The following is a 57671-nucleotide window of genomic DNA, read 5'->3' as shown; positions in this document are numbered from 1 at the left end:
CTAACGAAATCCGGTTATTGTTAGTCCCATACCCATTCTTCATTCCAGATGACAGTTTCGAATTAACGTCCAGCCGTACACAGTTGGGGAACGGCACCACTCACGCAGCCTTTTTCCGGCTGCGCCAACGTTGGCTGGAAGACGCTGCGGGCCCAACTCTCAGTGGCACTGATCTGGCAGAGCTTTTGGTCCTGCCGTTAATTGAACAGGCGACTGCGGCATCGGGCGGCTTAGCACCTAACGGTATCGTGTTTCCCGAATGCGCCTTGTCGGAGCAGGTGGCTAATGAGTTGGTCAAGGCATTGGCAGGTACTGAGATTGAATTCCTGATCACGGGTGTACTGGCAGAAAATGCACGTACTGGGCGTAGCCTGAACCAAGCGAAAATGTATGCCCTGATTGAAGGAGAAGGTGCGTTGCCAAGGGAGCAGAACAAGCATCATCGATGGCGGATCGACCAAACACAAGCCGACACATATGGATTGAATTTCGACACAGATCCAGACAACCACCAGTGGTGGGAAGATATCCATTTGACGGGCCGACAATTGCCGTTTTATGCATTTCGCAAAGACATGTCCATGGTGACCTTGATCTGTGAAGATTTGGCGCGGATGGATCCTGCCATGAATGCTATCCGTGCAGTAGGGCCAAACTTGGTGGTCGCTTTGCTCATGGACAGTCCACAATTGTATTTTCGCTGGCCTGGTCGGTATGCAGGTGTGTTAACCGACGAGCCAGGTTGCTCGGTGCTATCACTTACTTGCCTTGCAACTGTTGACCGTTCCAATCGCTATTTCAAATCGACGCGACGGGTTGTCGGCCTGTGGTCTCAACCAAGTATCCAAGGAAAGGCTGCCGCACAGGAAGAGATTGAGGTGCAACCCGACCATCACGGCGTTTTGCTGACTTTGAAGTCATCACCATTTCACCAAACGACCCTGGACAATCGATCAGATGCTTATGCGGCGCGGCAACTGTCTTTGATCGGGCAACAATCGCTTCAAGTACAAATTTAGTAGGATGAATCAGCATATTAGGCTTGTCATGCCCCAGATCCCCCCCTAGACTGCAGTCAAAGGAATACCCAATCATGCCGAAAAAGTCGTTTAGTTTTGATGTTACCGGAAGGAAACTTTTTGATGCCGAGCGCGTTGCAGTGGGCGCTTTCGTACGCCGGTATGCATCAGCCAGTGAGTCGGCTCGTGTTCAATCCGCTTCCAGTAAAGAGAGCCGAACGTCGGGGAATGCTCCCCAAGCAAACGTTGCGTCAGATGTTTTAAGATTGTCGGATCAGCCCAAGACCGTAAGGGCGAAGAAGCAGGTTGTAAAAAAAGTGGTTACCTCGTCATTATCTGCCACGGCACTCAGGGGCGTGATTTTTGGTGTAACGGCGTCTGAGCAAAAAGCGGCAACCAGCACAAAACGCCAGGTTGTGAAGGCAGCAGAGCCCAAGCCAGTGGCCGTGAAGCGCAGCGCTAGCCGGGCAGTGCGGCCTTAAAGGTGAACTGCAAAACACCTGTCAATCTATTTGGACCATTGAAACCCCGTCTGTTCCTCAAAACGACGGGGTTTTAATTTTTCATCTTGAGACCCTTATAACCCTGTGTGCCGTTGTACTTCAGGTTTTGCCAGTGCCATTTTTAATGCGCACTTCTTGGCGAACGCTGACAGGTTGTAGAGTTTGGTATCGCTGCCGAATATTGTTGTAAACGCCTGGAGTGTCTTCTGCTGACACTGTAATGACCATGGCATAAGGTAAGGGCGGTAACGCATCATTGTCCACGCTCTGGCCTTCAAGCCTGGCGCCATAGGTGATGTCGAAGATCGGATCATCTAAGGTGTCAACATTGAAGCGGTGTTCATGCTTGAGCGTTGTTTCCCACTTCTGATCATCCATCCTGGCTTCCAGCTCTGGCGTGTACATTTTCGCTGCGGAAAAGAAAGGCATTGTTTTTTTGGACGAGCGCTTAGGGCGCAATGTCACGCTCAAGCCTGCACGCGTATAGTTGACGGCATGCTCCGGATCGGTTTGGCTGGAAAAGCACAATGTGGCCCGTAGCGTAACGCGGCCATTTAAGGGCATGTCAGGGAAGGGAATCAATGCACGCAAATTCTGTCCAGCCTGCAGCTGTCCCTGGTAGATCACACGCACCTCGTTGTCGTCGCACGTCAGCACTTCATCAATGGTTTGGGGGAAACGTCCGTGGCCGACGTGGCTCATGCTCATTGTTTTGGGGCGATGTGCATGGTGAGCCAGCAAAGCCCTCACCGCAAGCATGTTCAGTGGGAAGTTCAGGCTGGCTTTGAGACCAATGCCAACACGCAGTAGTGCAGGTGAGCTGAAGCTGGTTCCAGAGGTATGTGCATATTGTCCGCTCAACGCGTTGTAGATCACGAAGGGCTGTTCAGCTGATCCACCGAATGTCACGCCATCAGGCTTGACCATGCCAGGACTCCTGCCTGGGCCATAAGAACTGTAAGGCGCCCGTTCCCAGCAAGAACCTGTGGTATTGCAGGCGCCCACCGCAATCGCGTTGACCATGTCTGACGGCGGCTGCACACGTGCATCCGGCCATTCCTTGTCACCATCATTGCCCACAGCGATAGCTGCGAGTGTATTTCCGTTTGCGAAATGGCTGTCAAGCAGCGCCGTCCAGGGATGAATTTCCTCGTCCACGATCGGCATATAAGGGCCGACGCTGAAGTTGATGAAGTCGAATGTATTGTTTTTCAGGACTTGGTCAATGTTTTTGAGTACGGCGTAGAGGTCAATATCGGGCACGCCATCTTGCACCTGTAATGCCGGACTAATGCAGCGGTAATGCACCGCATTCGCATAGGGGCGCGGAAAAGCCGGAGCCCCTTCGGCAATGGGGCCGAACAGCAGCGTGCTGGTAACGCCGTTGCCATGGTTCAGATAAGCTGCGGAAGTCGATTCTGCTCCTTCCAATACTTCTTCACTGACCCAGCGCCCCAGATCTGTATGCCCCAAGCCACCGTCAAACACTGCTACTTTGATGCGTGGATCGAGGGCCGTCTCGGTCGGAAGCGCGGGTACTTGTACGCTGGAAGAGCGCATTTCCCGTCCGCCGATACGCAACGATGGCATGGCGCGAACGACCCGCACGAACTGGAATGCCCCCAGCTGCACAGCTTTATCTACTGGCAGCGTAACCGGCACAAACGTCAAACCGGAAACTGTCAGAGCTTGGGAAAGATCAGATTTCCCGCCAAGCAGCTTGACATAGCTAAGGAATGCCGTATGGATGTCGGTGTCATGCGCTGACGCGTGAAGCACAACCTCCAACCGTGCAAGCGCTTCGCCCTCCTGCTTGACGAAGTTTTTGTCCCCCGGCATGAACGGCAGCATCTGTTCAAACCGGCATAAAGCCTTTTGATGGGTGGCGGCAGTTTTTTGCGACAGCAGCATCTGTTCTAACTTAGCGTACGCGTCGTCACGGCCGGCGACATAAAGCATGGCCGTGAATAATGTCTCTGCCGGCGCGGCACCTGCCGGCATTCCTTTACGCGGCCGCACATAAGCGGCCCTGCTGCCGATACAGCGCAGGCCCGCTGCTGTTAGGAGTGCTTGGGGATGATGCGATTTCGCCAGGAATGTGGGGTGGAGGGTAAATTTAGCGACCGCTTCGCCACGCGGCTTGGCTTCTGGACGCACAGTCTCGTTCACATCACGTAGCCACTGAAGCTGAGGCTCAAGCCATTGCCGCTGCTCCGCTATTTGGTAGGGATAAGATTTCTCTCCCCCCGATCGCGCAAGATCATGCTTAGTGGTGAGCGTTTCGCCATAGCCCAGAATGATGTTCGTGGCTGCCATTGTTACTCTCCCAGATAACGTTTGATGACGCGGCTGACAGTTGGGTGCGTTTTGTCAAAATGCGTTGCGATTTCTCTGTAGGAGCGGCCATCTAAATACATCATCACCATCTCCCCCTCATACGGCTTTGTCATGCCACCTTTGCTCATGCGCAGCCGCAGAGCACGGCGGACCAAGATAGGAGCTAGGTCGCTCTTTTCGATCAATGCAGCTTTCCTGGCAGTGCGAATCAATTGATCGATGGTGCTGAATGATTCCCCATGCAGCAAAGCAGCTAGAGTGGTGCGGACTTGGTCTGCGACGGGAAGATAATCGAGATAGCGCGCAATTAGGTCTTTACTTGGTAATTCGAAATGCAACACGTGATCAAACCGTCGCCATACCGCAGGATCGAGCAGTTCACCATGGTTGGTTGCTGCGATCAGCATGGAATTGGCGGGCCAATCGTCAAGCGCCTGGAGCAGAACATTCACCAGACGTTTAAGTTCTCCGACATCGCTGTCGTCATCCCGCCGTTTGGCAATCGCATCGAACTCGTCAAGCAGTAACACGCATGGGCGGGAAATAGCATGATCAAACACTGCCCGGACATTGTTGCCCGTCTTGCCGAGGTAGCTGCTCATGACAGTGGCCAGATTTAGTGTCAGCAATGGCAGCCGAAGTTCATGGGCCATCCAATGTGCCGCTAGCGTTTTACCAACCCCGGGCTGGCCGCAAAACAGCAGCATACGTGCGGGTGCCAAGCCTTCGTGCAGCAGTACTTCCAGATTTTCCCATTCGTTGAGTACTGAGTCGAGCGTGCCTTGGGTGGCTTCATCAAGTACAGGCGCTTTTTGCAGCACAACCGGGTGCACGGTTTCTACCAGCTCCATGCGGGTATCGGCATCCACAGGGGTGGGAGAAAAGTCGCCAACACCCCGCATCGCATGCTCAACGGTTAGAAAACGCGATAGTTCTTGTGCCAAAGGCAGGTCTTGGTGCTTGAGCTTTGCAACAAAACGTCCGACCGCTAGGGCGAATGCGCTTTTTGAGCTCAGCATTCCAGCCTGAACGATGTTTACTAACTCTTTTTTCGGAAAGTTTTCCACAAATTTTAAATAGAATCAGTTGCTTACATTTGTTGGTAAATTTTGTTTTACAGATTTTAGATTATTTTTACCATTTTTTCCAGAAAACTCTTCTATGCCCTATACTGCGGCTCAGGCACCCTTGCGATTTTTGGCGTGGGAGCACGTTCGTCGAGTTGTTGTGCTTGTGCGCATGCATCGCAGGATGCTTCGGGAACGAAGGGGCGTCGCGGTTTAGCTCCATATCCGGCGACTTTGATGCAGGAAAGTAACGAAAACTAAAGGATTCGAATGAAAGATACAGATAGCAAACGCTTGGTGTTTACCCTGCAAGGGCTGCCAACTGGGGTGTTTGGCGAAACGTATGTTGTCGTAACAGGCGTAGAGCTCGCCCCCAAGCATTACTTGACTGAGCAGTTTATCTTCACACAACGGCCAGACGAAGCTTTGGATGCTGATTCTTTGGAGATAGATGGCCGTACCTTGCCCGATGAACTTGAAACAGTTGATCTGGACTATGTGTTGAGGGAAGGAGTGACGCAAGCGAACGCGAATGTCCTTCGAATGTTGGAACGACGGGCGAGTGACTTGGAAAGACCTGAACTCGCTTACGGGCGGTATGAGCTGGTTCCACGGCCTAGCCCATTTGTCGGCTGCAAGATGCGCGGGAGATTTGTTCCTCAGCTTTCGGAGATGAAGGCTAAGACTCAATGTCCTTCTTTTTCACGCTATTTGAGGTTGCTGGAGCAGGTTTCCGTCGTTAGCAGAAATTAAATTAAAGCTCCAGCCGATAGTCGACTGGCGCCAGGAGAGCATTGTTTTCGAATTTAATTCACGAAAAAAATTCCCGACGCCAGGTGCTGTGACTTCGTTTTCGACTTTAGGTGTATCGAATGAAAGCGTGATGAAGCGTGTAGCCCGTCGGCTTGTTCTCGACTTTATTCAGTCGGAATAGCTATGGCCCCATCTCGGGGGCAGTAGTTGCCGCTGCCCCGATCAGGCTGCCGTTTGGTCTGCGAGTATTTGTACATCCGGCTCAATTGAGCTATTCTAAAGGCTCAAAGGAGCCGCCCATGACCTCTCGAAGCCAAATTGCAAAGCCCGCAGGCAAGCGTCCCACCCCGCGTGCAGCGGCAAACCCAGCGGCAATTCCCGCATCAAAAAAGTCTGATACCGACGTGGTTGTCCTGCGTGGCATCCGCAAGCAACCAATGCGTGCCAAGGTCGCGAAGTTCACGGCTTGGTACACCATGGACATCACGGAAAAGATCGGCGCACTTCGGTCCGGCGTGCCAGCGCAGTTGGTGGGCGAACTGTCCTTGGCCATGGACATGCCCAAGGAAGCACTGATGGACTCATTGGGCCTGTCCCGCGCGACCATCAATCGCAAGGTGCAGCGCGAGCAACCGCTGTCGCGCGAAGAATCCGAGCGCGTGATGGGCATGCAGTCGCTGATTGGCCAGGTGCAGGCCATGATCGATGCGGACAGCGCTCCCGAATTCGACGCAGCCAAGTGGCTGGCGCGCTGGCTGGCAGAACCGCTGCCGGCACTGGGCGGCGCCACGCCTGCCAGCTACATGGATACCGTTGAAGGCCAGAAGTACGTCGGCAACCTGCTGGCTATGGCGCAAAGCGGAGCCTACGCATGACGGTGGCGCTATGGCGTATCGCGGCCACCACCCCGACCTACGAGGCGCACGACCTATCCGGTACCGGCGCCAAGAATACGGGCGGGCGCTGGAATCCGGTCGGCATGGCCGTCACCTATACTTCCGAGAATATTGCGCTCGCCGTGCATGAAACGATTGTGCATTTGCGCAGCGGCGGTCTGCCGCTGAACCGGTATCTGGTGCGGATCGACGTGCCGGACAATGTCTGGGACGCGCGTCAGGTGCTTGCGCCTCCGCCAGTCGGCTGGGACGCGCATCCGGCCGGGATGACTAGCGTGCAGGCCGGCGGGGCATGGCTGAAAGGCAGAGCTTCGGCACTGCTGGTGGTGCCCTCCGTGATCGTACCGGAGGAATCGAATATCCTGATCAATCCGCTGCACGCCGATGCAGCGACCATAACTGCCACGGCCTTGCGCAAGTGGCATTATGACACGCGCTATTTCTGACAAACCCTTCGATCTGCCGTCGTGCCAGACTTGGCTGGCTACTTCTAGCTCACGTTAGTAAGCCATTGATCCTACCGGGGAGCGCTGTCAGCTGTTCTGGGAGCCAACACTTGTGTTGCCGTACAGTCTGCTACCGCGCCCGCCGCTTCTCGCTTTCCGGCACCGGCGCATACGCCAGGCACTCGACCTCGACTTCTCCGCCCAGCGCCAGCGCGGTGACGCCGAACGCGCTGCGCGCGGGCAGGCGGCCTGCCTTGAAATACGTGCTGTAGATCTTGTTGAAGTCGCCCCACTTGTTCATGTCCACGATCATCACCGTGCATTTGACGACGTGATCCATCGACAGGCTCATGCCTTTGAGGATGGCGGCGATGTTATCCATGGCCTGGCGCGATTGCGCTTCAAAGCCGCCCGGCACCAGGCCCTGGGCATTGGTGCCCATCTGGCCGGACAGGTGGACGTATTCGCCTGCACGTACCGCCAGCGTGAAAGGGCGGCTGTTGTCGTTGCCGACGTTGTAGTATTCGAGCGGTTGGGTAGCCGAAATGGCGAGGCCTGGGACAGAGAGCGCCATGGCGCCCAGCAGTTTTTTGTAGTGCCTGCGTTTCATACTGGCTCCGACAGGGGGATAGCCAAATTATACTCAGGCAGTACAGTTTCCCGGCATCCGATCACAGTGCAGTATCAAATCCTTCGAGCACATTTACCACATTGACACCCAGTTCCTTGACCGCATAACCACCTTCGAAGATAAACGCGGTCGGCAAGCCCAGGTAGGCAATGCGTTCGCCGACGCGCAGGTAATCCGCGCTTTGCAGGCCGAAGTGCGACAGCGGGTCGCCGGCGAAGGTATCGACGCCCAGCGACACCACCAGCGCTTCGGGCTGGAACATCTGCAAGCGCAGGCACGCGGTTTCCAGCGCGGCGAACCACGCCTGCGTGCTGGCGCCGTGCGGCAACGGCAGGTTGACGTTGAAGCCGAGGCCCGCGCCGTGGCCCGTTTCATCCGCATGCCCCAGGTAAAACGGGTATTCGCTGCGCGGGTCGGCGTGGATCGACACGAACAGCACGTCATTGCGGTCGTAGAAAATGCTCTGGGTGCCGTTGCCGTGGTGGTAATCGATGTCGAGGATGGCGACTTTGCGCGCGCCGTCATCGAGCATGTGCTGCGCGGCCAGCGCCGCGTTGTTGAGGAAGCAGTAGCCGCCATAGAAATCCGCGCCCGCATGGTGGCCGGGCGGGCGTGTCAGCGCGAACGTGCCCCGTTCGCCCAGGCGCAGCGCGTGCGCGGCGTTGACGGCGCAATCGGCGCCGCTCTTGGCGGCGATCCACGTGCCGGACGTGATGGGCGTGCCGCTGTCCATCGAATACAGGCCCAGTTTCGCGCAAAAATTATCCGGTTCGATATCGGAGCGCAGCGTACGCACCGGCCACACGGCGGGGAAGGCATCCTTGCCGGCATTGGCGGGATCGAGCGCCACCCAGTCGGTCCACGCATTGCGCAGGAAGGCGAGATAGCGTGGCGTATGCACGCGCTCCAGGGTCATGGGCGGCACGCTGTGCGGCGTGACGATTTGCCCCAGGCCGCGCCGGCCCAGTTCCGCCAGCACCTGGTCGACCCGCTCCGGCTTTTCAAAGCACGGCACCAGCTCGCCACGGAAGAATTCGTGGCGGCCGCGGTGCTGGCTGTGCAGCTCGTTGTAGAAGGTCAGCATGCGTTAGGGAACGATACCGTTCAGCAGGGGACTTCCTGGAAATCCTTGCACAAATTGCTGGCGCGGTAGGCGGCCACGAAGTCGTCGAAGTTGCCGGTCTGCGTGCGTTCGAGTTCCGCCTGTTCATCCAGCGAGACGGCGGCCAGGTTGCCGAAATAAGCCTGTTCTTCGGCAGTCGGCGGACGGCTGCGGAAGTAAGCGGCGTGGCGTTCGCTCTGGCGCAGGCCGAATGCCGGGTACGAGCCGTTCAATGCGCGCACTTCCCGCAGTACGCGGGCCGATGGCGTTTGTTCCGGATCGGCCAGTTTCGGCAATTGCGCTTCCAGCGCATCGATGTGCGCCGTGCCGCCGCGCTGGCGGTCCAGCAATGCCGCCACCGGGCGGATGCGTTCCAGCAAATCGCGGCCCCAGTCGGCCAGCCCGACGTCGGCGCCTTCGCGCACCAGGGTCAGGCCCGGACGACGGCCTTCCTTCACGGTGCGGGCGAAATTGCCGGTGTGGATGCGGCCTTCTTCTTCCGAAATCTTCGCGCTTTCTTCCAGCGCGCAGAACAGCAGGAACGCGTCGAGGAAGCGGCCCGTTTGCACGCTGATGCCGACCGGTTCGAACGGATCGACGTCCATGCAGCGCACTTCGATGTATTGCACGCCGCGCGAGCACAGCGCCTGCAATGGCCGCTCGCCGCTGCGGATCACGCGTTTTGGGCGGATCGTCGCGTAATACTCGTTTTCAATCTGGATCACATTGGTCGACAGCTGCACCCATTCGCCATCGCGCTTGGTGCCGATTTCCGCATACGGCGCATACGGCTGGTTGACCGCCTTGGTCAGCGTGGCGACGTAACTGTCGAGGCAATTTTCGTGCGGGCTGAGGCCGGACTGGGCGTCGTTCTGGTAACCCAGGTCGCTCATGCGCAGGCTGGTGGCGTACGGCAGGTACAGCGTGTCGTCCGACAATTGCTCCAGCTTGTGGGGACGGCCGCGCAGGAAGTTGGCCGACAGCGCGGGCGACGCGCCAAACAAATACATCAACAGCCAGCTGTAACGGCGGAAGTTGCGGATCGTGGCGAAATAGCTTTCCGACTGGTAAGCCTTGGCCGTGAGTTTTTGCTGCGGGTTTTCATACTGGTCGAGGATGCGCCACAGGCGCTCGTCCAGCGAAAAGTTGTAATGGATACCGGCGATGCATTGCATGGCTTTGCCATAGCGCACCGCCAGGCCGCGGCGGTACACGTGTTTCAACATGCCGATATTCGACGTGCCATACCACGCGATAGCGATATCTTTCTCGGCCGGCAATTCGCACGGCATCGACTGGCTCCACAGCATTTCGTTGCCCAGTTTGCTGTAGGCAAAGCGGTGGATGCCATCCAGCTTGTCCAGCGTGGTGGCGATATCGTGTTCGGCCGGGGTAATGAATTCCAGCAGCGTTTCCGCGTAATCCGTCGTGATTTCCGGGTGCGTCAGCGCCGAGCCCAGCGCCACAGGATGCGGGGTGGCCGCCATGTGGCCCGTGGGGTCGATCCGCAGGGTTTCTCGTTCAATGCCGCGCAAGCCGCCAGCCAGCACAGACCGATGTTGTTCATCAGCCAGCAGGGTGAGACGGCGTGTCAAAAGATTGGACAATTTGATCTTCCTTTCTGGTGCAGCAAAAAAATATTGGTGCGAGATTAACCGAAAACGGACGACCGTGTTGAAAGAGCCCCGAAAAACCTACTGCGCGTTGCACTGCCGGCCTGTGATGCTCGCTGTACATCTCGTACAGCTGCGCTTCTCGGCCGGCATTGCCGCCGCTCGCTACGGTTTTCGAGGCTCTTTACAAGCCATTAAAAATGGCCGGAATTGCCAGTGTAGCAGCGTTGTATTGTCGACTTATGACTGCGGGAGCTGGCCGCCGAATACGCCGCCGCTGACCCGCTCGATGCCGCCCAGGTCGCGCCAGCTCTGCACTTCAGTGTACCCTTGCGCCGATAGCAGGGTGCGCACGGCTTCGGCCTGGTCATAGCCGTGTTCCATCAGCAGCCAGCCGCCCGTTTCCAGGTGCATTGGCGCGCCGGCAATGATGGTGCGCAGGCAGGTCAGGCCGTCGGCGTGGTCGGTCAGCGCGCCTTGCGGTTCGAAGCGCAAGTCGCCTTCGGACAAGTGGCGGTCGCCGGCCACGATATACGGCGGGTTGGATACGATCAGGCCGAAGCGCTCGCCCTGGACGGCGCTATACCAGTCGCTGAGCAGCAAGCGCACGTTGGCCTGGTTCAAGGTGGCATTGCTGCGCGCCACGTCCAGCGCGGACTGGCTGACGTCCAGCGCGGTGACGGCGGCGTCGGGACGGCTGTGCGCGATGGCGACGGCGATCGCGCCGCTGCCGGTGCCCATGTCCAGCACCTTGCTGCGCGGGGGCAGCCGCTCCAGCGCCAGTTCCACCAGCAATTCCGTGTCGGGACGGGGGATCAGCACGGCGGGGCTGACGTTGAAGGGGAGGCCGTAGAATTCGCGCTGGCCGACGATGTAGGCGATGGGTTCGCCCTGCAGGCGGCGCTGCACCAGCGCGTTGAAACGCTGCGCTTCGTCGGTTGTCAGGGCGCGGTCCGATTGCGTGATCAGGCCCACGCGCGTCAGGCCCAGCGCGTGGCACAGCAGGATGCGGTTATCCAGCGGGTCCAGCAGCGACTGGACTTGCAACTGGGCGACGGTGGCGCCGGCCTGGATCATGGTTACGCCTTGCGGCTGCGCAGCAGGATACGGCCCAGCGCCACCGAGAACAGGCCGAACCACAGGAACGACCACTGCGGGATCGACATGCCAAGGAATTCATCGGCGTGTTCGCAGGCGCCGTACGATTCAAACAGGAACGGCATCCAGTGCGCGGTCGGCAACTGGTTGAGGAAGTTTTCCACCGGGTCGATGCCGCAGCCGAAGGCCGGGTGGGCAATGATGTACAAGTGCTGGCCGGCGGCGAACAGGCCGCCCAGCGCGGCCAGCAGCGCAATCGCGCTGGGGATTTTCACGGAATGGGTGAAATAGCCAATCAGGGCGACGACGCCGACGGCGAGGAAGGCATAACGCTGGATCACGCAGCGCGGGCAGGGCGCCAGGTTTACGACATGCTGCAAATACAGGGCAACGCCGATCAGCCCGAAGCAGGCCAGTGCGATGGACAGGAGCAGGGTGCGTGGTTTCATCGTCGTCTTTGATCCAGGTTAAAGGCGGGATTCTCGCATAAACGTCCCCGGCCGGCCTTATTTCATTCTTAAGATGAAGTTAATCGCCGAGGGCGGCCAGCAATTCCGCCTGGTGCTCGGCGGCCAGCGCGTTGGTCAATTCGGTCAGGTCGCCGTCCATGATGAAGTCCAGCTTGTACAAGGTCAGGTTGATGCGGTGGTCCGTCATGCGGCCTTGGGGGAAGTTGTAGGTGCGGATTCGCTCGCTGCGGTCGCCGGAACCGATCAGGCTCTTGCGGGTGGCCGCTTCCTTCGATTGCTGTTCGCGCAGCTGCACGTCCTTGATGCGCGCCGCCAGCACTTTCATGGCTTGCGCCTTGTTCTTGTGCTGCGAGCGGTCATCCTGGCATTCCACCACGATCCCCGTCGGCAAGTGCGTCAGGCGCACGGCGGAATCGGTTTTATTGATGTGCTGCCCGCCCGCGCCCGACGCGCGGAACGTGTCGATGCGCAGGTCGGCCGGGTTGATGTGGACGTCTTCCACTTCATCGGCTTCCGGCATGACCGCCACCGTGCAGGCGGAGGTGTGGATACGGCCCTGGGTTTCCGTGGCCGGCACGCGCTGCACGCGGTGGCCGCCCGATTCGAATTTCAGCTTCGAATACACGCCGTTACCCACCAGCCGCACGATGACTTCGCGGTAGCCGCCCAGGTCCGACGGCGATTCCGACACCATTTCCACCTGCCACCGGTTACGCTCGGCAAAGCGCGTGTACATGCGCAGCAAGTCGCCCGCGAACAGCGCGGATTCGTCGCCGCCCGTGCCGGCGCGGATTTCCAGGAAGATGTTGCGCTCGTCGTTCGCATCTTTCGGCAACAGCATCTTCTGCAATTCCAGCTCCAGCTCCGCCAGCCTGCCTTTGCCCGCCTCGATTTCCTCTTGCGCGAATTCCTTCATGTCCGGATCGGACAGCATGCCTTGCGCTTCCGCGATATCGGCCAGCACGCCCTGGTACGACTGGTACAGCGCCACCAGCGGCCCCAGTTCCGCGTGTTCGCGCGTCATCTTGCGGTAACTGTCCATGTTGGCGGTGGCGCCTTCGGACATCAGCAATTCATCCAGTTCGGTCAGTCGGTTGGCCAGTTGATCCAGCTTGGCCAGCATCGATGGTTTCATAGTCAATCGTCGGTAGTGTTGGGGAAGTGCGCCAGGCCGGCGCGGGCACAGCGAAAGGGCGCAGGCGCGCCCGTACAGCGGAAGGTAAAGCTAACGGCGCTTGCTGAACAATTGCGGCAGCAGGGTCGCCAGTTGGGCGCGTTCGTCGCCCTGGGCGCGGTGCAGCGCTTGCTGCGGACCGTGCATGAATTTCGCGGTGAGACCTTTGCTCAGGGCTTCCAGCACCGTGTCGATATCTTCGCCCTTGGCCAGCATCTTGCGGGCGCGTTCCAGCTCCAGCAAGCGCAGCGCTTCGCCACTTTCCTGCAAGCCCTGGATGACCGGCACCACGGCGCGGTCGTCGATCCAGTGCATGAACGATTGCACGCGCGTTTCAATTATCGCTTCGGCCTGCGCCACGGCGGCCTGGCGGTTTTCCAGGCCGGTTTGCACGACCTTGCCCAGGTCGTCCACCGTGTACAGGAACACGTCGCTCAGGCGGCCCACTTCGGGCTCGATATCGCGCGGCACGGCCAGGTCGACCATGAACATCGGCTTGTGGCGGCGCGCCTTGACGGCCCGCTCCACCATGCCCAGGCCGATCAGCGGCAGCGACGACGCGGTGCACGAAATCACGATGTCGTACTGGTGCAGCTTGTCCTGCAATTCCGCCAGCCGCATGGCTTTCGCGCTGAAGCGGTGCGCCAGCTGCTCACCCCGTTCCATGGTGCGGTTGGCAATGGTGATGGATTTCGGGTTTTGCGCGGCGAAGTGCGTGGCGCACAGCTCGATCATTTCACCTGCGCCGATGAACAGCACGTGTTGCTCGGAAATCTTGTCAAAGATGCGCTGCGACAGGCGCACGGCGGCGGCCGCCATGGACACGCTGTGCGCGCCGATTTCCGTCGTGCTGCGCACTTCCTTGGCAACGGAAAAACTGCGCTGGAACAGCTGGTGCAGGTAGGTGCCGAGGCCGCCCGCTTCTTCCGCCGTGCGGATCGCATCCTTGATCTGGCCCAGGATCTGGGTTTCGCCCAGCACCATGGAATCCAGGCCGGAAGCGACACGGAACGTGTGGCGCACGGCGTCGTGCTGCGGCAGCATGTACAAATGCGGCCGCAGTTCGCTGTAATTCAACTGGTGGAAATCGGCCAGGAAATGCGCACCCGCGTCGAGCGGGTTGTCGGCCTGGCTGGCGCCATACAATTCCGTACGGTTGCAAGTCGATAAGATGGCTGCTTCGTCATTGCCGCGCGCAGCACTGCGGCCAAACCATGCCTGCGCCGCGCGCACCGCCTCACCCAGCTGGTCTGGCGCGAACGCCAGCCGTTCGCGCAGCGAAACAGGCGCGGTGGTGTGGTTGAGGCCGACGGCAAGCAGTTGCATCACGGAACGGTATATTGGAATGACGGAAGTGGACGCCCGTGGCCATTATACCGTGATGTGCCCGGCGGCACCGGCCGTCGGGGGGTAATGACGGCTATAGCGGTGCGGCGGTGTTGTACGGCTCAGGCGCCCAGTTTTTCCAGGCGGTAGCCGTAGCTGTAGACCGGCACCAGGCGGAAGCCGTTCTCCGGTTTCAGCTGCAGTTTGTTGCGGACGCGGGAAACGTGCGTGTCCATGGTGCGCGATGGAATCGTGGTTTCGCGGATCCACACGGCTTCGTGGATATAAGCGCGCGACAGCGGACGGCCCAGGTTACGGAAGAACAGCAGGGCCAGTGAAAATTCCTTGTGCGTCACGTCCAGCACGGCGCCATCCATCAGCAGGCGGCCAGGACGGGTTTCAAATGTATATTGGCCAAACTGCAATTGCTCGGCGCCGTTTTGCGTCGGGTAGGCGCGCCGCAGCAGCGCTTGTACGCGGGCCAGCATTTCGCTGCGGCGCAGCGGTTTGATCATGTAGTCATCGGCGCCGGCCGCCAGGCCTGCGACGATGTCGTCTTCACCGGAACTGGTGGTGAGGAACAGAATGGGGGCTTTTTCCGGCATGCGCTCGCGGGCGCGCTTGACGACTTCCGCACCGCTCATATCGGACACTTGCCACTCCATGATTAACATGTCGTAATTGTCCTTGCGCATATGGGTCAGCAAGTCTTTGCCGTTCTGGAAACCGTGGCACAGGTGGCCCGCCGAGGTCAGCACCTGGCAGATCAAATCGGCTTGGCTACGGTCATTGTCTAGTACAACGATTCTCATGATGTGGCTGGTTCCGTGTCTGCCTGCATGATACCGGATGCGCCAGGCTGATCGGATAAATAGTTAAAAAATGGTTACAAGAGTGCGAGCGTTTTCTGCTAATTCTGTGAATTTTTTCCGAAGAGAATTAGATGATAGCCTATAAAAACACGTGGCATCATCACACGGTACACGGACGAGGTGGCCTTTACAATGGCCTTTGGTACAATTGCAGCTAGATAAAAAAGTAACCATGTTTGCAAAAAAATCCTCCGAATGGACGCTGGTTCCTTCTTCTGAAAAGGAAATTGGCGAGGTGCGCGAGCGTTGCCGGCGTCTTGTGCAACGGCGTGCCGCCGTCTCGGCGGGCATCTCCGCAGTGCCCTTGCCGGGACTCGATGTGGTGACGGATTTGCGCTTGTTTGCCACCCTGATCGACGACATTAATCGTGAATTCGGGTTGACACCCGAGCAGGTGGGAAGGTTACAGCCGCAGTTGAAAATCCGCGCGTACGAGGCGGCCATCAGCGTCGGCGGCACCATGGTGGGCCGCTATATCACGCGGGAAGTCATCGTGAAATTGCTGCAGCGCGGCGCGGGGAAGCTGGTCGCCAAACAGGCGACGCGCTTTGTGCCGCTGGCGGGACAGGCGGCATCCGCCGCCATCGGGTTCTTCGCTTTTCGACAAATTGGCTACCAGCACGTGGACGCCTGCGCAACGGTGGCACGCGCGCTGATGCCGAAAGACGGCAAATAAAGTGTATTCGCCCATAAAAAATGGCCGCTGATCAGCGGCCATTTTTCTTGCAGGAACCGGATCAGGTATCCGGCAGCACCACGTTGACGTCCAGCACTTCCAGGTTGCCCTGGCGGTCGAGGGAAATCTTGATGTCGTCCGCTTCCACTTTCGTGTACTTGGAGATCACTTCGATCAATTCCTTGTGCAGGGCCGGCAGGAAGTCCGGGCCGGCGCGGCCATTGCGTTCACGCGCAATGATGATTTGCAGCCGTTCCTTGGCGGCGCTGGCCGTCTTCGGCTTGGAAGGGAACAGGAAAGACAGCAGTGCCATGTCACTTGCCCCCGAAAATGCGCTGCAGGAAGCCTGGTTTCTCGTAATTGATGAAACGCAGCGGCACTTCCTGGCCGAGGAAACGCGACACCACGTCTTCGTACGCTTCCGCCACGTCGGTGCCTTTGAAGTGGATCGCCGGGTTACCCTGGTTGGATGCGTGCAGCACGGATTCCGATTCCGGAATGATGCCGATCAGCGGAATGCGCAGGATTTCCTGCACGTCGCCGTACGACAGCATTTCATCGGCTTCCACGCGTTTCGGCGAGTAGCGGGTGATCAGCAAATGTTCCTTGACCGGTTCACCGCCCGACTGCGCGCGGCGCGACTTGGCCTGGATAATGCCGAGGATGCGGTCGGAATCGCGCACCGACGACACTTCCGGATTGGTCACCACCAGCGCTTCATCGGCAAAGGTCAGGGCCATCAGCGCGCCGTGTTCGATACCGGCCGGCGAATCGCAAATGATGTACTCGAAGCCCATGTTGATCATTTCGTGCAGCACGGCTTCCACGCCTTCTTCGGTCAGCGCATCTTTGTCGCGTGTTTGCGAAGCCGGCAGGATGAACAGGTTTTCGCAGTGCTTGTCCTTGATCAGGGCCTGATTCAGCGTCGCTTCTTTGTTGATGACGTTAATCAAGTCGTACACGACACGGCGCTCGCAACCCATGATCAAGTCCAGGTTACGCAAGCCGACGTCGAAGTCGATCACGGCGGTTTTATGGCCACGGATGGCCAGGCCGGTCGAAAAGCTGGCGCTGGTAGTGGTCTTGCCGACGCCGCCCTTGCCGGACGTTACAACGATAATTCTTGCCACAAATAATCCTTTTCAGAGAGCAGCTCAGGGAGCAACTTAAGCGCGGGTGGGAGTTGAATTGACGGATAGTATATCGAGCCGGTCGCCCGCCAGGCTGATTTGCGTGGGCTTGCGCGCATGCTCAGCCGGGAATCCATCTTCAAACGTGCGGTAAACCCCTGCGATCGACACCAGCTCCGGCGCCATCGACAGCGCAAAGATACGGGCGCTGGCGTTGCCGGACGCACCCGCCAGGGCGCGGCCATTTAACGTGTTGTACACATGAATACTGCCGTCCGCAATGATTTCGGCGCCGTTGTTGACGACCGCCGTCACGATCAAGTCGCCGCCGCGCGCATAAATGCGCTGGCCGGCGCGGACCGGGGTGTCGATGATCAAGGTGCCTGACGCGCCGACTGCCGGAGCAGCCGCAGGCGCGGCGGTCGGCGCCGCCGTTGGCGCCGGTACGGGTGCGGCAGCGGCCGTGTGTTCCTCGGTCTTACCGGTATCCAGCGACAAGCCCTGGGCCAGGATTTCTTCCACCATGTCCGGCGCCGCATGGCGCACCGCCACCGGATTCAAGCGGTATTTCTGCAACAGGGCAATGGTGCTGGCCCAGTCGATGCGCTCGCAGCCGGGCGCCAGCGAACCGACGTCGATCACGGCCAGGTCACCCTCGAAAAAGTCCGGCACGCCGCCCGTCATTTCATTCAAGGCGGCGTCGAGTGCAATGCCATCGGACGTGTACAGGATGGCGGAAACTGCGACGACGGTGGAAATCTTGATTTCGATGGGCTTGTGGAACGGGCTTTTGGACATAAAACGGTCAGTAAATGGTCTTGCTTGGGCCCATCGGCCGGAGTTGCCTGCCGGCGTACCGGTATAGGCCGTAGCATTTTACTGTGGTTAAGAAAGAAATGGGAGTGCCGTCTTATTAATCAGACACAGGGCCGGCAGGCCAGAAAGCCTGCTGTGGCAAGGGTTTTGCCGTTCAGAAATTCCAAGATAGACATTCGAACCGGCATGTTGTCATTTAGATTAAATATTCGTGTTGTAAAGTTGCGGCAAGATTTTTCAGGGACGCTTGAAACGCATTCATATGCTGGAAATACGCCACTTACGCACGCTCAGCGCGTTGCGCTCCGCCGGCAGCCTGGTGCGCGCCGCGCAACTGCTGAACCTGACGCAGTCCGCGCTGTCGCACCAGATCAAATTGCTGGAAGATCGCTACGGCAGCCCGCTTTTTGAGCGCAAATCCGTACCGATCGGCTTTACCGCCACCGGTGCTCGCCTGTTGCGCCTGGCCGATACCTTATTGCCGGAAATCGAACAGGCCGAGCGCGATGTGGCGCGCCTGTCGCAGGGCGACCAGGGCCAGTTGCGGGTGGCGCTGGAATGCCACACGTGCTTCGACTGGCTGATGCCGGTCATGAATGAATTCCGCAAGCGCTGGCCGGACGTGGAAATTGACCTGGTGTCGGGTTTCCACAGCGACCCCGCCGAACTGTTGCGTTCCGGCCAAGCGGATCTCGTCATCGGTTCCGAATACAGCGCCGGCTATGCGGCATTTCCGCTGTTCCGCTTTGAAATGATGGTGGTGATGGCGCCCAGGCACCGCCTGGCGGCACAGCGCCGCCTGCATGCGGACGATTTCACGGGTGAAACGCTGATCACGTATCCGGTGCCGGAGCAGCGCGTCGAGCTGATCCGCGAAGTGTTGCGGCCGTCCGCGATCGCCTTCGAGCGCCGGACGGCGGAACTCACAGTTGCAATAATGCAACTAGTGGCCAGCAAGCGGGGGATTGCCGTATTACCAAATTGGGCCATTAAAAATTATGTTGATTTCGACTACGTAGTATCACGGCCCGTCAATGAAAACGGATTGTGGTCGGATTTGTACGTTTCGGTGCCAGATGCGCTCCGTTCGAAGGCGTATGTGCTTGATTTCATTAATGTGATACGGGAACAGTGTGCCGGCGCGCTCGACGGTATCAAGCTCCTGTAGCGACAATTCGTGACAATTGGTGATATTTCAACCACAATGAAATTGGTAGCATTGCTCTAGATCAAAGACGTTGACAACAGTGATGCATATCATTGCGTTTTTGGTTGCAGGTCCGCTTTCAGACAAGGAATCCATGTTTAATCCTGAACAGTTTTCGCAAGCGCAGTCCCTGATTGAAGCTCACATCCGCAGTTTTGATACCTGTGCCAAAGCAGTGCTGCAAAGTAGCGCTGGCCTGGTCGACCTCCAGCTGGACTCCGTCAAAAACGCCCTGGCATCTGCCACGGACGCGTCCAATCACATGCTATCGCTGAAAGACCCGCAAGACTGGCTGAGCCTGACGGCGATCCAGTCGCAACAAGCTGTCGACCGCGCGCAAGCCTATGGCAGGCAAGCGGCCGGCATCGCCAAGGAAGCACATGCGCTGTTGGCGCAAGCAGCCGTGCCGCTGCAAGGGTTATTCAACATTCAGGCACACAAATCGATAGAATAGGAAGTTGCAATTTTTTCATCGGCCATACGGCCATGTTCACTGGAGAAACAAATGGAAGATGTAGTCATCGTAGCAGCGGGCCGTACGGCCGTAGGCAAGTTCGGCGGCAGCCTGGCCAAGATCCCTGCGGCAGAACTGGGCGCCCACGTCATCAAGGGCCTGCTGGCGAAAACCAATATCGATCCTAACCTGATCAGCGAAGCCATCCTGGGTCAGGTACTGACGGCAGGTGTGGGCCAGAATCCGGCGCGCCAGGCAGTCATCAAGGCAGGCCTGCCAACCAGTGTGCCCGCATACACCATCAACAAGGTCTGCGGCAGCGGCCTGAAAGCCACCCACCTGGCGACCCAGGCCATCAAGTGCGGCGACGCCAACATCATCATCGCCGGCGGCCAGGAAAACATGAGCGCGTCGCCGCACGTGCTGAACAATTCGCGCGACGGCTTCCGCATGGGCGACGCGAAACTGGTCGACACCATGATCGTCGACGGCCTGTGGGATGTCTACAACCAGTACCACATGGGCATCACCGCGGAAAACGTGGCCAAGAAATATGAAATCTCCCGCGCGGAACAGGATGAATTCGCACTGCAATCGCAGCTGAAAGCCGAAGCTGCGCAAAAAGAAGGCAAATTCAAGGACGAAATCATCCCGCTGGAAATCGCCAGCAAGAAGAGCACCGTGGTGTTCGACTCGGATGAGTACATCAAGCCGGGTTCCACGTTGGAAGCCCTGTCCGGCCTGCGCCCTGCATTCAACAAGGAAGGTTCCGTGACCGCGGGTAACGCGTCCGGCCTGAACGACGGCGCCGCCGCCGTGGTCATGATGACCGCGACCCAGGCGAAAGAACTGGGCTTGCCAGTGCTGGCCAAGGTCAAGGCGTACGCCTCGTCCGGCCTGGACCCGGCATTCATGGGCATGGGTCCGGTCTCGGCCGCCAAGCTGTGCCTGAAAAAAGCCGGCTGGACCCCGCAAGACCTGGACTTGATGGAAATCAACGAAGCGTTCGCGGCCCAGGCTATCGCCGTGAACAAGGAAATGGGCTGGGATACCAGCAAGATCAACGTGAACGGCGGCGCCATCGCCATCGGTCACCCGATCGGTGCATCCGGTGCACGTATTCTGGTCACGCTGCTGCACGAAATGGTGCGTCGTGACGCCAAGAAAGGCCTGGCGTCGCTGTGCATCGGCGGTGGCATGGGTGTTGCTCTGGCTGTAGAGCGCGCTTGATTTTTGCAATAAGTAGTACTGTTCATCGTCTGATTGATTGAAAAAAAAGAGGGGATAAAAATGGCACGAGTTGCATTGGTAACGGGTGGTATGGGCGGTTTGGGCGAAGCGATTTGCATCAAACTGGCAGCCCTCGGCTATAAAGTAGTAACCACGTATTCCCCCAACAACACGAAAGCGGAAAGCTGGCTGGCCACGATGAAAGATCAGGGCTATGACTTCAAGGCTTATCCGTGCGACGTGGCTGACTATGAGTCGGCACAGGCTTGCGTGGCCAAGGTACACAGCGAAGTGGGTCCGGTCGAAGTGCTGGTCAACAACGCCGGCATCACCCGCGACATGACCTTCAAGAAGATGGACAAAGTCAATTGGGACGCGGTGATGCGCACCAACCTGGACTCCGTCTTCAACATGACCAAGCCGATCGCGGATGGCATGGTGGATCGCGGCTGGGGCCGCATCATCAACATTTCTTCCGTCAACGGCCAGAAAGGTGCGTTCGGCCAGACCAACTACTCGGCCGCCAAGGCCGGCGTACACGGTTTCACGAAAGCGCTGGCGCTGGAAGTGGCGCGCAAGGGCGTGACCGTCAACACCATTTCGCCAGGCTACATCGGCACCAAGATGGTGATGGAGATCCCTCAGGAAGTGCTGGATTCGAAGATCATCCCGCAAATCCCGATGGCCCGCCTGGGCAAACCGGAAGAAGTGGCTGGCCTGGTGGCTTACCTGTCGTCGGACGAAGCAGCTTTCGTCACCGGCGCCAATATCGCCATCAACGGCGGCCAGCACATGTCGTAATCCGACATCACTGACTAGTCGTACACTGGACACCGCGGGCAATGCGCTCGCGGTGTTTTTTTTTTCAGGATCTTTCTGGAGGGGACATGGACCGACTTTTGCCCGATGGCGGGCTGGCGCTGGCCTGCCTGGGAGAGCAGGTATTGCAGCCCGGCGTGAAAGGCTTGCCGCTGACGGAACCGATGCGCCAGGGCGCGATCGGCGTGCAGCGCTGGAACGTATTGCGGGGCGACACCAGCTATCCCGTCGCACTGTTGAAGGAATCGGCGCTGCTGCACAACCTGGACTGGATGCACAGCTTTTGCGCGCGCCATGGCGCCGTGCTGGCGCCCCATGGCAAAACCACCATGTGCCCGCAACTGTTCGGCGCGCAGATCGCCAATGGCGCCTGGGGCATGACATTGGCCACGGCGGCGCAGGTGCAGGTGGCGTACCGCTTCGGCGTGCGCCGCGTCCTGCTGGCGAACCAGCTGATTGCCGCCAGCGACATCGGCGCCATGGTGGCGCTGATGAAATCCGATCCCCGTTTTGAATTCATCGCGCTGGCCGATTCGGAAGCCGGTGTGCGCCGCCTGTCGCAGGCGGTGGTGGCTGCCAGACTGGAACGCCCGCTGCCGCTGCTGGTGGAGCTGGGCCTGGCCGGCAAGCGCGCCGGTTGCCGCACGCCGGAACAGGCGCTGGCGCTGGCGCGCGCCATCAAGCTGGCGCCGGGGCTGCAGCTGGCCGGCATCGAAGGCTACGAAGGGCTGTTGCACAGCCATGACCGCAAGCACGCGGTGGAAGCCGTGCAAACGTTCGTGGCGCAACTGGTGGCGCTGGTGCGCGATGCCGACAGGGAAAAGCTGTTCGACGGCGAGCAGATCGTGCTGTCGGCCGGCGGCTCGGCGTACTTCGACCTGGTGGCGCGCGGCTTTGCCGGCATCAAGAGCCTGTCGCGGCCGGTATTGCCGGTGCTGCGCAGCGGTTGCTACCTGACCAACGATCACGGCTTTTATCAGGATTTAACGCAGGATGTCGACCGGCGCGAACATGTTTCGTCGGGCCTGCGTCCCGCGCTGGAAGTGTGGAGCATGGTGTTGTCGCGGCCCGAACCGGACCTGGCGATCCTGTCCATGGGCAAGCGTGACGCGTCGTACGATATGGCCTTGCCGCTGCCCCTGTACGTGCACCGTCCGGGCGAAGCGGGCGCGTTTGGCGCCGAGGAAGCGGTGGACTTGCCGCCCGGCTGCCGCATCGACAAGATGAACGACCAGCACGCGTATTTGCGCCTGCCGGAAGGCGATCCGCTGTGCGACTCGCTGCACGTGGGCGACCTGATCGGCTGCGGCATTTCGCACCCATGCACCACGTTCGACAAATGGCCGTTGTTGCTGGTAGTGGACGATGCCTATACAGTGCGTTACGCAGTCAATACCTTCTTCTGACGGGCATCCGATAGAATCACGGAAAAGACAAGGACCCCCATGGCAGAACTGAATACCACGCTGTTTCCCCCGATCGCCCCGCTGCGCCACGGCATGCTGGCGGTCGATGATTTACACACCATCTACTGGGAAGAGGTGGGCAATCCGAATGGCATCCCGGTGCTGTTCCTGCATGGCGGTCCCGGCGCCGGCCTGTCGCCGGCGCACCGGCGCTTTTTCGATCCGCTGCATTACCGCGTGATCCTGTTCGACCAGCGCGGCGCCGGCAAGTCGGCGCCGCTGGGCGAATGCCGCAACAACACCACACCCTTGCTGATCGGCGATATCGAGCGCCTGCGCACCCTGTTCGGCATCGAGCAGTGGCTGGTGTTCGGCGGATCGTGGGGTTCCACGCTGGCGCTGGCGTATGGCCAGGCGCACCCTGAACGGTGCCTGGGCTTTGTCTTGCGCGGCATTTTCCTGTGCACGCGGCGTGAAATCGACTTCTTCCTCAATGGTGCCGAATGGTTCCACCCGGACGTGTACGATGAATTCATCGCGTCCATCCCGCCGGACGAGCGGGGTGATTTGCTGGCGGCCTACCACCGGCGCATCATGAGCACCGATCCGGAAGTGTACTGGCCGGCGGTGCGCGCATGGAGCCGCTTCGAAGGGCGCCGTGTCTTCCTGTTGCCGCAGCCGGAAGAACCGCCATCGGATTCGCTGGACCTGGGCGTGGGCCGGCTGGAATCGCACTACATGGCCAACCTGGGCTTCTTCGCGGAAAACCAGTTGCTGGACAATGTGCACCGCATCGCCCACCTGCCGGCCGTGATCGTGCAGGGCCGCTATGATGTGATTTGCCCGCCCGTCTCGGCCTGGCGCCTGCACCAGGCGTGGTCCGGCTCCGTGATGAAGATGATCCCGGACGCGGGCCACGGCGCGATGGAAACCGGCATTACGCGGGCGCTGGTGACGGCCACCGAACAGTTCAGGAAGCAGCGCCACTTCGGCTGAGGCGGTTGGGAGGTTGCCGTCTGTTACACTTACGGCTGGACCCGTACCAGATAACGTTTCAGATGAATATACAAGTCGGCGATATCGGCCATATCATCCAGCTGGCGATCGCGCCGGTATTCCTGCTGACCGGCGTGTGCACCAAACTGATGGTGCTGACCAACCGGCTGGCCCGCATTATCGACCGCTCGCGCGTGCTGGAAGACCGGCTCGATGTCGGCTACAACGAAAGTTCGCTGAACGAGCTCGATGTGCTGTACCGGCGGTCGCACCTGATCAACGTGGCGATTGCGTCATCGACCGCGTGCGGATTGTTGATCTGCCTGGTGATTGGCATGCTGTTCATCGGCGATACCACCGACGTTACGCTGGACAAATACATTGCCGGCTTGTTCGTGCTGGCGATGGCGGGGCTGATTACCAGTTTTGTTTACCTGCTGAGGGAAATTTTCATTGCCTCCGCAGCCATGCGCGCGCATCGCCACGTGCGTCACCCATTACAGAAATAAGAGTACCATCGTCTCATGCACGACTATCAACGCCCCCCGACCCTGTACCGCTATGGCATCCGCAGCGACCTGGAACAGGCCCTGACGCAGGGAGAATTCATCCTGCGTCCGACCGCGCAATGCCTGACCCTGAGCTTTTCCCAGGCGTGGGACCGCAATCTGTTCGACCTGTTTTCGTCGGACGCGTGCCTGATCATCCATAACACGGAAGAGTTCGGCGAACGTATCCACCGCGCCGTGCAGCGCACCCTGCCCAGCTGGGCGGGCATCGACGGCGCCATCGAATACGGCACCCGCGCCGCCCTGGGCGCCGCGTTCACCAAGACCCCGGCTGAAGCGCAGGAGCGCGAATGGCAATTCGCGTGGCGCGCCATGCAGGCGAATTTGAGCCTGAATCCCGTCATGATCAAGATCGGCAGCATCGAGCAATTCGCCGAACTGCGCGACCGGGACACGTACCTGGCCTGACGCGGCCGGCGGCTTAATTGCGGGCAGCGGCGCCGTCGGCCTTGTCGATGCGCGCCAGCACGGCGTTCATCATGCGTTCGATATCGCCGCGGATGATATTGGTGCCCAGGATGCCGGGCACGTAGAAATTCGGCACCAGCTTGCCGGAATAGACGACGCGCGTGCCGCCTTCGGCCAGCGGGAACAATTCCCAGCGCGATTCATAGTGCTTCATGTCGCCCGAGATCAGCGCGATCTCGATCGACGCCATCGGCTGCTCGATGGCGCGCACGATCAGGTGGATGGACTTCGACATGAACAGGAAGCGCGCCGTGCCGAACTGTTCGATGATGACTTCATTGCCATTGCGCGACAGCACCCGGCATGACTGCATGTCGGGCACGAATTCATTCATTTTTTCGTAAGTGGTGAGGGTCTTCCAGACCGTGGCCAGTGGCGCCTGCACGGTGCCGTTGGCGTCCACTTCATACAGTTGCAGATTGTCCTGATGGATGCGGTTGACCGCTACTTCCAGTTTTGGTGGGTCGTTTTTTGCAGGCTGGCCCAGCGCGTGCGCGCACAGGCCGAACAGCAACATCACTAGCAATCGCTTCATTTGTCCAGCGTACGGTAAAGAGTGGCAGAATACAAGCGTGGCACGGAAGTGTTACGCAGCGATGGCAAGAATTTTAGAAACACGGGTCTAGGGATTTCCGCTTACATTTCGGGCCTCAATAGAAACTCCGTCTCCATTCTAAGAATTCAATATGACGACCGCACGCTACTCCCATTTGCTGGCTCCCCTCGACCTTGGCTTCACCACGCTGCGCAACCGCGTCATCATGGGGTCGATGCACACGGGGCTGGAAGACCGCTTTTTCAATTATGGCAAGCTGGCGGCGTTTTACCGCGAACGGGCGCGGGGCGGCGTCGGGTTGATTGTGACGGGTGGTATCTCGCCCAACCGCCAGGGCTGGCTGCTGCCGTTCGGCGGTACGCTCAATTTTGCCGGCGACGTGCCCAACCACCGCAAGCTCACGCGCGCCGTGCATGAAGAGGGCGGCAAGATCCTGATGCAAATCCTGCATGCGGGCCGCTATGGCTACCATCCGTTCGTGGTGTCGGCGTCCGGCCACCAGTCGCCGATTTCGCCGTTCAAACCCGGGCCGCTGACCGAGGGCGGCATCGAATCGACGATCCGCGACTACGTGCGCTGCGCGCAACTGGCGCAAAAGGCGGGATATGACGGGATCGAAGTCATGGGCAGCGAAGGCTACCTGCTGAACCAGTTCCTGTGCGCCCGCACCAATACGCGCACGGACCGCTGGGGCGGTGCGATTGAAAACCGCATGCGGCTGCCGGTGGACATCGTGCGCCGCATCCGCGCCGCCGTGGGACGCGAATTCATCATCATGTACCGCCATTCGCTGTTGGACCTGGTGGAAGGGGGCAATACGTGGGATGACGTCGTCACGGTGGCGAAAGCCTTGCAGCAGGCCGGCGCCACGATCCTGAACACGGGGATCGGCTGGCACGAAGCGCGCGTGCCGACCATCGTCACGTCCGTGCCGCGCGCCGCGTTTGCCACCGTGGCGGGCCGCCTGCGCAAGGAAGTGTCGATTCCCGTGGTGGCGTCGAACCGCATCAACATGCCGGATGAAGCGGAAGCCATCATTGCGCGCGGCGATGCCGACATGGTGTCGATGGCCCGGCCATTCCTGGCCGATCCGGATTTCGTGGCGAAAGCGGCTTCCGGCCGCACCGATGAAATCAATACCTGTATCGGCTGCAACCAGGCTTGCCTCGACCACACGTTCCAGAACAAGCGCGCCAGTTGCCTGGTCAATCCCCGCGCTTGCCATGAAACCGAGCTGCAATACGTGCGCAAGGCAAAAGCGCGCAAGGTGGCGGTGGTCGGGGCGGGGCCGGCGGGCCTGTCGGCCGCCACGGTGGCGGCCGAATGCGGCCACCAGGTCACGCTGTTCGACGCCAGCGACAAGGTGGGCGGCCAGTTCAAGATCGCCATGCAAATTCCCGGCAAGGAAGAATTCGCGGAAACCCTGCGCTACTTTACCCGCAAGCTGGAGTTGACCGGCGTCGACGTGCGGCTGAACACGCGCGTGACGCGCGAAGAATTGCTGGCCGGCGGTTATGACGATGTCATCGTGGCCACCGGCATCAAGGTGCGCATGCCGCCGATTCCCGGCATCGAACACGCCAAGGTGCTGTCGTACCTGGACGTGCTGCTGCACAAAAAACCGGTGGGCAAGCGCGTCGCCATTATCGGCGCGGGCGGCATCGGCTTCGACGTGGGCGAATACCTGCTGCACGACCCGCGCCATCCGTTGCCGCTGGCGGTCGAACACTGGACGCGCGAATGGGGCGTGGATTTGAAGGCCACCACGGGCGGCGGGCTGGTCGGCGCGCAAGCGGGCGAAGCCGTGCGCCAGCTGTACCTGTTGCAGCGCAAGACCACCAAGCTGGGCGCGGGACTGGGCAAGACGTCCGGCTGGGTGCACCGCGCGGTGCTGGCCCGCAACGGCGTCGTCATGCTGGGCGGCGTGCAGTACGACAAAATCGACGACCAGGGCTTGCACATCACGGTCGACGGCGAACAGCGCTTGCTGGCGGTGGATAACGTCGTCATTTGCGCGGGGCAGGACAGCCTGGCGGATTTGATGCCGCCGGAAGGCAAGGCGCAGCAGGGCGGGCCGGCCTTTTACAAGATCGGCGGCGCTGCGCTGGCGGCGGAGCTCGATGCCAAGCGGGCCATCAAGGAAGGGGCGGAGCTGGCGGCCAGTTTGTGACGGGCCGTGCTGCCTAACATGGTGTTACGCGTACTCCGTAGGGCGGTTTGCCGGGGGGCGCCGAGCCCGCAGCGGAAGCCGCCATGCGTGCGTCGCCACCAGCACATGCAACACCGGTACGCCGGCATGGCGGCTCGCAAGCGAACCGCCCTACGCATTTTGAGCCGCGGCAGGGATCAAACAGCCGCGGGCAGGCTGCGTCCCATGCGCCGGCTCGACGACCACGTCGGGACATCCAGCTCATCGTAAATCGCCGCGCACACCGACAGGATCTTGTCGATTTCCACCTGCGTCAGTCCGGAATTGAGCGTCAGCCGCACCAGTGAGCGGTTGCGCGCCGTGGCCGGGGCGCAGAACACGGCGCCGAACACGCCGCGCGCCTCCAGCGCCTTGCGCAGCGCCAGCGTGCGGGGTTCCGGGCCCGGTTCCAGCGCAATGATTTGCTCGCTGCCGTCGCTGACGTTATAGCCGATCGCCGCCAGGCCTTCGCGGATTTGCCGTGCATTGGCGCGCAGCGCCTGGCGCCGGTCGTCCGCATTGCGGATAAACGCCAGCGCCGCCTCGAACCACGCCAGTTCATGGCTCAGCAGGCATGAGCTGAAAATCGCGGGGCGCGACGCGGACAGGAAATAACCCTTGAATTTGGTCGAACAGGTAATGATGCCGGCGCGCCCGGCAAATGCCTTGGCCAGCGACGCGGTGCGGAAGTGCACGCGTTCCGACAAGCCCAGTTGCGCCACCAGCCCCGCGCCCTGCGGCCCGTGCGTGCCCAGCGAATGCGATTCATCGGCCACCACGATGCTGCCGCTGCGCTCGGCCAGCGCCACCACGTCGTCCAGCGGACACAGGCTGCCGTTGGTGCTGTACACCGTGTCCACCACGATCACGCCGGGACCATGCTTTTCCAGCTGGCGCTGCAAGTGGCCGACATCGTTGTGCAGGAAGGGGACGGCCTTGGCCTGGCCGGACGTGACGCCTTCCCACAGCGATGCGTGCGCCATCATGTCGAGATACACCGGGACGCCGGGCCCGGCAATGCTTTGCAACAGGCCGACGTTAGCGGCCCAGCCCGACTGCGCCAGCAACGCATCCTGCGACCCCATGAAGCGGGCAAATTGCTGTTCCAGCCGGTGCTGGCGGCTGCCTTCCTGCAGGAACACGGACGACATCAGCAAATCCGCGCCGCCCAGGCGCAGGCAATCGGCCTGCGCCTGCAACAGCGCGTGTTCGCCGGCGATGCACAGGTAATCGTTGCTGGCCACGTAGATCGCGTCCGGGCCGGGCGGCAGCCAGGTGTGCATGTGCTCGCCGCCCAGCAGTTTGCCGACCCGTTCGACGTAATGCTCGTCCATGCGGGCATTGACGAAGGCAGGCAGGCGGTGTTCGGCGGACAGTACGGTTGGGGCTTGCAGGGAAGTTTCTATCATGGAGGCTCCAGTAGCTCGAAGGGGCTGAAAACGGGAAGATGCGGCAGTCGGTGGTATCCTCCGTGCCGCGCTCGTATCCATCGTACGCGTGCGTAGCGCAATGTCAAACAGGCAATGATTGTGTCCATAACAAAATATTTTTCAGCACTACGACGGGGCTTCGCCGATGCCGCCGCCGGCTGGCGCCGGGAGCAGGCGCAGCCGCATGACGCCGTCGTCAAACGCATCGCCCAGCTGTCGTGGATCGCGCTGGTGGGGATGCCGTTGTATTACGTGGTGTGGCATGTCTGGTTCCCGCAACCGTATGAAAACCTGTGGCTGCGCCTGGGCGGCATGGCAGCCTGCCTGCCCGGGATCTGCGCCGCGCGCTTTGCCCGCCAGCGCTGGTTCCCCGCCTACCAGGTCGCCGCGCTGACGTACATCCTGCCATTTTTCTTCACGTACATGTACCTGATGAACGGCGCCAATACCGTATGGAGCGAATCGCTGCTGATCGCCGTGATCCTGCTGTTCCATTTCGATTTCGCGCTGGCGCTGCTGTCGTATGTGGCCGGCACGGTGCTGGCCTACTTGCTGTATTACTGCCTGCATTATGTGCACCACCCGGACGGCACCCTGGTGCAGTTGCTGATGCAGGGCCAGTGGCCGATTTATTTGTTCGCCATCGTTGCCGTGTCGCTGGCCAAGGTGGGGCGGGGCATGCTGGAATCGGAGCGGCTGGCCGGCATGGCTGCCGCCATGGGCACGGTGTCGCACGAATTGCGCACGCCGCTGCTGTCGATCGGCGCCAATTCGCGCGGCATGAAGCGCTTGCTGATGCAGGCGTCCGGAATGCGGGAACAGGACCGGGTGGCGATGGAAAAAGCGCTGGCGCGGGTGGAAATCGAAGTGCGGCACATGAACAATGCGATCGACCTGTTGCTGCTCAGTTCAACGGCTGGCCAGCGCACCTCGCAGGAGCGCCAGGCGCTGTCGATGGAAACAATGGTAAAGTCCATGCTTGATCGCTACCCCTTTGCCAACCAGGGGCAGGCGGACCTGGTTGCCGTCACCGTGCGCGCCGATTTTCAATTCCTGGGGCAGACTGATTTGTGTTCGATGATCTTGCTTAACTTGCTGCGTAATGCGTTGTCGGCGTTGCAGCGGGCCGGCAAGGGCCGCATCCGCATCATTATCGATGGCGCGCGCGCCCGGCCCCGGCTGCTGTTCATCGATACCGGCAGCGGCATCGAAGAGGCCAGCATGCCGCACATTTTCCGGCGCTTTTATTCGTATCCGCACAATAGCGGCTCCGGTATCGGCCTGAGTTTTTGCAAGGAAGTGCTCGATGCGTGGAACGTGACGATCCGTTGCATTTCGCGGGCGCAGCGGTATACCATCTTCGCCCTGGAATTTCCGCGCGCTGCCGTTGACCCGGATTCCGACCCTGAACCTGAAATTGTTTCACTAGCCTGACCGATGGACCTTACCCTCCCGATTTACCAACATCCGACATTGGTGACACTGATCGACGACAGCCAGACTTTCCTGGAAAGCCTGTCGTTCCAGTTGCCACACCAGCTGGCGCGGCGCGCTTTCCATGACGTGGAAGCGGCGCTGGCGTCGGTGCGCGAAGCGCACCGCACCAGCACCCAGTTCAGCATCACGGTCGGCTACGATGAACAAGTGCTGTCGTTCGAGCGGCGCGTGGTGGCGTTCGACGTCGACCAGATTTACCGCCAGGTGATGAACCGCCACCGCTTCCTGTTGCCGGCCGTGCTGGTGATCGATTACGCGATGCCGCAAATGAATGGCGTGGCGTTCTGCGAATCGGTCAGCGCCTTGCCGTGCAAGAAAATCCTGTTTACCGGCGAAGCCGATGAACGGGTAGCCATCGACGCCTTCAACCACGGCCTGATCGACCGCTTTATCAAGAAGAGCGACCATGCCGCGCTGGACCGGCTGGAAACCGAAGTGCGCACGCTGGAAAAAGCGTATTTCAGCGCGCAATCGCGCACCATGCAGGACTTGTTGTCCCGTCATTCGTTCACCTTCCTGTCGGACCCCGCCATGGCGGCGCTGGTGGAACAATTGCGGCGCCAGTATGGTTTTGTCGAGTATTACCTGTTCCCGAATCCGTCCGGCATCCTGTTCTTCGACATCGATGGCAAACCCACGCTGATGGTGGTGGAAACGGAAGCGGGCCTGCTGTCGCAGATGGAAGTGGCAGAGGACAATGGCGCGCCGGAAGAGCTGGTGGCGGGCTTGCGCGACATGCGCCTGCTGCCGTTCTTTGCCGACACCGGCATGTATACGGACGCCATCGAACAAGACTGGCTGTCGTATTGCCTGCCGGCCCAGCACTGCGCGGGCAAGCAGGATTATTACTGGGCCCTGTTCGACCTGCCGGCGCATTTGTTGCCGGGGCCTGTTTATTCGTACGCGGATTTCCTGCGTGACCAGGAGGCCGTATGCTGATCGCCGCGTCCGACATGCTGGGCCAGCAGTCACTGGCCAGGTACTTCACGCCGTTGCTGCAGCCCGCCAGCTGGGAAGCGTTGCGGCTGGGAGCGCAGCGCGCCTACGTGCACCTGGGCGTATCCGGTTTCATGGTGCGCCACCAGGCGATCGAAGGCGGCATCGGGCACGCCGCCGGCAGCCTGCCCGATGCGCTGCTGCGCGCTTTTTGCCGCCAGACCGGCGACCCGGTCGATGTCGGGCTGGCGCGTTCGCCGTTGCCGCAATCATGGCGGGCCGACATGCTGCACGACGCGTATCCGCATGCGCTGTATGGGCAACTGGGCGAGGCGGGCGTGGTCTATGGCTTGAGCGTCGCTTGCCGTAGCGGTTCCGGCATGAGCCGGGTGGACTTTTACCGGGGCCGGGATGGCGACAGTTTTACCGGCTGCGCGCAGCAGGGCACCTTGCAATTGCTGGCGCTGCACCTGCATGAAGGCGCGGCGTTCGTGCAGCGCGGCGCCAGTGTGCTGACCGACCGCGAGCGTGAATCACTGGCGTGGAGCGCGCAGGGCAAGTCGATCCGCGAAGTGAGCGAGATGATGGGGATTTCACAGCGCGCCGTGTATTTCCATCTGCAAAACGCGGCGGCCAAGCTGCAGGTGTACAGCACGCGGCATGCGGTGAGCCGGGCGATGGAGTTGGGATTGCTCGCGGCTTGATTACAACGAGCCGACGGGGTGGATGGCTTTCGTGTACGGCTGTTCTTCGCCTTCCACCCACCAGTTGACCCAGACCCGGTTCGCCGTGTCGGGGCCCGTGTCCGGCTCCAGGCTCAGGTAATTGCGCGCACCGATGTAGCGGTGCGACGTGCCGGGGAACGGGTACATGGACGCCGTGATGCCGCGGTCCACGGTTTCCACGCGGTTGCCCACGTGTTCCAGGTAAAACAGCGCCATCGCCGGCGGCGCCGGGTGCACGATGCCGGACGACGTCAGCTGGTTGATGACGGCGGCGTTCGGCGGCGCATCGCGCCGCGCCGATTCAATCACGCCCAGCGCGCCCACGTGCACGTCGCCCGACAGCACGGTGACCCGCGTATGCCGCGCCGCCGCCCAATCGAGCAGGCGGTGGATCAGGCGCAAGCGCTCCTGGCGGTGCGTGCGGCTCAGCCAGTGGTCCTGTAAATCGTCCTGCAATTCATGTTGGCCGGGCAGGGCGCACAGCAGCGTTTCCAGCGTGGAGAAATCCGGATGTACCACGGGGATGCTGGACATCAAGAACAAATGGCGGCAGCCATGCTGTTCATTCAGCCACGTGTAGACGGCTTGCCATGCCTCGTCGCTCATGACGCGCGTGCGGGTGCGTTCGCTGCGCAAATCCAGCGCCAGGATGGCGCAATCGCCGACGCGGATGCCGTGGCTGTAGCCGGGCTGTCCGGGCAGGCGCAGCGCGACGGACGCGTCGTCCGCCGCATGCAGCTGGAACAGGCGGAAGTAATGGCGCGCCACGCCATAGATGCCCTGGTAGACGGGGCTGTGCTGCTGCGCATCCGGATACGAACCCCAGCCATCGAAGATATCGTGGTCATCCCACATCATGACGGTGGGCGCCTGCGCCAGCATGGCCGCCACGGCGGGCTGGTTCCACCGCTCCACGTACAGCTTGAAATAAAACGCATCGACCTGGGCGCGCATGGTTTCCGTGAAGGGGGCGCTGTCGCGCGCCTCGGCCGGCAGTGCGCGCCAGGCGCGCAGCGCGTCCACTTCGTCCCACATGCTGTCGCTGTACACCTGGTCGCCGCCCATCAGCAGCAAGTGGTGCGCGCGGGCGCCATGGCGCTCCGCCATGCGGCGCCACATGGCGTTCGGTTCGCGCACTTTCTTGATCACCTTGGGATCGGAAAAGCCGTTGCACGACGTGTAGGCGCAAGTAGGGGCGGCGCCGCGGGCCGGCACGACGAAACTGTGCACGGCGCCGTCGATGTCGTAGCGCACGCGCTGCTCATGCGATGTTTGCGGGATCGCCAGGCGGAAGCAGCGCACTTCCATCGCGTCCACGCCGGCGCCATGGCGCGCCAGCAAGGTGGAATGGATCGATTCCGATGCGGGGCATGCGACATGCGGCATGGCCGCCGCCGGCGCCGCCAGCAAGACGCTGACGTGCCAGCCATCGTCGTCGGCGCCGAGGAATTTCAGGATGGGGCCCAGCTGCTTGCTCATGTAAATCGGTACTCCGGAATCAGATGGCGGCAGCAAAACGCGGCGCCGCGGCGCGGGAAGCGCCATGGTACGCGATTAATTCTATTTTGATAACTAATTATTTTTTTATAAAGTCGGCTGTGGCGCGGGACGCTGCGTATATTCTCCCGGAGTGAACGGACCCATCAGTATTAGTCGTTATCTTTTTTGTCATCGTTCCCCTACCATGACCCTTGACGAAAAAATAAACGGAGAAACCCGACATGCACCTTTACCTGAACAAGACTTCTCCTTATGCCCGGCTGGCGCTGGTGGCGGCCCATGAAACCGGCCTGGCCGGTGCACTGCAGCTGGTGTGGACCGATCCGTGGACCGACGCGCCGGAACTGCTGGCGGTCAACCCGCTGGGCAAAGTGCCGGCGCTGGCGACCGATGATGGCGCTTGCCTGATCGAGAGCGATGCCATCGTCCAATACCTGCTGGCCCTGAGCGGCGACGTGCAATTGCTGCCGGCGGCGCCGGCGCAGCGGCTTGCCACGCTGGGCCGCCTGGGCCTGGCGCGCGCCGTGATCGATTGCGCGTTTGGCGCCGTGATCCGTACCCGTTTCGGCGATGCGCCGGACAGCATCCTGACCCGGCGCTGGCTGGCCGCGTTGCCGCGCGCCGTGGCGGCGATTGAACGCGACCTGGCGCGCCAGGCCGCGCCGGATCGCCCGGTCGACCTGGGCGACCTGGCGCTGGGCGTCGCGTTTGCCTATTGCGATTTACGCCAGCCGCAACTGGCATGGCGCGCGGACGCGCCGCGCCTGGCGGCGCTGGTGGAGCGCGTCTGCCAACGCCCGTCGATGGTGGCCACAGCGGCTTGACGCTGTCTTGAATCAGTGTCCCGCACGGGTGCGGTGCTCGCCGTACGTCTGCACGACATACGCGGTCATGCCCCGCGCCAGTTCATCTTCGCCGATAAAGATTTCACCGGCCCGTTCCTTGCGCAGCAATGCCGCTTCCTCATCGTTGTGCGTGCGCACGACGGTGCGGATGTCCGGGTTTAACGCCCGCGCTGTTTCCAGCATGGCGCGCACGTGGAAGGTGTCCGGCGTGGCGATCACCAGCATGGCGGCGCGGGCAATGTGGGCCTGGATCAGCACCGCCGGTTCGCCGGCGTTGCCCGCCACGGCAGGGACGCCTTGCTGGCGCAACTGGTCCACCAGTTCGCGGTTTTGCTCCGCCACCACGTAGGGAATACCGCACGCTGCCAGTTGCGCGGCGATGCGGCGCCCCACGCGGCCATAGCCGACCAGCACCACCTGGCCGCTCAATTTTTCCTGCGGCACCGACATCGGCAATTCCGCCAGCGGGTCGGCGCTGCGGTCGAAGCGGGCGGCCAGCAACTGGTTTTTGCCGAGGCGGCGCTCCAGCGGTCCGGTCGCGGCAAAGATCAGCGGATTGATGGCGATCGACAGGATGGCGCCCGCCAGGATCAGGCTTTGTCCCTCATGCGGCATCAATTGCAGGGCAATGCCCAGCGCCGCCAGGATGAAGGAAAATTCGCCGATCTGCGCCAGGCTGGCCGACACCATCAGCGCGGTTTTGGCCGGATAGCGCAACAGCACCACCAGCACGAACGCCGCCAGCGACTTGCCGAACACGATAATGCCCAGCACTGCCAGCACGCGCAGCGGCTGTTCCACCAGGATCGCGGGTTCGAACAGCATGCCGACCGAGACAAAGAACAGCACGGCGAAGGCGTCGCGCAGCGGCAGCGATTCTTCGGCGGCGCGGTGGCTCAGTTCCGATTCGCGCAGCACCATGCCGGCAAAGAAGGCGCCCAGCGCAAAGGAAATGCCGAACAGCTTGGTGGCGGCAAAGGCAATGCCGACGGCGGCGGCAACCACGCACAAGGTGAACAATTCGCGTGACCCTGTGCGCGCCACTTGCCACAGCAGCCACGGGAACAGCTTGCGGCCCACCAGCATCATGAAGGCAATGAAGGCGGCCGCCTGGCCGACGGTAAAGGCCACGGTCTGCCACAGCGGCGCAGCGGGATCGATATGGGCATCGGCTGGCGCGGCGCCGCCCAGCGCGCCGGCCAGCGGCGGCAACAGCACCAGCACGATGACGGTGACGAGGTCTTCCACCACCAGCCAGCCGACCGCGATGCGGCCATTGAAGGAATCCAGGATGCCCCGTTCTTCCAGCGCCCGCAGCAGCACCACGGTGCTGGCCACGGACAGCGCGAGGCCGAACACCAGCCCGCCGCCCAGGCTCCAGCCCCACCAGTGCGCCAGCCCCATGCCCATGGCCGTGGCGGCGCCGATTTGCAGCACGGCGCCCGGCAACGCCACCTTGCGCACTTCCCATAAATCATCCAGCGAAAAATGCAGGCCGACGCCAAACATCATCAGCATCACGCCGATTTCCGCCAGCTGCCCGGCCAGCGCGGTATCCGCAACGAAGCCCGGCGTGGCGGGACCGATCAGGATACCGGCAGCCAGGTAGCCGACCAGTGCGGGCAATTTGAGTTTGGTGGCGATGAAGCCGAATACCAGCCCGAAACCGAGCGCGGCGGCAATGGTGGTGATCAGGGGAAGGTCATGGTGCATGCGTAAGTAAAACCCTTAAACGGTGGTCAACCGTTCAAGGGTAGCACAGGCATGCGATGGCGGTTTTTTACAGCTTGCGGACAACCACGGCGCCAATCGAATAGCCGGCGCCGAAAGAACAGATCACGCCAAGGGCACCCGCCTGCAAATCGTCCTGGTGCTTGTGGAACGCAATGATGGACCCCGCCGACGACGTGTTGGCGTAGGTATCGAGGATCACCGGCGCTTCATGCGGTTCCGCGTCGCGGCCCAGGATGGTGCGGGAAATCAGCTGGTTCATGCTGAGGTTGGCCTGGTGCAGCCAGAAGCGGCTGAATTGTTCCACTTGCAGCCCGGCGCGCGCGATGCTTTCCTTGATCATGGCGGCGGCCATCGGGCACACTTCCTTGAATACTTTGCGGCCCTGTTGCTTGAACAGTTTGTCCGGCTTGCCGATGCCGCTTTCATCGAAGCGGTTCATGAAGCCGAAGTTGTTGCGGATATTGTTGGAGAAGTTGGTCTTCAGCTTGGTGTCGAGGATTTCCCACTGATGCCGCGATACGGCGGCATCCTTGGCTTCCACCACGATGGCGGTGCACGCATCGCCAAAGATGAAGTGGCTGTCGCGGTCGCGCCAGTCCAGGTGGCCGCTGGTGATTTCCGGGTTCAGCACCAGCACGGCGCGGGCCTGGCCGCTTTGCACGGCGGCGACGGCGGTCTGGATGCCGAACGTGGCCGACGAGCAGGCCACGTTCATGTCGAAGCCATAGCCATCGATGCCCAGCGCCTGCTGCACTTCGACCGCCATGGCGGGATAGGCGCGCTGCATGTTCGAGCAAGCCACCAGCACCATGTCGATGTCGGCCGCCGTGCGGCCGGCGCGGTCCAGCGCCTGTTGCGCGGCCTTCACGCAGATTTCCGCCTGCAGCGACAATTCATCGTTGCCGCGTTCGGCGATGCGGGGCACCATGCGCTTCGGATCGAGGATCCCTTCCTTTTCCATCACATAGCGGGCCTTGATGCCGGACGCTTTTTCAATGAAGGCGGCGCTGGACGGCTCCAGCGCGGTGACGGTGCCGGCCGCGATGGCGTCCGCGTTGTCGGCATTGAATTGTTCGGCGTAGGCGTTGAAGCACACCACCAGTTCTTCATTGGAAATGGAATTCGGCGGGGTAAACAGCCCGGTGCCGCTGATGACGACTTGTTTCATATTATTTAATCTTTCTCCAAAAGGCGGTCGCCTGACCGAGAAATTTTACACGATGCGCTGTGCCGGAATGATAAAACGGCGCCCGCTGGGACGCCGTTTCTGTACTGGATGTGTATTTTCAGAACATCTGCTTGATTATTTCTTGATGGGACTCTTTGCCGGCACGGGATCGGCCTGCACCAGCTTCGATTCCTGCTTGGCGGTTTGCACCGGCAAGCCCTTCAGGTGATTCAACGCCTGTTGCAGCTGGAAGTCGTCGGTGCTGCCGAAATCCAGCGGCTTGCGCTTGCGTTCCGCCATCAGCACGCGCAACTGTTCTTCCGCTTCGTCGCGCTTGGTCTTGGCGGCTTCCTGGTCGCGGTCATTCGACAGGTGCTTCGACAAATCCGCTTCGCGCAGGCGCAGCGCGTTCAAGCCGTCGCCGTCCGCATTTTCTTCCACCTGCAAGTCCGGCGTGATGCCTTTGGCCTGGATCGAGCGGCCGTTCGGCGTGTAGTAGCGGGCCGTGGTGAGCTTGACGGCCGTGTCGGCGGTCAGCTGGCGGATGGTTTGCACCGAACCCTTGCCGAACGTTTGCGTGCCGATGATGGTGGCGCGCTTGTAATCCTGCAGCGCGCCGGCCACGATTTCGGAGGCCGATGCGGAACCGGTATTGACCAGCACCGCCATCGGCACATTCTTCACGGCAGCCGGCAGCTTGGCGAGGATATCGCCTTCATTGCGCAGCAAGTAGTATTCGGGACGGCCATAGAACGTCTGGCGCGAATCCGGCAACTGGCCATTGGTCGACACGATGGCCGAATCGCGCGGCAGGAATGCCGCCGCCACGCCGATCGCGCCTTGCAGCACGCCGCCCGGATCGTTGCGCAAGTCCAGCACCAGGCCTTTCAGTTGCGGGTCTTGTTTGTACAGGTCGGCGATCTTGGCGGCCAGGTCATCCACGGTTGGTTCCTGGAATTGCGCGATGCGCAGCCAGGCGTAACCCGGTTCGACGATCTTGCCCTTGACGCTCTTTTGGTGGATTTCTTCGCGCGAGATATTGAAGACCAGCAGTTCCGGCTCATCCTTGCGCAGCACGGTCAGCGACACTTTGCTGTGCGGCTCGCCGCGCATTTTTTTCACGGATTCGTCGAGGCTCAACCCTTTGACCGGCGTGGAATCGAGGCGCGTGATCAGGTCGCCCGCCTTGATGCCGGCGCGGTGCGCAGGCGAATCTTCGATCGGGGCGACAATCTTGATGTAGCCATCTTCGCTCTGGCCGATTTCAATGCCGAGGCCGACGAACTTGCCCTGCGAACCTTCGCGCAATTCAGCGTACGCCTTCTTGTCGAGGTAAGCGGAATGGGGGTCGAGCGACGCGACCATGCCGGTGATGGCTTCGGTCAGCAATTTCTTGTCTTCGACCGGTTCCACGTAATCGGATTTGATCAGGCCAAACACGTCAGCCAGTTGCCGCAATTCTTCCAGCGGCAGGGCGGGATCGGCAGGCCGTTGAGCCATCGCGGAAAATTGCAACGAGACGGCAATGCCGGCCACTACACCGAGCCCGACCAGCCCGGTATTCTTGAGTTTCTTGCCCATGTTTCACCTGTGTCAAGCACTCGCGGTATATGTTGCCGCGGTGAATTCAGTATAAACCTGATTCCCGGCAACCTGAGTAGCCTTCGCGTAATTTCATTCGCTTTTCAGGCACTTTTAAGCTCGCCGCGCCACACAAATGTCGGACCAACAAGAGAAAGTTTGACAGCCTCTCAACATTAATTTTTCGTCCCGTTTCGCTGGTGTAAATCGTTTATTCACGTCGGTAAGCAATTGTAAGAAAACGGGAAGGGGAAGCGGACGCGGCCTACACTGGCCTTGTAATTCTCTCTACCCTGTAGTGGTTTTCCGCCAGCGCGCCCGCGCTGGCTTTTTTTTGCCCGGAGATCCCATGAAACATTTGCGCACCGCCGTACTGGCCCTGATGCTGGCTGGTTCCCCTGCAGTTTTTGCCACGCCCGTGATGGAGATGCATGCGGAAGATTTGCTGGTCATGGCGGCCGACTTTCGCAAGGAACTGAACCTCAACGCGAACCAGCAAACCCTGTGGCAGCAGACGGAAAGCCGTACCCGCACCTTGTTGCGCGAACGGCAATCGCGGCGTGAAAAAATGCAGGCGGCGTCGCGCGCGGCGCTGGATGGCAAGGAGGTGGAATTGCGCGAACTGGTGGGCGGGCTCGATGCGGAAACCGCCGCCACGGCCGCGGAAGAAAAACAGTTGCGCGAATGGTGGCTGGTGGTCAACGATGCCTTGAATGAAACCCAGCGCCGCCAGGTGGCGGTGTTCCTGGCCGAGCAACTGCAGCGCATGCCGGGCCGCGAAGGAGGCGAACGTCCGCTGCGCGGCAGTAACGAAGGGCATGAAGGAAAAGGTCGTGGCAAAGGCGGCATGGGTGGTCCCGGCGGGCAGGGCGGCATGGGCCGCGGCGGCTGACTTAGCAGCAAGGCTGTTGCATTTGCAGCAGCCTTGCTGCGCTTTCCCCAGCTAAATGTTGCTGATAAAAGCGTCATGTATCGAAACGTAAAAACCCGTTAACAAACGGACTTCTTGCCGCCGCGCACGATTACAATGCCTGCGCGGCTACCTCTCCGGGCCAGCCAGAACGCTCCAGCCAGCCACGCCGCACGGAATCACTTCCCCGAACACCATGAGCAAACTGATCCCCATTGCCTGCCTGGCATTAATAGGCGCCCCCCTTCACGCCTATGCCCAGCAGCAGAAAGATGAGGGCAAAGCCTCGGTGCAACCGGTGCCGCAGGTGACCATCACCAACAGCCGCGCCAGCGACATGGACGAGCGCCGCAATTCCACGGCGGGCAAGCAGGTGTATGGCCGCGAAGAACTGGACCGCAACGGCGACACCAGCCTGGGTGACGTGCTGAAACGCTTGCCCGGCGTGACCATCGGCGGCGGCCGTCCGGGCCGGGGCGGCGACGTGCGCATGCGGGGCCTGGGTAACGGTTATACGCAAGTGCTGGTCAATGGCGAACGTCCGCCGGCCGGCTTTTCAATGGAATCGCTGTCGCCGGACCAGGTCGAGCGCGTGGAAGTCATGCGCGGCCCCGTTGCCGAGCACAGTGCCCGCGCCATTGCCGGCACCATCAACATCGTGCTGCGCGACGGCTACCAGCAAAAAGACATCCAGGTGAAACTGGCCGACTCGGTGGAGCAGGGCTTGCATACGCCGAACCTGTCCGTGACCTTGCCGGGCAAGGCAGGCGCGCTGAATTACACGCTGACGGGCACCTTGGGCGTCAACCGCCAGCACAACGAAGGCCATACCGTCAGCACCGATACGCGCGCGGACGGCACGGTGGAACGCCTGCAACTGCAGGATGACGACAGCAGCGGCACGACGAAGAATTTGCACCTGGCGCCGCGCGTGTCATACAAGTTCGACAACGGCGATACGCTGAATTTCCAGACCTTCGTGATGGCGATGCGCAGCGACACGGGCGCCACCAGCGCATTGCGCCAGCCGCTGGCGGCAGATGGCGTGCCGCCGCAGGAATACGCGAGCGCCAATTCGCAGGCGCATGCCAGCGCCACCTTCATGCGCGGCTTCGGCAACTGGATCCACCGCCTGCAAGGCGCATCGAAACTGGATGTGAAATTCGGCTTTGGCCTGGGCAAGCGCGACGGCGATTCCGTGCGCTACCAGTACAACGCCGCCGGCGGTTTGCTGGACCGCTTTACCGATACCGATGAATCGCGCGACCGCGGCTTGAACACGGGCGGCAAATACACGTCGCCGCTGGGCCAGGGCCACTTGCTGGCGGCCGGCTGGGAACTGGAAAACAGCCACCGCGAACAGACCCGTGTCTCGCTGGACAAGGACGGCGTCTCGCAATTCGCCGATTCCGGCGACAACCTGACGGCCGATACGCGCCGCGTGGCCGTGTATGCGCAGGATGAATGGGATATCACGCCGGAGTGGGGCGTCTATCTCGGTGCGCGCTGGGAAGGCATCCGCACCACGTCCGACCGCAGCGCGGGCACCATCACCAACAACAGCAGCGTGTTTTCCCCGTTGCTGCACGGCGTGTGGCGCATTCCCGGCAAGGAGCGCGACCAGGTGCGCATGAGCTGGACGAAAAGCTACAAGTCGCCCAACGTGCAGGATTTGATCGCACTGCCTGCCCTGTCGCGCAACAATGACGCGACCCGTCCCGACCGCACCGGCAACCCGAACTTGAAACCGGAACTGGCAACCGGCATCGACCTCGCCTACGAGCATTACCTGGGGCGCGCCGGCATCCTGTCGGCCAGCGCATTCGTGCGCGACATCGATGACTTGATCCGCCGTACCCTGACCACGTATACGGCGCCGGATGGCACGGTGCGCTGGGTCTCGACGCCATCGAACGTGGGCCACGCGAAAACCAAAGGCATCGAACTGGAAGCGAAGTTCCAGTTGGTGGAATGGTTCCCCGATGCGCCGGCGATTGATTTCCGCACCAATTACAGCCGCTTCTGGTCGAAAGTCGATGGCATTCCCGGACCGGACAACCGCCTGGACCAGCAAGCCAGGCAGACTGGCAACCTGGGTGTCGATTACCGGATGAAGGACTTGCCGCTGACGTTGGGCACCAGCTTTAACTGGACGCCGGCGATCCGTGTACAAACGTCAACGGAACAAGTGGTGGAAGTGAGCCGCAAGCGCGTCCTGGACGCGTATGTGTTGTGGAAAGCCACGCCATTGACCCAATTGCGCCTGTCTGCGAGTAATATTCTGGCCGACGACGCCACCGGCGACAACCTTGTTACTGCGAGGGGTGTTGCCAAATTTTCCAGTACGCTCAACCCCACTTACACGGTGTGGAGCGCGCGGCTGGAGACCAAATTCTGACCAAGGAGAGTAGTACGTGAAACGCACCCTGCTGAGCACCCTGGCCTTGAGCCTGCTCGCCGCCTATGGCCCCGCCTTTGCCCATGAAGGCCATGAACATCAATCGGCTCCGGCCGCGCTAACCTCGGGAATCGATACGCAGTACATCGACGCCAAGGTGCGTCCGCAGGATGATTTCTTCCAGCACCTGAACGGCGAATGGCTGAAGACCACGCAAATCCCGGACGACAAATCCAGCTGGGGTTCGTTCGCCAAGCTGCGCGACGACACGTTGCCGCAACTGCGTTCCATCATCGAAGATTTGCAAACCCGGAAGAACAAGGCGGGCAGCAACGAGCAGAAAATCGCCGACCTGTATGCCAGCTACATGAATGAAGCGCTGCTGGAAAAGCAGGGCATCAAGCCGCTGTCGGGTGAACTGAGCCAGATCCGTGGCATCAAGGACAAGAAAGCGCTGCCGGGCCTGATCGCGCGCCTGTCGCGCATCGGCGTGCCGACGCCGTATGCGATTTATGTGAGCACCGATGCGCGCGATTCGCTGAAGAACGCGGCATACGTAACGCAAAGCGGCCTGGGGTTGCCGGACCGCGATTACTACCTGAAAAAAGATGACGAGCGCCTGGCCGGCATCCGTACCAAGTATGTGGCGCACGTGGCCAATATCCTGAAGCTGGCAGGCCACAAGACGCCGGAAGCGGCGGCGCAAGCCATCATGGAATTCGAAACCGCGCTGGCGGAAGTGCAGTGGACCAAGGTCGACAACCGCGACCCCGTCAAACGCTACAACAAGACCGACATCGCCAAGCTGGGTGATATGGCGCCCGGTTACGACTGGCTGGATGTGATGGGCAAGGCCGGCGTGGCCACCAAGACCGACTATGTGATCGTCAACCAGCCAAGCTACCTGGCGGGCTTTGCCAAGGTGGTCGACGCCACCCCGCTCGATACGCTGAAATCGTACTTCGAATGGCAATTGCTGCGCGATGCGTCGCCGTACCTGTCGAAAGCGTTTGCCGACGCGGACTTCGCGTTTTATGAAGGCGTGATCAGCGGCGTGACCGCGCAGCCGCCCCGCTGGAAACGCGGCGTGGCCACGGTGGAAGGCGCCATCGGCGAAGGCATGGGCCAGCTGTACGTGACCACGTACTTCCCGGCCGAGCGCAAGGTGCGCATGGAAGGGCTGGTGAAAAACCTGCTGGCCGCCTACAAGGACAGCATCGACCAGCTGGACTGGATGAGCCCGGACACCAAGCGTGAAGCGCAAGCCAAGCTGGCCAAGTTCACCACCAAGATCGGCTATCCGAACAAGTGGCGCGATTACAGCGCGCTGTCCATCGTGGCCGGCGACCTGGCGGGCAACATGCGCCGCGCCGCGGAATTCTCCTACAAGCGCAACATCGCCAAGCTGGGCGCACCGGTCGACCGCGAAGAGTGGGGCATGACGCCGCAAACGGTCAATGCGTATTACCGTTCGACCGCCAACGAAATCGTGTTCCCGGCCGCGATCCTGCAGCCGCCGTTCTTCAACGCGGCGGCCGACGATGCCGTCAACTACGGCGCGATCGGCGCCGTGATCGGCCACGAAATCAGCCACGGTTTCGACGACAAGGGCAGCCAGTCCGACGGCGACGGCAACCTGCGCGACTGGTGGACGGCGGACGACCGCGCCAAGTTCAAGGCCAAGGCCGATGCGCTGACCAGGCAGTACGACAGCTACAGCCCGCTGCCGGGCTATAACGTCAACGGCGCGCTGACGCTGGGTGAAAACATTGCGGACAACTCCGGCCTGGCCATTGCGTACAAGGCGTACAAGCTGTCGCTGCACGGCCAGCCGGCGCCGGTGATCGATGGCTTGACGGGCGAGCAGCGCTTCTACATGGGCTTTGGCCAGGTATGGCGCAGCAAGATGCGCGAAGCGCAGCAGATCAAGCAGGTGAAAACCGATCCGCACTCGCCGGGCCAGTTCCGCGCCAACGGCACGGTGGTGAACCAGCCGGGCTTCTATGACGCGTTTGGCGTAAAGGCCGGCGACAAGATGTACGTGGCGCCGGAAAACCGCATCATCATCTGGTAAATTGCGTTTTATGTGCAGCAAGGAGGCCACGGACGTGGCCTTTTTGCTATCTTTGTGTCATTCCGCTGTGCTACAGTTTTACCCCCGGCCATAAGCCGGTACGACTACTACTCGAAGGACATCACCTGTGAACCGACATCTGCTCAGTGCATTGACCCTGGCCCTGCTGGCAACCGCCACCGGCCAGGCCAGCGCCGCCGGCGCCGCCGCCGCGAAATCCATGGCCAAGCCGACTTCCGGCATTGCCGTCGAATACATCGATCCTGCCGTGCGCGCGCAAGACGATTTCTTTACCTACCTGAGCGGCAAATGGCTGGCCACGACGGAAATCCCGGCCGACAAGTCGAGCTGGGGTTCGTTCGTCAAATTGCACGAAGACACGCAGCCGCAACTGCGCGCCATCATCGAGCAGGCCGCCGCCAACCCGAAAGCCGGCGCGGATGCGCAGCGCATTGGCGATTTCTACGCCAGCTTCATGGATGAAGCCCGGCTGGAACAGCTGGGCATCACGCCGCTGAACCAGCAACTGGCACGGGTCGCCGCACTGCAGGACAAGAAGGAAATCCCGGCCCTGATGGCGCAGTTCACCAAGGTTGGCACGCCTGCGCCGTTCACCGGTGCGGTCCACCAGGACAACAAGGATTCCACCAAATACGTGGTGGACTTTTACCAGAGCGGCCTGGGCTTGCCTGAGCGCGATTACTACCTGAACAAGGATGATCCGCGCCTGGCAGAGATCCTGGCCAAGTACCAGCAGCACGTGGCCGCCATGCTGACCCTGGCGGGCGACAAGGACGCCGCCGCCAAGGCGCAAACCATCGTGGCGCTGGAAACGGCACTGGCCAAGGTGCAGTGGACTCCGGTCGAATTGCGCGACCCGGTCAAGGCGTACAACAAGGTCGAGATTGCCAAGCTGAACGAACTGACCCCGAACTTCGACTGGACGCCTTACCTGGCGGGCCTGAACGTGACGGGCAAGGTCAATTACGTGATCGTCAGTCAGCCGTCGTACCTGAAAGGCGTATCCGACCTGCTGGCCACGACCCCGCTGGACGCGTGGAAAGCCTACTTCACGTGGCAAACCATCCGCGCCAGCGCGCCTTACCTGTCGAAAGCTTTCGTGGACGAGAACTTCGCGTTCTATGGCGCCACCTTGTCGGGCGCCAAGGAAATGCGTCCGCGCTGGAAGCGCGGTGTGGCGACGGTGGAAGGCGCGCTGGGTGAATCCCTGGGCAAGCTGTACGTGGAACAGCACTTCCCGGCCGAACGCAAGGCGCGCATGGAAGCGCTGGTGAAAAACCTGATGGCCGCGTACAAGCAATCGATCGACAAGCTGGACTGGATGAGCCCGGCCACGAAGAAGGAAGCGCAAGCCAAGCTGGCCAAGTTCACCACGAAGATCGGTTACCCGAACAAATGGCGCGATTACTCGGCGCTGGTGGTGTCCAAGGATGACTTGCTGGGCAACGTGCAGCGCTCCAACCTGGCCGACTACAACAAGGAAATCAACAAGCTGGGCAAGCCGATCGACCGCGACGAGTGGGGCATGACGCCGCAGACGATCAATGCGTACTACAACCCGGAAATGAATGAAATCGTGTTCCCGGCCGCGATCCTGCAGCCGCCGTTCTTCGACGCCAACGCCGATGACGCGGTCAACTATGGCGGTATCGGCGCCGTGATCGGCCACGAAATCAGCCATGGCTTCGACGACCAGGGTTCGCAGTACGACGGCGACGGCAACCTGCGCAACTGGTGGACGGAATCGGACGGCAAGAACTTCGAGAAGAAAACCAAGGCGCTGGTGGCGCAATACAACGCGTTCAGCCCGCTGCCTGGCTATAACGTCAACGGCGAACTGACGCTGGGCGAAAACATTGCCGACAATTCCGGCGTGGCCATCGCATACAAGGCGTACAAGCTGTCGCTGAAGGGCAAGCCGGCGCCGGTGATCGACGGCCTGACGGGCGACCAGCGCTTCTTCATGGGCTTTGCCCAGGTATGGCGCAGCAAGATGCGCGATCCGGAAATGATCAAGCGCGTGAAAACCGACCCGCACTCGCCGGGCCAGTTCCGCGCCAACGGCACCATGCGCAACCAGCCGGGCTTCTATGAAGCGTTCAAGGTCAAGGAAGGCGACAAGATGTACCTGCCGCCGAAAGAGCGCGTGATCATCTGGTAATGACTGCCTGAGCAGCACACGAACCGCCCTTCGGGGCGGTTTTTTATTGCCCATCCCCAAAAAGGTGCCAGGGACTTTTTTTCTACGCCGCAAGGAAGTGCTGCGGTTATCCACAGACGGCGCGAAGCGGAGTCTCGCTCCGCAACAATGGGTGATTGCAATGCGTCAAAAAAGTCCCTGGCACCTTTTTGCTTTGAGGTAAAAAGAGGGGGGACTTATCCACAATCGGGCATAAAAAAACCGCCCCGGAGGGTAATGCCGTTCAGTTAAGGACATTTCTTTAATACCCGAGCGGCATATTTCTTAGGTCTGCCTTTGACGGCCCGGTCGAACTGACGACCGGGCCGTTCTTCATTCAGAAGGCTAACCAGCCTTTCCCGCAAATGTTTCATGGATGCAGGTAACTTGCCATAGGAGCGAGTGACGGCGGCCCAGTGCAGCTCGAACTGAATCAAATGAAACGCCCTGATGAAGCTCACTTCAGACGGTTCGCACTTGATGGCTAGGGCCGCCTTGGCGATCTCAAGCCGAATAAGGTTGTATGCGGTCAGCGTACCCCATATTTCCTGATACACGCCTTCGACCGTCTTGGAGCGCAATGTGAATGCGTTGCCCAGCATGACTTGCTTGAGTTCTCGATAGCTCGTTTCAATGCTCCAGCGTCGCGCATAGCAAGCAGCCATGTCAGCGGGACGATAGCGCCGACGGTCGCGCAGTGACGTGAGCAGCACTCTTTTGCGGGTCGGCGAGTCGATCACGGTGATAGCGCGTGCCTCCCAATATTCCGGTAACGCCGGGCACTTGGCGCGCGCTTGCGGCGATACTCGCATGCGCACGATGGCGTCGAGTTCGTCGCCTTCCAGCACTTCCCATTTGGTGTTGGCCTTTGCAGGGATCAGAAAATGACGATTGTCCACACCTTCAGTCAGTGCACACAAGATTTCAGCCGATAGGAAACCCTTGTCAAAAACGGTGAGGGAATCGGCGGGAATATGGGCCACCAATTGCTTGGCATAGACCATTTCATTGGTCGAGTAAGGACCAAACACGGCATTGCGGATCAAATGAGTGGGCAGCGCGGTGAGCGTCACACCGCGAACCTGGGGATAGCCCGCCACAGTGCCGCCGGCGTAATTTTGTGCACCGAAATGAGCGCGGTTATCTAACGTATCGTGGGTACGCAGCGTTGTGCCGTCCATGGCGAACAACTGTAATCCTTTGAATGTATAGGCACGCTGATCTTGCTCGCACCATGCCAAGGCCGATCGCTCGAACAGCCATTGCAGCGGTTCGGCGCCAAGTCGCTGGCGTGCCTGTGCTGCCGCACTCTTGCTCACGAAAGGCGTTTGCGTATCCGGCAGCGCCAAACCCAAGTCATCAAGCACTTCGCCTATCGACTTATGCCGATACAGCGCCAATGCGATCACCAGCCAGACCACTTGCTCAGCAGGCAGTCGGCGATGACGAATGCTCACAGCATGGGTGCAGACCACCGCCTCCTCGATCCAGTCATAAGGCAAATGTTGCCCCAGCCGCCTCCAATCAGGCGACTCTAGGCCATCAGCGAGGAAATGGAGGGCGTCGTCGAACATTGCGACGCAGGTTAACAGCGAATTGAAACGTTTACAACCCTGAAACAAAAATGCCGTTCAGTCTTAACTGAACGGCATTAGCCCCGGAGGGCGGTTCAGCGTGCGGCGCGGGAAGTTCAGGACTTCGGCGCTTCGGCCGCTGCCGGTGCTGCGGCTGGCGCCGGGGCTGCCGGCTCTTTCAGCTTGCCGCCCGATTTGTTGGCCATGTAGACCACGGCGCGCGCCACTTCGACGTCGTCCAGGTCAGGATTGCCGCCCTTGGCCGGCATGGCTTTCAAGCCTTCCAGCGCGTGTTTGATGACAGTGGCTTCGCCCTGCGCCAGGCGCGCGCCCCAGGCGGCGCTGTCGCCGACTTTCGGAGCGCCGGCCGCGCCGGTGCCGTGGCAAGCCTGGCAAGTCGACGTGTAAATGGCTTCGCCGGATTGCAGCACTTTCGGTGCATTCGCGTCTTTCAGCGTATAGCCCGCGTCGGCGACCGGGCGCAAGCGCGCTTCAACGGCTTGCGAAGTCTGGCCTTCGGAGCCGGCGCCCGTCAGTTTGGTGTTGGTGACATATTGCACCAGCAGGATGATGCCGAGGATGGTGACGGCGAAGAAGCCAATGACGGCTGCTGCAAGTTGCTTGGGCGTGCGGATCGGTGAATCGTGGCTCATGAATTTCCTTGGTAACAGTTTCGAAACTTGCGTCGGCGTGTTTGTTATTGCAGGAACAGCTAGGGCGCCAAACGAGCGATTATAGTCGTAAAGAATTGGTAATGGACGTGCAAAGCTGCAAAAGAGACACTTTTCGTGGACATACGGCACCAGACCCGGTATCCTTCGGGAGTTTCTCAGTTCCCTCCTGCGCGGCTGTAGCTCAATGGATAGAGTATTGGCCTCCGAAGCCAAGGGTTGTGGGTTCGATCCCCGCCAGCCGCACCAGTTCTCCCCTCATCATTCTGGAATGTGTCACTGGAACCATAACTTCGCCGTTTGGCAAGGTTATGCGTCCAACGTGAAGTGGCAAAGTTATGCGTCCGACCGCCGGTCTGGCTTAGGTGATTTTGCTGATTTAGCTGTACAGATAAACTAGCCAAATCAGCTAAGGAAAATGCCCTACAGGCAGATAGCTGCTTCGGGTATTGGCCAGACCAAAGCGAAGCGGTCCTTCGAATAATCCAGGGGCACTCAAGCTAACCGCCGTCAGCGTCGGCGTATCCGTCGCCACGATGCCAGGATTTGCCTGCCTGCGGCGCATAACGTTCGATAAGCGGCTACAGCTACTTTCCAGCTCAGGTAACCGATGTAGGCAGCTACCGCCAGCGAAACCCATTTTCCATGCCAGTTGAAGTGGTTGCATAGTACTGAAACCGGCAGCAGAACTGCTTTTGCTAGCCCAAGTATGGCGCAAGACAGTTCAGGCCATCAATGGTCACATGGACTAAAGCTGTACTGAATGCTGGGAGATTTCGGAATTTTTGATTGCTATGTTGCTAATTCGCCGGCACAGTTAAAGCTAATTTCACTGTGCTAGCTCACATACATAATGCAATAAACTAACTTTCTGCTCGCAAAGCAACATTCAGTTCATCAAGATGTTTTTTTGAGAAACTAAACGTCACCTTTGCTCGTGCACGTGACAGAGGCTCAGGGTGAATTAGCGCTCGCTTACCTTGCTTAGTTTGGGCGATCCATTTTTGTCGCTTTGCCTCGTTGTCGCCCAAGTCGTCATCCATATGGGCCAGATGCGATGCTGGCAAGCCGCTGCAACCGGTAGGCGTCGGTGCGCGATTGTCCGCCGGCGCAGATGGACGTATCACCAACGCGATAAATGGGGCCTTGACGAACTGTCGGGTGAAGGGCATAGGCTCGAAGGGTGCTATACCTACTGCCCAGGATTCAAACGAATTGTCTGGCGATATCCAGCGCAGACCAATGTGTATGGAATCCCCTTGTTCGCCTTCGAGCCAGCCTGTGTCCTCACAACGCCAACGTGGATGACTAGCAAGCATTGTCACTAGCCTGACGGCTTCCTCGGCGGTACCTTCACCAGGTACGATGATTTGTAACCCTTCTGTACCCATGTCGAAATGGGCGTCAACGATCGCTGTGATAACTTCAGCGTCCCATGCGTCGCTAAGCACTGCCGAGTACCACTTTGCCTCTTCCCATTTGCGCGCTAAATGGACTGCGAATAGGCAGGCAATTTGATTGGTTGCATACCACTCGTAGAGGAGATCTGGCCAAAGCTCCTTGTGATTCTGCCTGATGGCCTCCACGCTCTCAGCATAGCCCTGAGACACTGCCCAAGCGGCTAAGCTATCAAACGATGGAAAGGTACGGGAGTCGTTCTCCCCAATCTGCCGGTGAACATCTCGTTTGGCGCGCTGAAGCTGTTTTTCTGGTTTATTCAATTAGCTCAGCCAACTATCGTAGTCATCAGGTAATGCACATGCAACTGCAGGATATGGCTTCGGCTCCGAGGGCGGTGTCATATCGCCCTTGAGAGTCCGGCCTTTCGTAAACAGCACGGTTGCGCCAGCAAGTTGGAGAACCTGGGTTTGCTTCGTGTCTGCTTGGCTTAGCATGCTGACAATTTGCTCTTTAAAGTTGTTTTGCGGGGCGTTATTCATGTTTTTTTCGCAAATTGTAGGAAGGGTTGGCGTCAATCGTGAATGCTGCTGACGCGATCCTTCTAAGCTTTCGTACGTTGACCGTGGCAGCTCAAAAAGGCCAGTTCCTTGCCAACGAGGTTTAGAAATTTTGCTTTGAACGGACACTGCCTTACTGGCATACGCTTTGCCAAAGTCTCTGGTTACACGCGGGAAAACTCGACAGTAGCTCGATGGCACGCCTGCTAAGCGTGCAAGCTGCTTGTACTCGATCACTTCGGCCGTTGGGACTGCATCCAGTACTCTGCGGACTCTTTCCTTCCAGTCATCTGACCATTGAGGCAAAAGTTGACCTAGATTTCGAACAGAATCGCCGACATGAATCATGCCGCCATTGATGACCCGAGCAAGCATACCCCTACGCATACCAATGACTTTGGACAATCCATCCTGGTGTGAATTTAGGTGCCCGCATGCCTCGCACTGGAACGTCAACCATAGGAGTACATCTTGGCCAACACGCAGAACGCTCCCCGAGCGAAGGGTCGAAGTATCGCAATCTAGAAGTAGATTTTCACGCAATGCTAGGGGGGAGAGCTCCAGATCGTGATAGGCGCCTTCTCCGGCCACCAAAAGCTGACGTAGAGATAGCGGATCTGCGTGGATATCTTCCGCTAGTCCTAGGCCCGTAAGTGCTTGTGCGGCCGCTACCAGGGTCGGTGGCTCGTGACGTAGTCGACGTATAGATAATGCCTTGACGTGACCGATATCGATGCTGCGGTGAGAGGTCAGCATACTGTCGTCATGATGAGTTGGCGGAAAGAAAGTTTAGGGCAATCTGCGAATTATAGCAGCCGATGTTTTGGCAATTCTCACGTAATGTAACAGCCGTGATTTCGCAACACCCCGCGTGCGCTCTCTGTAATTCAGTATAGGCACCATTGCACACGCAAGAAAGAGAAGTATTCTGAAATCACAGGCACTATCCAGAAAGCATCAAATCCGTGGCTGATCAGGTACGAATTTGCTTGCAATCATCGTCAAAATTGACGATGATATCGACATGAAATATCCCGGCGGAAAAGGAAAGTGCTTTCATCAGTTGATTAACTTGATGCCACCCCATACGACCTACATCGAGGCGTATTTGGGAGGCGGGGCAGTCCTGCGGAATAAGAGGCCAGCTCAACGAACCATAGCAATCGATATCGACCCAGCAGTCATTATGGCTTGGCAAGGTATGGCGGACAGCGTGGAATTGGTTGAAGGGGATGCCGTTGGGTATTTGCAGGCGTTTGAGTTCACGGGACAAGAACTTGTGTATTTCGATCCGCCGTATGTGCCGTCTACTCGGCGGAAAGGTCGCATATATCGCTACGACTACTGCGATGCGCAACATGAACAGCTGCTTACAGTAGTTCAGGCATTGCCATGCATGGCAATGATCTCAGGCTACGCCAGCGACATGTATGACAACTACCTCAGCGGCTGGAATAAGGTGAAGTTCATGGCGCAGTCGCAGGTCGGGTTACGTGAAGAATGGGTATGGTTTAACTTCGAACCGCCCAGCATTCTGCATGACGTAAACCATCTCGGCGCAAACTTTAGGGAACGTCAGACGATCAAGCGCCGGCGAGAACGACTTTACGAGCGTATCGAAGATTTAGATCCCGCGGAGCGTCATCAACTGATGATTTGGATGAATGAGAAGTTTGGTGAAGTGAGGGCTATATGATGCAGTGTGGCGCTGTGATGTTAGGGGCGGCAACGGTGCAGATCGAGTTGCCTGCACCAGACCAAGAAGTTATACCAGGCGTGGCGTGGGGCGCGATTGAAGCGTTTCCGACTCCTGCTTACTGGGCATATCAGGTGCTCGCCCGACGCGCGCAAGGGACGCGCATAAACTATAGATTGGGTAGGACATTGCGCGAAGAAGTTGGCGCATGTCTGCTTGGCGGCCATGGACTTCCCGCCAGTGTTGGCCTGGCTGCGTTTGAAATCATGCGAGAGCATGGCGCCTTTTCAGGCGCAGCGTATGACGAAGAAACTCTGTTCAATTGGCTCAGTGAACCGATGCCAGTTGGTGATCGCACCATTCGCTATCGGTTTGCACGGCAGAAAGCAAAGTACCTCGCTGCGGCCTTGGAAAAGATGCATGATGAGACGCCGCCGCTGGCAAGCGGACGTCAGCTGCGTGACTGGCTGACTGGCATTTCGGGAATCGGATTTAAAACTGCTTCATGGGTGGCGCGCAATTGGCTCGATGCGGACGATGTCGCAATCTTGGACATACATCTTCTGCGCGCAGGCCTCTTAGCTGGCTTCTTCCCGCACGACCTTAGTGTTGAGCGCCACTACTTACAGCTCGAATCGATGTTTCTAACTTTCAGCGAAGGTTTGGGGGTGCGTGCTTCTGAACTCGATGCCGTCATCTGGTGGGAGATGATGTCGTCGGCCGGATCCGTTAGTCAAATTTTTGAGGATTTACAGCTTGACGATGTCCCCGGGTACGTCAGCAATCGCCGGCGTCCCAACAAGCGCAACTCCAACGCCGCAGATCAGCTTCGTCTCATCTAGTGCTGTCCCCCACTTGGCCCCGGTGGCGCCAAGTGGGCAGAAATTCAGGCCTAAGCTGGATGCAGCCAAGCCTAGATGGGCAAGCAATGCACCTGCATCCCGCCATATCAGTGACGCGATATTTTCATATTTCGAAGCAGTTTTTCCAACCTCTGCCGCTAGCCACAATATGGTTCCCTTTTGTATTGGCAGAGCCGGTGAAATCTCCGTCATAGCGCTTTGCGGAGGCAGCAACCTATCGGGAACTTCGATTAGCTGATGACGCACAGGGTTATACCTCTGCCAGATATTCTGCTCTTGCGAGCATGCCAGCACATGGATGGGATGAATGGCGCCAGCAGATGGAGCCGGCCGAAAGCTGAGATCGAAGCCTAAACCAGACGGCCGTTGCGCAACTGAGCGGCATGAATACCAAAGCAAGGCCGAGAGGTCCATAAGCGACAGCGGGCCGAATGTGCGATTGGAGCGGCGAGCCGCGACGACATCGCCAAATGCTTGAGCAAAGTCCGTGGGCTCCGCCAAGTCCATTACCGCGCCCGTCGGCCAACAGATAGGCTCGTATGGTGTTACCGTATCTTTGGGATGCGGGTCAGGGTAGTCCAGCCACATCGTTATTTAGTTCCTGGTAGACCTCTACATACTTGTTGCAACCTCTGCATTGACCGCAAGCCACGTTAGCCTTGTGGCAGCTGTGCGCCCAAGCTAAGAGCGACGGAGGAACGTTTGCAAGCTTGATCAACTCACTGGTAGTAAGATCGATTGCAGGCGCACTTATACGCAGACCTCCCTCTTGGTATGCCAGCAGGCGGTCAATCAGCTCAACGAATTCGGGTGTGCCATCTCGATGGCCACCATCGGACTTCACTGTTCCTATCCACAGTTGCGTTACCCCTAAAGCTACTGCCTTCATTGCAACCAGCGTGAGTAGCAATTGGTTACGATATGGCCACCAGTCGCTCGCAGGGGCAAGGTTGTCTTCTTTGGTGCCGGCCATGTCGCCCGACCCCAAAGTGCGGCAGTCGATGCGCAGGATGTGATGCGCAATGCCCAGTTCTTTGCACACTTGGGTCGATGCTGCGATTTCTGCTTCTGCGGCAAGCTGTCCGTAGTCAACAGTCAAAGCAACATCGGGTTTTTTCCAATAGGCCAAGGCTAGAGAGTCCATGCCACCGGACAATAGCAGTGCACTTTTCATAATTCGATGGCTTTCCACAGGGTTTGGTAGACGGCACTTACGTAGTCTGCGCTGATGATGCATCCAGCACCCAGCATCATTTTCAGGGCGTTACCAGGTTCGTTTTCACAGTAAATCACTACTGCTTTGTCTTTTGCCCTGGCATGCCCGATCTCATACATCGTGCCCGAATCAAGGCCGTCGGAGATCGCAAACAGAATGTCGCAGCTATCGATCGCAGCAAGGTCTTTTTGGGCGACGTCGTTTGCGGAAGCGTGCCCAACATCATGATATGGCGAGAACACTTCAAGACCGAGGGCCCCGAGTTGGTCGCGTGCCTGTTCAACTAGCCAAAGCTGAGCGAGTGTGAAAAATGGTCCTGCCAGATACACTTTGGGGCGATAGCCTTGTCGGCAGCGTGCAGACAAGGTGACTGGAACGGGGGCGTAATTATCAAGTTGCTCCGTAGTGGCAAAGCCGTTGTGCTCACAATAGTATGCGGTCGCTTTCGATGCCTGGTTTGCAGCGTCTATCGGCGTTTTACCTGACATCCATTGATAAGCGAAATTAGCCACAAACGTGTCGCCAGAGCCGATTTTCCAAACCTTTCCGGTACGGTATGCTGGGATATATTCGGCGCCATTGGAGGTGTAGACCAAGGCACCTTGTGGACCGAGTTTGATGATGACAACTTCGGCACCGCAGTCTTTTATCAATGCTTGCGCCATTTGCTCTGGCGCCCCGTTTACTCCAGACAGTACCTTTGCTTCGTAGCGGTTCAAGATTAATGCCAAGTGCTCAGCAGTTGATCCGTTTTGGGCAAAGTGCACTGGGGCCGAAACGTTCTGTGGATCATAAACAGCCCAGGTCGCATGGATGATGGCGTCTCCCTCCAGCATACCGAACCGCACGACGCGTTCTTGCGTTATGACGATATTGGTCTGCTGTGGCGACTGTGCTGTAATCGAGGGAATGGCGAGCCCGTGAACATAATGAAACGTAGTCGCGTCGGATACGCTGGTAAGGTCGACTTTAAATTGTTCAAGTACAGCACGTTGTTTAAGCGCGTCGTCGGCAATGGGATCGGCATATCCGTGCAAACAGACACTACCGCCGGCAGCAGCAATAGCCGATGCGGCTCGTCCAGCTGAACCGTAGATTTCTTTCCACCCTGGGCGCATGCACAGTTCGCGGTACAACCCACCTACGACGTGTATATAAGAAGCGTCCATCATTAGACAGGATGAACCCGTACGCGCACTTGCCCCCCGGTGACATCCAGGACCGTTGCGTTGTAATTGGTTCCCTGTTCGATACAGGACCGCAAGCGTGAGGTTTCAGGCGATGCCAAGCCACCGGCAATTTGCCCGTTAAAAAGTGCTACGACAACCTTGATGCCTGGTTGGTTGTCCAGAGCGACTTGCAATTCGTCGCTGGCCTTCAGCTTAGCAACCACGTCAGGTTTAGGAGAGCTTAACTGTGTGCTGATCATCAGGCGTGAGCAATCGACATAGTCTTCAAAACCGCCGCCACCGCCACCACCTCCATTGGATCCCGACATTCTTTTTCTCCCTATACTGTTTGAATGATTGAGTAAGTATGTTGTTGCTAATTGTCCACTAAAGATGAGTGGCGGAATCTCACCAAAAGTAACAAGCGAGGATTCCGCGTCGATATCATGTGTCGTGAGAGGCGTGTCAACGATAGGAAGAAGTATTAAGGGACATGGATGTTCGTGCGTATTCAAGGGTATGCCAAGAGGTTGTACATGAAGTGACAATCCCATCGCATGGACCGATCCCACGGGGGGGATGACATATCGAAAGCTGGTATGGCTGCCTGCCACATCCATTCTGTGTATTCATTTTGAGGGCGAGTTGGCGTGCAGGTCTTGTTGAGCAGATCTTGTACTGTCTTATCACGGCCAAGATGTAAATATAGGAAAAAAGCATTATTGGGCTGGCGTCCTGCCAGCAGGGCTGCCGCGAGCCTCAATTCTTCCGAATCCCCACGCAACTGACGGATGAGCCAAAGCTGTACTGCAGTCAAATGTAGTCTATAGCCCGCTGGGTTGAGCATTGCCTGCCACGCCAGCATGTGCTCCTCGAATCCATAGGTAGCCTGAGGATTACGCATGGCTAGAGGCACCGCTGCAGACTGACCAAATCGACTCGCGAGTAAGTTCAGGAGAAGCCACTCCGGCCCTGCCAAGACGCACTGAAAGGCATCATCACCCTGACATGACTTATAGACTTCACGTCCATAAACGATGGCCTTGTTGGCACGAATATTTCGAAGATACTTACGAAATCTTTCAGGCTCAGATTGAGCAACAAAGAATGCCGCCACTCCAAGAAATGCATCACCACTGAATGGAGCCCCATCGCTTAGTCCTGACAGGCCTACGCGATCAGGTGACCGCCAGAAGCGACCAAAAAGGTCCTGCGATGCACGCACAAGTGCACATCCACGACGTTCGCCTCCTGCGCAGATAAGCCCACCAAACAGGGCCATATCGAAATCGACGAACTTACCCTCTTTCGTAAACTCTGCGGGATATCGCCCTAATTTCAGGCTGGGGTCCTCCACTTTGTCCTCAGGATCTACAGACATGCGGCTTGTTGGCTTAAGGTTCCTCTCTCGTGCAAGCTTGCGGTATGCGGCGGCGGCATCTCTTGCAGCGGCAAGATCGACGGGACCAGAACCCACAGGAGCAAGTCCTTTCAGCATTTCTTTCCAGCTCGTTAGATAGTCCGCTGCATCAAACGACACATCAATGCATAATCCTGGCTCGCCGTTCTGCCCCTGGTGTCAAGCGCGGAGTAAATCTGAGCCACTTTGCGGGCCTTTACGCGGCCGAATTCTGAGCCACTACCTTGGCGGGCTTCTCCAGGAATCCCGCTTTCTTCATCCTTCGTAACCGATAGCTGTCCCCC

General features: G+C 59.5%; 54 protein-coding genes and 1 tRNA gene (1 of these 55 running past the window's edge). 26 read left to right on the top strand and 29 right to left on the bottom strand.

All coding sequences use genetic code 11. The features are described from left to right. Nucleotides 1-1019 carry the 3' portion of a hypothetical protein gene (locus tag GJ700_RS02950; RefSeq protein ID WP_154371173.1) on the top strand. 730 nt of this gene lie to the left of the window's left edge, so the window shows 1019 of its 1749 coding nt (coding positions 731-1749); its start codon lies off the left edge, out of view; the stop codon is at nucleotides 1017-1019. Nucleotides 1020-1093: 74 nt separating this feature from the next. After that, nucleotides 1094-1501, top strand: coding sequence for a hypothetical protein (locus tag GJ700_RS02945; protein ID WP_154371172.1), 408 nt, complete (start codon nucleotides 1094-1096; stop codon nucleotides 1499-1501). A 120-nt stretch (nucleotides 1502-1621) separates the two neighbouring features. Here the strand turns inward: GJ700_RS02945 and GJ700_RS02940 are convergent, their stop codons facing one another. Both GJ700_RS02940 and GJ700_RS35220 read right to left on the bottom strand, forming a co-directional pair. After that, a complete protein-coding gene (locus GJ700_RS02940) occupies nucleotides 1622-3838 on the bottom strand; it encodes a S8 family peptidase (RefSeq protein ID WP_154371171.1) in 2217 nt (738 codons plus the stop codon). A gap of 2 nt (nucleotides 3839-3840) precedes the next feature. Next, complete coding sequence (locus GJ700_RS35220) at nucleotides 3841-4926, bottom strand: AAA family ATPase (RefSeq protein ID WP_154371170.1); 1086 nt, start codon at nucleotides 4924-4926, stop codon at nucleotides 3841-3843. Nucleotides 4927-5196: 270 nt separating this feature from the next. On the opposite strand from GJ700_RS35220, the gene GJ700_RS02930 reads away from it, so the two are divergent. The 3 genes from GJ700_RS02930 to GJ700_RS02920 all read left to right on the top strand — a co-directional run bounded on the left by GJ700_RS02930 (nucleotide 5197) and on the right by GJ700_RS02920 (nucleotide 7021). Then, complete coding sequence (locus tag GJ700_RS02930) at nucleotides 5197-5679, top strand: hypothetical protein (protein WP_154371169.1); 483 nt, start codon at nucleotides 5197-5199, stop codon at nucleotides 5677-5679. Nucleotides 5680-5978: 299 nt separating this feature from the next. After that, nucleotides 5979-6554 carry an Xre family toxin-antitoxin system antitoxin gene (locus GJ700_RS35215; protein WP_229506772.1) on the top strand — a complete coding sequence of 192 codons (576 nt, stop codon included), beginning with the start codon at nucleotides 5979-5981 and terminating at the stop codon, nucleotides 6552-6554. Further along, nucleotides 6551-7021: an RES family NAD+ phosphorylase gene (locus GJ700_RS02920; RefSeq protein WP_154371168.1), complete on the top strand. Its 471-nt coding sequence runs from the start codon at nucleotides 6551-6553 to the stop codon at nucleotides 7019-7021. The genes GJ700_RS35215 and GJ700_RS02920 overlap by 4 nt, the downstream gene beginning before the upstream one ends. Before the next feature lie 130 nt (nucleotides 7022-7151). On the opposite strand, the gene GJ700_RS02915 is transcribed toward GJ700_RS02920, so the two are convergent. The 8 genes from GJ700_RS02915 to GJ700_RS02880 form a co-directional block, all read right to left on the bottom strand. Then, nucleotides 7152-7631 carry a RidA family protein gene (locus tag GJ700_RS02915; RefSeq protein WP_154371167.1) on the bottom strand — a complete coding sequence of 160 codons (480 nt, stop codon included), beginning with the start codon at nucleotides 7629-7631 and terminating at the stop codon, nucleotides 7152-7154. Between the two features lie 61 nt (nucleotides 7632-7692). After that, the gene (locus tag GJ700_RS02910) at nucleotides 7693-8736 is read right to left on the bottom strand and encodes a histone deacetylase family protein (RefSeq protein WP_154371166.1); all 1044 of its coding nucleotides are present in this window, start codon (nucleotides 8734-8736) and stop codon (nucleotides 7693-7695) included. 20 nt (nucleotides 8737-8756) lie between these two features. Continuing rightward, the gene (gshA, locus tag GJ700_RS02905) at nucleotides 8757-10361 is read right to left on the bottom strand and encodes a glutamate--cysteine ligase (RefSeq protein WP_154371165.1); all 1605 of its coding nucleotides are present in this window, start codon (nucleotides 10359-10361) and stop codon (nucleotides 8757-8759) included. 246 nt (nucleotides 10362-10607) lie between these two features. Further along, nucleotides 10608-11444: a peptide chain release factor N(5)-glutamine methyltransferase gene (gene prmC, locus GJ700_RS02900; protein ID WP_154371164.1), complete on the bottom strand. Its 837-nt coding sequence runs from the start codon at nucleotides 11442-11444 to the stop codon at nucleotides 10608-10610. Between the two features lie 2 nt (nucleotides 11445-11446). Continuing rightward, on the bottom strand, nucleotides 11447-11914 hold the full coding sequence (locus GJ700_RS02895) for a disulfide bond formation protein B (RefSeq protein ID WP_154371163.1): 468 nt from the start codon (nucleotides 11912-11914) through the stop codon (nucleotides 11447-11449). Nucleotides 11915-11993: 79 nt separating this feature from the next. Next, nucleotides 11994-13070 carry a peptide chain release factor 1 gene (gene prfA, locus GJ700_RS02890; RefSeq protein ID WP_154371162.1) on the bottom strand — a complete coding sequence of 359 codons (1077 nt, stop codon included), beginning with the start codon at nucleotides 13068-13070 and terminating at the stop codon, nucleotides 11994-11996. Nucleotides 13071-13160: 90 nt separating this feature from the next. Continuing rightward, a complete protein-coding gene (gene hemA / locus GJ700_RS02885) occupies nucleotides 13161-14435 on the bottom strand; it encodes a glutamyl-tRNA reductase (RefSeq protein ID WP_154371161.1) in 1275 nt (424 codons plus the stop codon). 122 nt (nucleotides 14436-14557) lie between these two features. Beyond that, complete coding sequence (locus GJ700_RS02880; RefSeq protein ID WP_154371160.1) at nucleotides 14558-15247, bottom strand: response regulator transcription factor; 690 nt, start codon at nucleotides 15245-15247, stop codon at nucleotides 14558-14560. Between the two features lie 199 nt (nucleotides 15248-15446). Here GJ700_RS02880 and GJ700_RS02875 point away from each other — a divergent pair, with 199 nt between their 5' ends. Beyond that, nucleotides 15447-15983, top strand: coding sequence for a hypothetical protein (locus GJ700_RS02875; RefSeq protein ID WP_229506771.1), 537 nt, complete (start codon nucleotides 15447-15449; stop codon nucleotides 15981-15983). A 61-nt stretch (nucleotides 15984-16044) separates the two neighbouring features. On the opposite strand, the gene minE is transcribed toward GJ700_RS02875, so the two are convergent. Genes minE through minC form a run of 3 tightly spaced genes read right to left on the bottom strand, consistent with a single transcriptional unit; the run spans nucleotide 16045 to nucleotide 17911 of the window. Beyond that, a complete protein-coding gene (gene minE, locus GJ700_RS02870; protein ID WP_154371159.1) occupies nucleotides 16045-16296 on the bottom strand; it encodes a cell division topological specificity factor MinE in 252 nt (83 codons plus the stop codon). Nucleotide 16297: 1 nt separating this feature from the next. Continuing rightward, nucleotides 16298-17113, bottom strand: coding sequence for a septum site-determining protein MinD (gene minD, locus GJ700_RS02865; protein WP_371867801.1), 816 nt, complete (start codon nucleotides 17111-17113; stop codon nucleotides 16298-16300). A 36-nt stretch (nucleotides 17114-17149) separates the two neighbouring features. Beyond that, complete coding sequence (minC, locus tag GJ700_RS02860) at nucleotides 17150-17911, bottom strand: septum site-determining protein MinC (RefSeq protein WP_154371158.1); 762 nt, start codon at nucleotides 17909-17911, stop codon at nucleotides 17150-17152. A gap of 280 nt (nucleotides 17912-18191) precedes the next feature. Here minC and GJ700_RS02855 point away from each other — a divergent pair, with 280 nt between their 5' ends. From GJ700_RS02855 to GJ700_RS02820, 8 genes are all read left to right on the top strand, one after another. Next, nucleotides 18192-19097, top strand: coding sequence for a LysR family transcriptional regulator (locus tag GJ700_RS02855; protein WP_154371535.1), 906 nt, complete (start codon nucleotides 18192-18194; stop codon nucleotides 19095-19097). An 82-nt stretch (nucleotides 19098-19179) separates the two neighbouring features. Further along, complete coding sequence (locus GJ700_RS02850) at nucleotides 19180-19590, top strand: phasin family protein (RefSeq protein ID WP_154371157.1); 411 nt, start codon at nucleotides 19180-19182, stop codon at nucleotides 19588-19590. A 51-nt stretch (nucleotides 19591-19641) separates the two neighbouring features. Then, nucleotides 19642-20820 (top strand): acetyl-CoA C-acetyltransferase, encoded by a 1179-nt coding sequence (locus GJ700_RS02845; protein ID WP_154371156.1) that lies wholly within the window; start codon nucleotides 19642-19644, stop codon nucleotides 20818-20820. 60 nt (nucleotides 20821-20880) lie between these two features. Continuing rightward, nucleotides 20881-21621 carry a beta-ketoacyl-ACP reductase gene (locus GJ700_RS02840; protein ID WP_154371155.1) on the top strand — a complete coding sequence of 247 codons (741 nt, stop codon included), beginning with the start codon at nucleotides 20881-20883 and terminating at the stop codon, nucleotides 21619-21621. An 86-nt stretch (nucleotides 21622-21707) separates the two neighbouring features. Next, complete coding sequence (locus tag GJ700_RS02835; RefSeq protein WP_154371154.1) at nucleotides 21708-23045, top strand: amino acid deaminase; 1338 nt, start codon at nucleotides 21708-21710, stop codon at nucleotides 23043-23045. A gap of 39 nt (nucleotides 23046-23084) precedes the next feature. Continuing rightward, entirely contained in the window at nucleotides 23085-24041 is a 957-nt protein-coding gene (pip, locus tag GJ700_RS02830) for a prolyl aminopeptidase (protein ID WP_154371153.1), read from the top strand. 62 nt (nucleotides 24042-24103) lie between these two features. Beyond that, on the top strand, nucleotides 24104-24550 hold the full coding sequence (locus tag GJ700_RS02825; RefSeq protein ID WP_154371152.1) for a DUF2721 domain-containing protein: 447 nt from the start codon (nucleotides 24104-24106) through the stop codon (nucleotides 24548-24550). Between the two features lie 15 nt (nucleotides 24551-24565). Next, complete coding sequence (locus GJ700_RS02820) at nucleotides 24566-25018, top strand: hypothetical protein (protein ID WP_154371151.1); 453 nt, start codon at nucleotides 24566-24568, stop codon at nucleotides 25016-25018. A gap of 13 nt (nucleotides 25019-25031) precedes the next feature. Here GJ700_RS02820 and GJ700_RS02815 read toward each other — a convergent pair whose 3' ends face one another. Continuing rightward, a complete protein-coding gene (locus GJ700_RS02815) occupies nucleotides 25032-25613 on the bottom strand; it encodes an SRPBCC family protein (RefSeq protein WP_154371150.1) in 582 nt (193 codons plus the stop codon). Nucleotides 25614-25764: 151 nt separating this feature from the next. On the opposite strand from GJ700_RS02815, the gene GJ700_RS02810 reads away from it, so the two are divergent. After that, complete coding sequence (locus GJ700_RS02810; protein WP_154371149.1) at nucleotides 25765-27804, top strand: NADPH-dependent 2,4-dienoyl-CoA reductase; 2040 nt, start codon at nucleotides 25765-25767, stop codon at nucleotides 27802-27804. A gap of 176 nt (nucleotides 27805-27980) precedes the next feature. On the opposite strand, the gene cqsA is transcribed toward GJ700_RS02810, so the two are convergent. Further along, nucleotides 27981-29231, bottom strand: coding sequence for an alpha-hydroxyketone-type quorum-sensing autoinducer synthase (gene cqsA / locus GJ700_RS02805; RefSeq protein ID WP_154371148.1), 1251 nt, complete (start codon nucleotides 29229-29231; stop codon nucleotides 27981-27983). Between the two features lie 114 nt (nucleotides 29232-29345). On the opposite strand from cqsA, the gene GJ700_RS36025 reads away from it, so the two are divergent. From GJ700_RS36025 to GJ700_RS02790, 3 genes are read left to right on the top strand one after another with little or no spacing between them, the layout of a single operon-like run. Beyond that, nucleotides 29346-30686: a sensor histidine kinase gene (locus GJ700_RS36025; protein WP_154371147.1), complete on the top strand. Its 1341-nt coding sequence runs from the start codon at nucleotides 29346-29348 to the stop codon at nucleotides 30684-30686. A 3-nt stretch (nucleotides 30687-30689) separates the two neighbouring features. Beyond that, the gene (locus GJ700_RS02795; protein ID WP_154371146.1) at nucleotides 30690-31688 is read left to right on the top strand and encodes a response regulator; all 999 of its coding nucleotides are present in this window, start codon (nucleotides 30690-30692) and stop codon (nucleotides 31686-31688) included. Next, nucleotides 31682-32389, top strand: a complete 708-nt coding sequence (locus GJ700_RS02790; RefSeq protein WP_154371145.1) for a helix-turn-helix transcriptional regulator — start codon at nucleotides 31682-31684, stop codon at nucleotides 32387-32389. The genes GJ700_RS02795 and GJ700_RS02790 overlap by 7 nt, the downstream gene beginning before the upstream one ends. Here the strand turns inward: GJ700_RS02790 and GJ700_RS02785 are convergent, their stop codons facing one another. Further along, nucleotides 32390-33889 (bottom strand): alkaline phosphatase D family protein, encoded by a 1500-nt coding sequence (locus tag GJ700_RS02785; RefSeq protein ID WP_154371144.1) that lies wholly within the window; start codon nucleotides 33887-33889, stop codon nucleotides 32390-32392. A 242-nt stretch (nucleotides 33890-34131) separates the two neighbouring features. Here GJ700_RS02785 and GJ700_RS02780 point away from each other — a divergent pair, with 242 nt between their 5' ends. After that, the gene (locus GJ700_RS02780) at nucleotides 34132-34734 is read left to right on the top strand and encodes a glutathione S-transferase family protein (protein WP_154371143.1); all 603 of its coding nucleotides are present in this window, start codon (nucleotides 34132-34134) and stop codon (nucleotides 34732-34734) included. Nucleotides 34735-34746: 12 nt separating this feature from the next. Here the strand turns inward: GJ700_RS02780 and GJ700_RS02775 are convergent, their stop codons facing one another. The 3 genes from GJ700_RS02775 to GJ700_RS02765 form a co-directional block, all read right to left on the bottom strand. Further along, on the bottom strand, nucleotides 34747-36468 hold the full coding sequence (locus GJ700_RS02775; RefSeq protein WP_154371142.1) for a cation:proton antiporter domain-containing protein: 1722 nt from the start codon (nucleotides 36466-36468) through the stop codon (nucleotides 34747-34749). A gap of 67 nt (nucleotides 36469-36535) precedes the next feature. Then, nucleotides 36536-37657, bottom strand: coding sequence for a beta-ketoacyl-ACP synthase III (locus tag GJ700_RS02770; protein ID WP_154371141.1), 1122 nt, complete (start codon nucleotides 37655-37657; stop codon nucleotides 36536-36538). Between the two features lie 135 nt (nucleotides 37658-37792). Continuing rightward, nucleotides 37793-39238 carry a S41 family peptidase gene (locus GJ700_RS02765; RefSeq protein ID WP_154371140.1) on the bottom strand — a complete coding sequence of 482 codons (1446 nt, stop codon included), beginning with the start codon at nucleotides 39236-39238 and terminating at the stop codon, nucleotides 37793-37795. 349 nt (nucleotides 39239-39587) lie between these two features. Here GJ700_RS02765 and GJ700_RS02760 point away from each other — a divergent pair, with 349 nt between their 5' ends. From GJ700_RS02760 to GJ700_RS02745, 4 genes are all read left to right on the top strand, one after another. Continuing rightward, the gene (locus GJ700_RS02760; protein ID WP_154371139.1) at nucleotides 39588-40130 is read left to right on the top strand and encodes a hypothetical protein; all 543 of its coding nucleotides are present in this window, start codon (nucleotides 39588-39590) and stop codon (nucleotides 40128-40130) included. A 214-nt stretch (nucleotides 40131-40344) separates the two neighbouring features. Then, nucleotides 40345-42546 carry a TonB-dependent receptor plug domain-containing protein gene (locus GJ700_RS02755; protein ID WP_154371138.1) on the top strand — a complete coding sequence of 734 codons (2202 nt, stop codon included), beginning with the start codon at nucleotides 40345-40347 and terminating at the stop codon, nucleotides 42544-42546. Between the two features lie 16 nt (nucleotides 42547-42562). Then, nucleotides 42563-44620 carry a M13 family metallopeptidase gene (locus GJ700_RS02750; protein WP_371867800.1) on the top strand — a complete coding sequence of 686 codons (2058 nt, stop codon included), beginning with the start codon at nucleotides 42563-42565 and terminating at the stop codon, nucleotides 44618-44620. 127 nt (nucleotides 44621-44747) lie between these two features. After that, a complete protein-coding gene (locus GJ700_RS02745; RefSeq protein WP_371867799.1) occupies nucleotides 44748-46802 on the top strand; it encodes a M13 family metallopeptidase in 2055 nt (684 codons plus the stop codon). A 266-nt stretch (nucleotides 46803-47068) separates the two neighbouring features. On the opposite strand, the gene GJ700_RS02740 is transcribed toward GJ700_RS02745, so the two are convergent. Beyond that, nucleotides 47069-48394, bottom strand: a complete 1326-nt coding sequence (locus GJ700_RS02740; RefSeq protein ID WP_154371137.1) for an IS4 family transposase — start codon at nucleotides 48392-48394, stop codon at nucleotides 47069-47071. Nucleotides 48395-48510: 116 nt separating this feature from the next. After that, on the bottom strand, nucleotides 48511-49047 hold the full coding sequence (locus tag GJ700_RS02735; RefSeq protein ID WP_154371136.1) for a c-type cytochrome: 537 nt from the start codon (nucleotides 49045-49047) through the stop codon (nucleotides 48511-48513). 191 nt (nucleotides 49048-49238) lie between these two features. Here GJ700_RS02735 and GJ700_RS02730 point away from each other — a divergent pair. Then, nucleotides 49239-49314: transfer RNA gene (locus GJ700_RS02730), tRNA-Arg, on the top strand. A 614-nt stretch (nucleotides 49315-49928) separates the two neighbouring features. Here the strand turns inward: GJ700_RS02730 and GJ700_RS02725 are convergent. Continuing rightward, entirely contained in the window at nucleotides 49929-50786 is an 858-nt protein-coding gene (locus tag GJ700_RS02725) for a hypothetical protein (RefSeq protein ID WP_154371135.1), read from the bottom strand. Continuing rightward, entirely contained in the window at nucleotides 50787-51779 is a 993-nt protein-coding gene (locus tag GJ700_RS35205) for an MOSC domain-containing protein (protein WP_229506770.1), read from the bottom strand. 229 nt (nucleotides 51780-52008) lie between these two features. On the opposite strand from GJ700_RS35205, the gene GJ700_RS02715 reads away from it, so the two are divergent. Further along, a complete protein-coding gene (locus GJ700_RS02715) occupies nucleotides 52009-52719 on the top strand; it encodes a DNA adenine methylase (RefSeq protein WP_229506769.1) in 711 nt (236 codons plus the stop codon). Nucleotides 52720-52907: 188 nt separating this feature from the next. After that, nucleotides 52908-53561 carry an 8-oxoguanine DNA glycosylase gene (locus GJ700_RS02710; protein WP_229506768.1) on the top strand — a complete coding sequence of 218 codons (654 nt, stop codon included), beginning with the start codon at nucleotides 52908-52910 and terminating at the stop codon, nucleotides 53559-53561. On the opposite strand, the gene GJ700_RS36240 is transcribed toward GJ700_RS02710, so the two are convergent. The 6 genes from GJ700_RS36240 to GJ700_RS35195 all read right to left on the bottom strand — a co-directional run. After that, nucleotides 53469-54089 carry a nitroreductase family protein gene (locus GJ700_RS36240; protein WP_371867833.1) on the bottom strand — a complete coding sequence of 207 codons (621 nt, stop codon included), beginning with the start codon at nucleotides 54087-54089 and terminating at the stop codon, nucleotides 53469-53471. The genes GJ700_RS02710 and GJ700_RS36240 overlap by 93 nt on opposite strands. A 61-nt stretch (nucleotides 54090-54150) precedes the next feature. Further along, nucleotides 54151-54756: a 7-cyano-7-deazaguanine synthase gene (locus tag GJ700_RS02700; protein WP_154371133.1), complete on the bottom strand. Its 606-nt coding sequence runs from the start codon at nucleotides 54754-54756 to the stop codon at nucleotides 54151-54153. Next, nucleotides 54753-55916 (bottom strand): PfkB family carbohydrate kinase, encoded by a 1164-nt coding sequence (locus tag GJ700_RS02695; RefSeq protein WP_229506767.1) that lies wholly within the window; start codon nucleotides 55914-55916, stop codon nucleotides 54753-54755. The genes GJ700_RS02700 and GJ700_RS02695 overlap by 4 nt, the downstream gene beginning before the upstream one ends. Before the next feature lie 53 nt (nucleotides 55917-55969). After that, nucleotides 55970-56482, bottom strand: a complete 513-nt coding sequence (locus tag GJ700_RS35200) for a hypothetical protein (RefSeq protein WP_229506766.1) — start codon at nucleotides 56480-56482, stop codon at nucleotides 55970-55972. After that, entirely contained in the window at nucleotides 56479-57465 is a 987-nt protein-coding gene (locus tag GJ700_RS02685; RefSeq protein WP_154371132.1) for a hypothetical protein, read from the bottom strand. The genes GJ700_RS35200 and GJ700_RS02685 overlap by 4 nt, the downstream gene beginning before the upstream one ends. Before the next feature lie 14 nt (nucleotides 57466-57479). Next, the coding region (locus GJ700_RS35195; protein WP_229506765.1) for a hypothetical protein at nucleotides 57480-57671 on the bottom strand (192 nt) is incomplete at its 5' end.

The organism is Pseudoduganella rivuli (assembly GCF_009674485.1).
In the GTDB taxonomy this organism is placed as follows: domain Bacteria; phylum Pseudomonadota; class Gammaproteobacteria; order Burkholderiales; family Burkholderiaceae_D; genus Rugamonas; species Rugamonas rivuli_B.
Note: the sequence above shows the minus strand (reverse complement) of the source record. Positions and strands in the feature narration are given on the sequence as shown.

Coding starts and splice junctions, on each gene's coding strand:
- GJ700_RS02880 (WP_154371160.1), bottom strand. CDS start 15,247: ATGAGAATCGTTGTACTAGACAATGACCGTAGCCAAGCCGATTTGATC.
- GJ700_RS02790 (WP_154371145.1), top strand. CDS start 31,682: ATGCTGATCGCCGCGTCCGACATGCTGGGCCAGCAGTCACTGGCCAGG.
- GJ700_RS02755 (WP_154371138.1), top strand. CDS start 40,345: ATGAGCAAACTGATCCCCATTGCCTGCCTGGCATTAATAGGCGCCCCC.
- GJ700_RS02940 (WP_154371171.1), bottom strand. CDS start 3,838: ATGGCAGCCACGAACATCATTCTGGGCTATGGCGAAACGCTCACCACT.
- GJ700_RS02815 (WP_154371150.1), bottom strand. CDS start 25,613: ATGAAGCGATTGCTAGTGATGTTGCTGTTCGGCCTGTGCGCGCACGCG.
- GJ700_RS02785 (WP_154371144.1), bottom strand. CDS start 33,889: ATGAGCAAGCAGCTGGGCCCCATCCTGAAATTCCTCGGCGCCGACGAC.
- GJ700_RS35215 (WP_229506772.1), top strand. CDS start 5,979: ATGACCTCTCGAAGCCAAATTGCAAAGCCCGCAGGCAAGCGTCCCACC.
- GJ700_RS02820 (WP_154371151.1), top strand. CDS start 24,566: ATGCACGACTATCAACGCCCCCCGACCCTGTACCGCTATGGCATCCGC.
- GJ700_RS02835 (WP_154371154.1), top strand. CDS start 21,708: ATGGACCGACTTTTGCCCGATGGCGGGCTGGCGCTGGCCTGCCTGGGA.
- prfA (WP_154371162.1), bottom strand. CDS start 13,070: ATGAAACCATCGATGCTGGCCAAGCTGGATCAACTGGCCAACCGACTG.
- GJ700_RS02945 (WP_154371172.1), top strand. CDS start 1,094: ATGCCGAAAAAGTCGTTTAGTTTTGATGTTACCGGAAGGAAACTTTTT.
- GJ700_RS02765 (WP_154371140.1), bottom strand. CDS start 39,238: ATGGGCAAGAAACTCAAGAATACCGGGCTGGTCGGGCTCGGTGTAGTG.
- GJ700_RS02850 (WP_154371157.1), top strand. CDS start 19,180: ATGCATATCATTGCGTTTTTGGTTGCAGGTCCGCTTTCAGACAAGGAA.
- GJ700_RS02695 (WP_229506767.1), bottom strand. CDS start 55,916: ATGCGCCCAGGGTGGAAAGAAATCTACGGTTCAGCTGGACGAGCCGCA.
- GJ700_RS02770 (WP_154371141.1), bottom strand. CDS start 37,657: ATGAAACAAGTCGTCATCAGCGGCACCGGGCTGTTTACCCCGCCGAAT.
- GJ700_RS02840 (WP_154371155.1), top strand. CDS start 20,881: ATGGCACGAGTTGCATTGGTAACGGGTGGTATGGGCGGTTTGGGCGAA.
- prmC (WP_154371164.1), bottom strand. CDS start 11,444: ATGATCCAGGCCGGCGCCACCGTCGCCCAGTTGCAAGTCCAGTCGCTG.
- GJ700_RS36025 (WP_154371147.1), top strand. CDS start 29,346: ATGATTGTGTCCATAACAAAATATTTTTCAGCACTACGACGGGGCTTC.
- GJ700_RS02775 (WP_154371142.1), bottom strand. CDS start 36,468: ATGCACCATGACCTTCCCCTGATCACCACCATTGCCGCCGCGCTCGGT.
- GJ700_RS02740 (WP_154371137.1), bottom strand. CDS start 48,394: ATGTTCGACGACGCCCTCCATTTCCTCGCTGATGGCCTAGAGTCGCCT.
- GJ700_RS02920 (WP_154371168.1), top strand. CDS start 6,551: ATGACGGTGGCGCTATGGCGTATCGCGGCCACCACCCCGACCTACGAG.
- GJ700_RS02685 (WP_154371132.1), bottom strand. CDS start 57,465: ATGCTGAAAGGACTTGCTCCTGTGGGTTCTGGTCCCGTCGATCTTGCC.
- GJ700_RS02855 (WP_154371535.1), top strand. CDS start 18,192: ATGCTGGAAATACGCCACTTACGCACGCTCAGCGCGTTGCGCTCCGCC.
- GJ700_RS36240 (WP_371867833.1), bottom strand. CDS start 54,089: ATGGACTTGGCGGAGCCCACGGACTTTGCTCAAGCATTTGGCGATGTC.
- GJ700_RS02930 (WP_154371169.1), top strand. CDS start 5,197: ATGAAAGATACAGATAGCAAACGCTTGGTGTTTACCCTGCAAGGGCTG.
- minE (WP_154371159.1), bottom strand. CDS start 16,296: ATGGCACTGCTGTCTTTCCTGTTCCCTTCCAAGCCGAAGACGGCCAGC.
- pip (WP_154371153.1), top strand. CDS start 23,085: ATGGCAGAACTGAATACCACGCTGTTTCCCCCGATCGCCCCGCTGCGC.
- cqsA (WP_154371148.1), bottom strand. CDS start 29,231: ATGATAGAAACTTCCCTGCAAGCCCCAACCGTACTGTCCGCCGAACAC.
- hemA (WP_154371161.1), bottom strand. CDS start 14,435: ATGCAACTGCTTGCCGTCGGCCTCAACCACACCACCGCGCCTGTTTCG.
- GJ700_RS02780 (WP_154371143.1), top strand. CDS start 34,132: ATGCACCTTTACCTGAACAAGACTTCTCCTTATGCCCGGCTGGCGCTG.
- GJ700_RS02915 (WP_154371167.1), bottom strand. CDS start 7,631: ATGAAACGCAGGCACTACAAAAAACTGCTGGGCGCCATGGCGCTCTCT.
- GJ700_RS02845 (WP_154371156.1), top strand. CDS start 19,642: ATGGAAGATGTAGTCATCGTAGCAGCGGGCCGTACGGCCGTAGGCAAG.
- minC (WP_154371158.1), bottom strand. CDS start 17,911: ATGTCCAAAAGCCCGTTCCACAAGCCCATCGAAATCAAGATTTCCACC.
- GJ700_RS35205 (WP_229506770.1), bottom strand. CDS start 51,779: ATGCTGACCTCTCACCGCAGCATCGATATCGGTCACGTCAAGGCATTA.
- GJ700_RS02895 (WP_154371163.1), bottom strand. CDS start 11,914: ATGAAACCACGCACCCTGCTCCTGTCCATCGCACTGGCCTGCTTCGGG.
- GJ700_RS02825 (WP_154371152.1), top strand. CDS start 24,104: ATGAATATACAAGTCGGCGATATCGGCCATATCATCCAGCTGGCGATC.
- GJ700_RS02810 (WP_154371149.1), top strand. CDS start 25,765: ATGACGACCGCACGCTACTCCCATTTGCTGGCTCCCCTCGACCTTGGC.
- GJ700_RS02795 (WP_154371146.1), top strand. CDS start 30,690: ATGGACCTTACCCTCCCGATTTACCAACATCCGACATTGGTGACACTG.
- GJ700_RS02760 (WP_154371139.1), top strand. CDS start 39,588: ATGAAACATTTGCGCACCGCCGTACTGGCCCTGATGCTGGCTGGTTCC.
- GJ700_RS02700 (WP_154371133.1), bottom strand. CDS start 54,756: ATGAAAAGTGCACTGCTATTGTCCGGTGGCATGGACTCTCTAGCCTTG.
- GJ700_RS02735 (WP_154371136.1), bottom strand. CDS start 49,047: ATGAGCCACGATTCACCGATCCGCACGCCCAAGCAACTTGCAGCAGCC.
- GJ700_RS02910 (WP_154371166.1), bottom strand. CDS start 8,736: ATGCTGACCTTCTACAACGAGCTGCACAGCCAGCACCGCGGCCGCCAC.